Origin of the sequence: Pseudomonas sp. 25 R 14, from assembly GCF_900004755.1 — a bacterium.
GTDB classification, from domain to species: domain Bacteria; phylum Pseudomonadota; class Gammaproteobacteria; order Pseudomonadales; family Pseudomonadaceae; genus Aquipseudomonas; species Aquipseudomonas brenneri.
Genome location: NZ_CVTS01000028.1, coordinates 230,393 through 277,929 on the forward strand (window position 1 = coordinate 230,393; position 47,537 = coordinate 277,929).

Annotated in this window: 53 protein-coding genes and 1 pseudogene (1 of these 54 cut by a window edge); 34 read left to right on the forward strand and 20 right to left on the reverse strand. The window is 61.4% G+C overall.

All coding sequences use genetic code 11. The features are described from left to right. The 4 genes in view from BFQ03_RS06810 to pilG are tightly spaced (at most 46 nt apart) and all read right to left on the reverse strand, a layout consistent with a single transcriptional unit that may run on beyond the window. Window positions 1-11: the 5' portion of a methyl-accepting chemotaxis protein gene (locus tag BFQ03_RS06810; RefSeq protein ID WP_065942742.1), read on the reverse strand. It extends 2,041 nt beyond the left edge of the window; the window shows 11 of its 2,052 coding nt (coding positions 1-11); it begins with the start codon at window positions 9-11; its stop codon lies off the left edge, out of view. Then, window positions 8-544, reverse strand: coding sequence for a chemotaxis protein CheW (locus tag BFQ03_RS06815; protein ID WP_032858785.1), 537 nt, complete (start codon window positions 542-544; stop codon window positions 8-10). The genes BFQ03_RS06810 and BFQ03_RS06815 overlap by 4 nt, the downstream gene beginning before the upstream one ends. A gap of 12 nt (window positions 545-556) precedes the next feature. Then, window positions 557-922, reverse strand: a complete 366-nt coding sequence (pilH, locus tag BFQ03_RS06820; RefSeq protein WP_029300454.1) for a twitching motility response regulator PilH — start codon at window positions 920-922, stop codon at window positions 557-559. Window positions 923-968: 46 nt separating this feature from the next. After that, window positions 969-1,376: a twitching motility response regulator PilG gene (gene pilG / locus BFQ03_RS06825; RefSeq protein ID WP_032858786.1), complete on the reverse strand. Its 408-nt coding sequence runs from the start codon at window positions 1,374-1,376 to the stop codon at window positions 969-971. Window positions 1,377-1,615: 239 nt separating this feature from the next. On the opposite strand from pilG, the gene gshB reads away from it, so the two are divergent. From gshB to BFQ03_RS06860, 7 genes are all read left to right on the forward strand, one after another. After that, window positions 1,616-2,569 carry a glutathione synthase gene (gshB, locus tag BFQ03_RS06830; RefSeq protein WP_065942743.1) on the forward strand — a complete coding sequence of 318 codons (954 nt, stop codon included), beginning with the start codon at window positions 1,616-1,618 and terminating at the stop codon, window positions 2,567-2,569. Between the two features lie 77 nt (window positions 2,570-2,646). Then, window positions 2,647-3,546, forward strand: coding sequence for an energy transducer TonB (locus tag BFQ03_RS06835; RefSeq protein WP_032858789.1), 900 nt, complete (start codon window positions 2,647-2,649; stop codon window positions 3,544-3,546). A gap of 118 nt (window positions 3,547-3,664) precedes the next feature. Next, window positions 3,665-4,234 carry a YqgE/AlgH family protein gene (locus tag BFQ03_RS06840; RefSeq protein ID WP_032858790.1) on the forward strand — a complete coding sequence of 190 codons (570 nt, stop codon included), beginning with the start codon at window positions 3,665-3,667 and terminating at the stop codon, window positions 4,232-4,234. Then, window positions 4,234-4,671, forward strand: coding sequence for a Holliday junction resolvase RuvX (gene ruvX / locus BFQ03_RS06845; protein ID WP_005792259.1), 438 nt, complete (start codon window positions 4,234-4,236; stop codon window positions 4,669-4,671). The genes BFQ03_RS06840 and ruvX overlap by 1 nt, the downstream gene beginning before the upstream one ends. Window positions 4,672-4,753: 82 nt before the next feature. Further along, window positions 4,754-5,260 carry a bifunctional pyr operon transcriptional regulator/uracil phosphoribosyltransferase PyrR gene (gene pyrR, locus BFQ03_RS06850; RefSeq protein ID WP_065942744.1) on the forward strand — a complete coding sequence of 169 codons (507 nt, stop codon included), beginning with the start codon at window positions 4,754-4,756 and terminating at the stop codon, window positions 5,258-5,260. Between the two features lie 24 nt (window positions 5,261-5,284). Next, complete coding sequence (locus tag BFQ03_RS06855) at window positions 5,285-6,289, forward strand: aspartate carbamoyltransferase catalytic subunit (RefSeq protein ID WP_032858794.1); 1,005 nt, start codon at window positions 5,285-5,287, stop codon at window positions 6,287-6,289. Then, window positions 6,286-7,557: a dihydroorotase gene (locus tag BFQ03_RS06860; protein ID WP_065942745.1), complete on the forward strand. Its 1,272-nt coding sequence runs from the start codon at window positions 6,286-6,288 to the stop codon at window positions 7,555-7,557. Before BFQ03_RS06855 ends, BFQ03_RS06860 begins: the two co-directional genes overlap by 4 nt. A 117-nt stretch (window positions 7,558-7,674) precedes the next feature. Here the strand turns inward: BFQ03_RS06860 and BFQ03_RS06865 are convergent, their stop codons facing one another. Continuing rightward, window positions 7,675-8,103 carry an NINE protein gene (locus BFQ03_RS06865; RefSeq protein ID WP_032858797.1) on the reverse strand — a complete coding sequence of 143 codons (429 nt, stop codon included), beginning with the start codon at window positions 8,101-8,103 and terminating at the stop codon, window positions 7,675-7,677. 249 nt (window positions 8,104-8,352) lie between these two features. On the opposite strand from BFQ03_RS06865, the gene BFQ03_RS06870 reads away from it, so the two are divergent. Continuing rightward, the gene (locus BFQ03_RS06870; RefSeq protein ID WP_032858798.1) at window positions 8,353-8,988 is read left to right on the forward strand and encodes a C40 family peptidase; all 636 of its coding nucleotides are present in this window, start codon (window positions 8,353-8,355) and stop codon (window positions 8,986-8,988) included. 140 nt (window positions 8,989-9,128) lie between these two features. On the opposite strand, the gene BFQ03_RS06875 is transcribed toward BFQ03_RS06870, so the two are convergent. Next, window positions 9,129-10,163 carry a type IV pilus twitching motility protein PilT gene (locus BFQ03_RS06875; RefSeq protein ID WP_065942746.1) on the reverse strand — a complete coding sequence of 345 codons (1,035 nt, stop codon included), beginning with the start codon at window positions 10,161-10,163 and terminating at the stop codon, window positions 9,129-9,131. Between the two features lie 57 nt (window positions 10,164-10,220). Between BFQ03_RS06875 and BFQ03_RS06880 the strand changes: the two genes are divergently transcribed. The 9 genes from BFQ03_RS06880 (at window position 10,221) to BFQ03_RS06920 (ending at window position 16,880) form a co-directional block, all read left to right on the forward strand. After that, window positions 10,221-10,907 carry a YggS family pyridoxal phosphate-dependent enzyme gene (locus tag BFQ03_RS06880; RefSeq protein WP_032858800.1) on the forward strand — a complete coding sequence of 229 codons (687 nt, stop codon included), beginning with the start codon at window positions 10,221-10,223 and terminating at the stop codon, window positions 10,905-10,907. A gap of 34 nt (window positions 10,908-10,941) precedes the next feature. After that, window positions 10,942-11,760 carry a pyrroline-5-carboxylate reductase gene (proC, locus tag BFQ03_RS06885; protein ID WP_065942747.1) on the forward strand — a complete coding sequence of 273 codons (819 nt, stop codon included), beginning with the start codon at window positions 10,942-10,944 and terminating at the stop codon, window positions 11,758-11,760. A gap of 9 nt (window positions 11,761-11,769) precedes the next feature. Continuing rightward, a complete protein-coding gene (locus BFQ03_RS06890) occupies window positions 11,770-12,360 on the forward strand; it encodes a YggT family protein (protein ID WP_065942748.1) in 591 nt (196 codons plus the stop codon). 162 nt (window positions 12,361-12,522) lie between these two features. Continuing rightward, window positions 12,523-13,662 (forward strand): homoserine O-succinyltransferase MetX, encoded by a 1,140-nt coding sequence (locus BFQ03_RS06895; RefSeq protein WP_032858805.1) that lies wholly within the window; start codon window positions 12,523-12,525, stop codon window positions 13,660-13,662. A 7-nt stretch (window positions 13,663-13,669) separates the two neighbouring features. After that, a complete protein-coding gene (metW, locus tag BFQ03_RS06900) occupies window positions 13,670-14,290 on the forward strand; it encodes a methionine biosynthesis protein MetW (protein ID WP_029300485.1) in 621 nt (206 codons plus the stop codon). A 21-nt stretch (window positions 14,291-14,311) separates the two neighbouring features. Beyond that, window positions 14,312-14,746 (forward strand): DUF4426 domain-containing protein, encoded by a 435-nt coding sequence (locus tag BFQ03_RS06905; RefSeq protein WP_029300487.1) that lies wholly within the window; start codon window positions 14,312-14,314, stop codon window positions 14,744-14,746. Continuing rightward, window positions 14,743-15,339: an RdgB/HAM1 family non-canonical purine NTP pyrophosphatase gene (gene rdgB, locus BFQ03_RS06910; RefSeq protein WP_032858808.1), complete on the forward strand. Its 597-nt coding sequence runs from the start codon at window positions 14,743-14,745 to the stop codon at window positions 15,337-15,339. The genes BFQ03_RS06905 and rdgB overlap by 4 nt, the downstream gene beginning before the upstream one ends. Beyond that, complete coding sequence (gene hemW, locus BFQ03_RS06915; RefSeq protein ID WP_065942749.1) at window positions 15,336-16,538, forward strand: radical SAM family heme chaperone HemW; 1,203 nt, start codon at window positions 15,336-15,338, stop codon at window positions 16,536-16,538. The genes rdgB and hemW overlap by 4 nt, the downstream gene beginning before the upstream one ends. 18 nt (window positions 16,539-16,556) lie before the next feature. After that, complete coding sequence (locus tag BFQ03_RS06920; protein ID WP_029300493.1) at window positions 16,557-16,880, forward strand: DUF3392 domain-containing protein; 324 nt, start codon at window positions 16,557-16,559, stop codon at window positions 16,878-16,880. A 152-nt stretch (window positions 16,881-17,032) separates the two neighbouring features. Here the strand turns inward: BFQ03_RS06920 and trmB are convergent, their stop codons facing one another. The 4 genes from trmB to BFQ03_RS06940 form a co-directional block, all read right to left on the reverse strand. Further along, window positions 17,033-17,758 (reverse strand): tRNA (guanosine(46)-N7)-methyltransferase TrmB, encoded by a 726-nt coding sequence (gene trmB, locus BFQ03_RS06925; protein WP_065942750.1) that lies wholly within the window; start codon window positions 17,756-17,758, stop codon window positions 17,033-17,035. Window positions 17,759-17,767: 9 nt separating this feature from the next. Continuing rightward, window positions 17,768-18,562 (reverse strand): thiazole synthase, encoded by a 795-nt coding sequence (locus tag BFQ03_RS06930; protein ID WP_017845016.1) that lies wholly within the window; start codon window positions 18,560-18,562, stop codon window positions 17,768-17,770. Window positions 18,563-18,617: 55 nt separating this feature from the next. After that, window positions 18,618-18,818 carry a sulfur carrier protein ThiS gene (gene thiS / locus BFQ03_RS06935; RefSeq protein WP_065942764.1) on the reverse strand — a complete coding sequence of 67 codons (201 nt, stop codon included), beginning with the start codon at window positions 18,816-18,818 and terminating at the stop codon, window positions 18,618-18,620. Window positions 18,819-18,896: 78 nt separating this feature from the next. After that, window positions 18,897-19,268, reverse strand: a complete 372-nt coding sequence (locus tag BFQ03_RS06940; RefSeq protein WP_032858813.1) for a DUF423 domain-containing protein — start codon at window positions 19,266-19,268, stop codon at window positions 18,897-18,899. A gap of 74 nt (window positions 19,269-19,342) precedes the next feature. Between BFQ03_RS06940 and mtgA the strand changes: the two genes are divergently transcribed. After that, window positions 19,343-20,065 carry a monofunctional biosynthetic peptidoglycan transglycosylase gene (gene mtgA / locus BFQ03_RS06945; RefSeq protein WP_065942751.1) on the forward strand — a complete coding sequence of 241 codons (723 nt, stop codon included), beginning with the start codon at window positions 19,343-19,345 and terminating at the stop codon, window positions 20,063-20,065. 134 nt (window positions 20,066-20,199) lie between these two features. Here mtgA and rpoH read toward each other — a convergent pair whose 3' ends face one another. The 4 genes from rpoH to ftsY all read right to left on the reverse strand — a co-directional run bounded on the left by rpoH (window position 20,200) and on the right by ftsY (window position 24,295). Next, window positions 20,200-21,054, reverse strand: a complete 855-nt coding sequence (rpoH, locus tag BFQ03_RS06950) for an RNA polymerase sigma factor RpoH (RefSeq protein WP_003176698.1) — start codon at window positions 21,052-21,054, stop codon at window positions 20,200-20,202. Window positions 21,055-21,168: 114 nt separating this feature from the next. After that, a complete protein-coding gene (gene ftsX / locus BFQ03_RS06955; protein ID WP_032858816.1) occupies window positions 21,169-22,191 on the reverse strand; it encodes a permease-like cell division protein FtsX in 1,023 nt (340 codons plus the stop codon). Then, complete coding sequence (gene ftsE, locus BFQ03_RS06960) at window positions 22,188-22,859, reverse strand: cell division ATP-binding protein FtsE (RefSeq protein WP_003213784.1); 672 nt, start codon at window positions 22,857-22,859, stop codon at window positions 22,188-22,190. The genes ftsX and ftsE overlap by 4 nt, the downstream gene beginning before the upstream one ends. Further along, complete coding sequence (gene ftsY, locus BFQ03_RS06965; RefSeq protein WP_065942752.1) at window positions 22,856-24,295, reverse strand: signal recognition particle-docking protein FtsY; 1,440 nt, start codon at window positions 24,293-24,295, stop codon at window positions 22,856-22,858. Before ftsY ends, ftsE begins: the two co-directional genes overlap by 4 nt. Before the next feature lie 341 nt (window positions 24,296-24,636). Here ftsY and BFQ03_RS06970 point away from each other — a divergent pair, with 341 nt between their 5' ends. From BFQ03_RS06970 to BFQ03_RS06985, 4 genes are all read left to right on the forward strand, one after another. After that, the gene (locus BFQ03_RS06970; protein WP_032858820.1) at window positions 24,637-25,992 is read left to right on the forward strand and encodes a M16 family metallopeptidase; all 1,356 of its coding nucleotides are present in this window, start codon (window positions 24,637-24,639) and stop codon (window positions 25,990-25,992) included. Next, window positions 25,985-27,475, forward strand: coding sequence for a M16 family metallopeptidase (locus tag BFQ03_RS06975; RefSeq protein WP_032858822.1), 1,491 nt, complete (start codon window positions 25,985-25,987; stop codon window positions 27,473-27,475). The genes BFQ03_RS06970 and BFQ03_RS06975 overlap by 8 nt, the downstream gene beginning before the upstream one ends. After that, complete coding sequence (rsmD, locus tag BFQ03_RS06980) at window positions 27,475-28,080, forward strand: 16S rRNA (guanine(966)-N(2))-methyltransferase RsmD (protein ID WP_032858824.1); 606 nt, start codon at window positions 27,475-27,477, stop codon at window positions 28,078-28,080. Before BFQ03_RS06975 ends, rsmD begins: the two co-directional genes overlap by 1 nt. Window positions 28,081-28,204: 124 nt before the next feature. Beyond that, window positions 28,205-29,203 carry a hydrolase gene (locus BFQ03_RS06985; RefSeq protein WP_032858825.1) on the forward strand — a complete coding sequence of 333 codons (999 nt, stop codon included), beginning with the start codon at window positions 28,205-28,207 and terminating at the stop codon, window positions 29,201-29,203. Window positions 29,204-29,258: 55 nt separating this feature from the next. Here the strand turns inward: BFQ03_RS06985 and BFQ03_RS06990 are convergent, their stop codons facing one another. Continuing rightward, window positions 29,259-30,113, reverse strand: a complete 855-nt coding sequence (locus tag BFQ03_RS06990) for a sulfurtransferase (RefSeq protein ID WP_065942753.1) — start codon at window positions 30,111-30,113, stop codon at window positions 29,259-29,261. 33 nt (window positions 30,114-30,146) lie between these two features. Next, on the reverse strand, window positions 30,147-30,818 hold the full coding sequence (locus BFQ03_RS06995) for a TetR/AcrR family transcriptional regulator (protein WP_032858829.1): 672 nt from the start codon (window positions 30,816-30,818) through the stop codon (window positions 30,147-30,149). A 147-nt stretch (window positions 30,819-30,965) separates the two neighbouring features. Here BFQ03_RS06995 and BFQ03_RS07000 point away from each other — a divergent pair, with 147 nt between their 5' ends. From BFQ03_RS07000 to BFQ03_RS07020, 5 genes are all read left to right on the forward strand, one after another. Next, a complete protein-coding gene (locus BFQ03_RS07000; protein ID WP_065942754.1) occupies window positions 30,966-32,393 on the forward strand; it encodes a coniferyl aldehyde dehydrogenase in 1,428 nt (475 codons plus the stop codon). Window positions 32,394-32,421: 28 nt separating this feature from the next. Beyond that, window positions 32,422-32,967 carry a twin-arginine translocation pathway signal protein gene (locus tag BFQ03_RS07005; RefSeq protein ID WP_065942755.1) on the forward strand — a complete coding sequence of 182 codons (546 nt, stop codon included), beginning with the start codon at window positions 32,422-32,424 and terminating at the stop codon, window positions 32,965-32,967. A 63-nt stretch (window positions 32,968-33,030) separates the two neighbouring features. Continuing rightward, complete coding sequence (locus BFQ03_RS07010) at window positions 33,031-34,626, forward strand: GMC family oxidoreductase (RefSeq protein ID WP_065942756.1); 1,596 nt, start codon at window positions 33,031-33,033, stop codon at window positions 34,624-34,626. Between the two features lie 239 nt (window positions 34,627-34,865). Next, window positions 34,866-35,345, forward strand: a complete 480-nt coding sequence (gene coaD / locus BFQ03_RS07015) for a pantetheine-phosphate adenylyltransferase (protein ID WP_003176711.1) — start codon at window positions 34,866-34,868, stop codon at window positions 35,343-35,345. Between the two features lie 103 nt (window positions 35,346-35,448). Next, window positions 35,449-35,700 carry a YfhL family 4Fe-4S dicluster ferredoxin gene (locus BFQ03_RS07020; RefSeq protein ID WP_029300613.1) on the forward strand — a complete coding sequence of 84 codons (252 nt, stop codon included), beginning with the start codon at window positions 35,449-35,451 and terminating at the stop codon, window positions 35,698-35,700. A 120-nt stretch (window positions 35,701-35,820) separates the two neighbouring features. On the opposite strand, the gene mutM is transcribed toward BFQ03_RS07020, so the two are convergent. Together mutM and BFQ03_RS07030 are read right to left on the reverse strand one after the other, a co-directional pair. Next, window positions 35,821-36,633 carry a bifunctional DNA-formamidopyrimidine glycosylase/DNA-(apurinic or apyrimidinic site) lyase gene (gene mutM / locus BFQ03_RS07025; RefSeq protein WP_032858835.1) on the reverse strand — a complete coding sequence of 271 codons (813 nt, stop codon included), beginning with the start codon at window positions 36,631-36,633 and terminating at the stop codon, window positions 35,821-35,823. Between the two features lie 21 nt (window positions 36,634-36,654). After that, entirely contained in the window at window positions 36,655-37,467 is an 813-nt protein-coding gene (locus BFQ03_RS07030) for an HDOD domain-containing protein (protein WP_174553314.1), read from the reverse strand. A 242-nt stretch (window positions 37,468-37,709) separates the two neighbouring features. Between BFQ03_RS07030 and BFQ03_RS07035 the strand changes: the two genes are divergently transcribed. The 3 genes from BFQ03_RS07035 to ilvD all read left to right on the forward strand — a co-directional run bounded on the left by BFQ03_RS07035 (window position 37,710) and on the right by ilvD (window position 41,721). Further along, the gene (locus BFQ03_RS07035; protein WP_065942758.1) at window positions 37,710-38,906 is read left to right on the forward strand and encodes a class I SAM-dependent rRNA methyltransferase; all 1,197 of its coding nucleotides are present in this window, start codon (window positions 37,710-37,712) and stop codon (window positions 38,904-38,906) included. A 210-nt stretch (window positions 38,907-39,116) separates the two neighbouring features. Continuing rightward, window positions 39,117-39,575 carry an REP-associated tyrosine transposase gene (locus BFQ03_RS07040; RefSeq protein WP_065942759.1) on the forward strand — a complete coding sequence of 153 codons (459 nt, stop codon included), beginning with the start codon at window positions 39,117-39,119 and terminating at the stop codon, window positions 39,573-39,575. Window positions 39,576-39,879: 304 nt separating this feature from the next. Continuing rightward, entirely contained in the window at window positions 39,880-41,721 is a 1,842-nt protein-coding gene (ilvD, locus tag BFQ03_RS07045) for a dihydroxy-acid dehydratase (RefSeq protein WP_032858842.1), read from the forward strand. Between the two features lie 168 nt (window positions 41,722-41,889). Here the strand turns inward: ilvD and BFQ03_RS07050 are convergent, their stop codons facing one another. Further along, window positions 41,890-42,888 (reverse strand): HAD family hydrolase, encoded by a 999-nt coding sequence (locus BFQ03_RS07050; RefSeq protein ID WP_162237635.1) that lies wholly within the window; start codon window positions 42,886-42,888, stop codon window positions 41,890-41,892. A 302-nt stretch (window positions 42,889-43,190) separates the two neighbouring features. Here BFQ03_RS07050 and BFQ03_RS07055 point away from each other — a divergent pair, with 302 nt between their 5' ends. Both BFQ03_RS07055 and BFQ03_RS30545 read left to right on the forward strand, forming a co-directional pair. Continuing rightward, window positions 43,191-44,582, forward strand: a complete 1,392-nt coding sequence (locus BFQ03_RS07055; protein ID WP_032858845.1) for an L-cystine transporter — start codon at window positions 43,191-43,193, stop codon at window positions 44,580-44,582. A 16-nt stretch (window positions 44,583-44,598) separates the two neighbouring features. Then, window positions 44,599-44,688, forward strand: a pseudogene (locus BFQ03_RS30545) (outer membrane lipoprotein carrier protein LolA); the annotation flags it as partial. On the opposite strand, the gene BFQ03_RS07060 reads toward BFQ03_RS30545, so the two are convergent. Next, complete coding sequence (locus BFQ03_RS07060) at window positions 44,687-45,199, reverse strand: dihydrofolate reductase (protein WP_065942760.1); 513 nt, start codon at window positions 45,197-45,199, stop codon at window positions 44,687-44,689. The pseudogene BFQ03_RS30545 and the gene BFQ03_RS07060 overlap by 2 nt on opposite strands. Before the next feature lie 69 nt (window positions 45,200-45,268). Between BFQ03_RS07060 and BFQ03_RS07065 the strand changes: the two genes are divergently transcribed. Next, window positions 45,269-46,648 (forward strand): DUF2868 domain-containing protein, encoded by a 1,380-nt coding sequence (locus BFQ03_RS07065; protein ID WP_065942761.1) that lies wholly within the window; start codon window positions 45,269-45,271, stop codon window positions 46,646-46,648. Then, on the forward strand, window positions 46,641-47,537 hold an 897-nt coding region (locus tag BFQ03_RS07070), incomplete at its 3' end, for a DUF3482 domain-containing protein (protein WP_065942762.1). The genes BFQ03_RS07065 and BFQ03_RS07070, both read left to right, overlap by 8 nt.

Sequence of the window (47,537 nt, forward strand, 5' to 3'; positions counted from 1 at the left end):
ACGGTGCTCATGCGGCAACATCCAGAAAGCCCGGGGCCTGGGCCAGGGCAAAGGGGCTGAAGACCTGCCACAGCGGGTCGCCGCTGAACTGGCCTTGGATAAATGCAGCGCTGGCGGCGGGCACACTGGCCGATACCGGGCGCAGCAGGTCCTGGGCAAAATGTTGCAGGCCGACCACTTCATCCACCAGCAGGCCGACAAAGGTGTCTTCGTGCTCGATCACCAGCACCCGGCGCTGTTTGCGCGCGGCCGATAACTCATAGCCGAAGAACCCGCACAGGTTGATCACCGGCAGCAAGCGCCCGCGCAGGTTGGCCACGCCCTTGACCCAGGGCTTGACCCCGGGCATCAGCGTGCAGCGCGGCTCATGCAACACCTCGGCGACTTCGCCCATGGGCGCGACATACCAATGCTCCCCCAGGCGAAAACCGATGCCGCTCCAACTGTGGGAGCGGGTTTCCTGGGACGGCAGGTCAGCGGCCAGCAGGCGGCAGCGGCGGTCGATGTCCAGCAGCAGCTCAAAGGCGGTTTGCGACTCGGTCATGGGGGCGAGCCGTCAGGGCTTGAGCACCGAGTTCAGGACTTCGATCAGCTTGTCTTCTTCCACCGGCTTGGTCAGGTACGCCTTGGCCCCCTGGCGTGCGCCCCAGATCTTGTCGGTTTCCTGGTCCTTGGTGGTGACGATGATGATCGGGATACCGTTGGTTTCCGGCTCCTTGGACAGCTGGCGCGTGGCCTGGAAACCATTGAGGCCCGGCATGACGATATCCATCAACACCGCATCGGGTTTTTCCTGGCGGGCCAGGGCCACGCCGTCGGCGCCATTCTCGGCCTTGAGGACCTGGTGGCCGTGCTTTTCCAGCATGCCCGTCAGTTTGTACATTTCAGTCGGCGAATCGTCGACGATCAGAACGCGTGCCATGGTTTTCCCCACTACATTGGTTGACGCAAGCCCCGAGGGGGCTGGGTCAATGTGCTTGTTCTACTGCAGCGAAACCCGGCACATAGGCCTTGATCGCACTCAGCAGTTCTTCCTTGCTGAAAGGCTTGGTCAAAAATTGATCGACACCAACGATGCGCCCCTTGGCCTTGTCGAACAGGCCATCCCTGGATGACAGCATGATCACCGGGATGGCCTTGAACGCCGGGTTGTTCTTGACCAGGGCGCAGGTCTGATAACCATCCAGGCGCGGCATCATGATGTCGACAAAGATAATGTGCGGGTGATGGTCGACGATCCTGGCCAGGGCATCAAAACCGTCGATGGCCGTGATGACTTCGCACCCTACGTTCTTCAACAGCGTCTCAGCGGTGCGGCGAATCGTTTTCGAATCGTCGATCACCATCACTTTCAAGGCGTTGGAATGCTGTTCCATATCTGCTCTACCATCGCCACAGCGAATCGGTTTTCGGTGTGTACTGCCGGATATTGCCAGGGACGAGCGCCAGAACCCTTGTGGTTCAAGGGCCGACACGCCATGGCAGCCTTTTTAGCACAGACTGGGGAGGCAATCTATCGGCCGACCGGCAAGGTGGTTTTTCCTTGACCCACAACAGCCGCAGCGCCACTCTGACGCCACTTTTATGCGCCCTTATTTGCTAGAGGAAATCCCCCATGAGCGTTCGCGTCGGCATTGTCATGGACCCTATCGCCAGCATCTCCTATAAAAAGGATAGCTCGCTGGCCATGCTGCTGGCCGCCCAGGCCCGCGGCTGGACCCTGTTCTATATGGAACAGCGCGACCTTTACCAGGGTGACGGCGAGGCGCGGGCGCGGATGCGCCCCTTGCAGGTGTTCGCCAACCCTGAGAAGTGGTTTGAGCTGGCAGACGAGGTCGACAGCCCCCTGAGCGACCTGGACGTGATCCTGATGCGCAAGGACCCGCCGTTCGACATGGAGTTCGTCTACTCCACCTACCTGCTGGAGCAGGCCGAGCGCGCGGGCGTGCTGATCGTCAACAAGCCGCAAAGCCTGCGTGACTGCAATGAAAAGCTGTTCGCCACGCTGTTCCCACAGTGCACGCCACCGACCGTGGTCAGCCGCCGCGCCGACGTGCTGCGTGAATTTGCCGCCAAGCACGGTGATGTGATCCTCAAGCCGCTGGACGGCATGGGTGGCACCTCGATCTTCCGCCACCGCGCAGGCGATCCGAACCTGTCGGTCATCCTCGAAACCCTGACCGCGCTGGGCACCCAGCAGATCATGGGCCAGGCCTACCTACCGGCGATCAAGGATGGCGACAAGCGCATCCTGATGATCGACGGCGAGCCGGTGGATTACTGCCTGGCGCGTATCCCGGCGGCCGGCGAGACCCGTGGCAACCTCGCGGCAGGTGGCCGTGGCGAAGCCCGCCCGCTGAGCGACAAGGACCGCTGGATCGCCGCCCAGGTTGGCCCGACCCTGCGGGAAAAAGGCCTGCTGTTTGTAGGCCTTGACGTAATTGGCGAGCACCTGACGGAAATCAACGTCACCAGTCCGACCTGTATTCGCGAAATAGACAACGCGTTCGGCACCAATATCGGCGAAATGCTCATGGCAGCGATTGCCGACAAGCTACAAGCCAAGTGACATAGAACAGCCGGATGTAAACCAACATTGCGCTATCATGCGCCACCTGTGAAACGCGCGATGTTGGTTTTCCTGCTATGACGCTCCCGTCTGACCTGCCCCCCGAATTCAGCCGCAGCCGCGTGCGCCCGGCTGATCGGCTCGGCTTTACCCTGTTCCTGGCAGCGCTGATTCACTTGGCGTTGATCCTCGGGCTGGGCTTTACCTTCGTCGAACCCCAGCAGATCAGTAAAACCCTGGAAATCACCCTCGCCACCTTCAAAAGTGAGAAAAAGCCCGAGAAGGCTGACTTTCTGGCGCAGGATAATCAGCAAGGCAGCGGTACCCTGGACAAGAAGGCAGTGCCCAAGACCACCGAAGTGGCGCCCTTCCAGGACAACAAGATCAATAAGGTCACGCCGCCTCCTGCGGCCAAACCCGAGGTCAAGCAGGCCGTGCCCAAGGCGGCTGTCGCCACTGTCGCGCCAAAGCCACAGAAAACCGCGACCCCGCGCGAAGCCGTGAAGACTGAGCCTGCGCCACGCACACCCGCCCCCACATTCGACGCCTCGCAACTTTCCAGCGAAATCTCCAGCCTGGAGGCCGAACTGGCCAATGAGCAACAGTTGTACGCCAAGCGCCCGCGTATCTACCGGCTCAATGCCGCCTCGACCATGCGCGACAAAGGCGCCTGGTATAAGGACGAATGGCGCAAGAAGGTCGAGCGCATCGGCAACCTGAACTACCCGGACGAGGCCCGGCGCCAGCAGATCTACGGCAACCTGCGCCTGCTGGTGTCGATCAACCGCGACGGTTCCTTATATGAAGTACTGGTGCTGGAGTCGTCCGGCCAGCCGTTGCTGGACCAGGCGGCGCAACGCATCGTGCGCCTGGCCGCACCGTTCGCCCCGTTTACCGGTGACCTGAACGATATCGACCGCCTGGAAATCATCCGCACCTGGCGTTTTGCCAAGGGAGATCGTCTTTCCAGCAACTGATCTGCCCCCTCAACGGTGTAGGAGCGAGCTTGCTCCTACACAGGAAATAAATCCGCTAACCGATTTCCTACACATCCCCAGCTTGTCAGTTCGCCCCTCCAACGCCACACTAGCGGACATGAAAAATGTCAGCCCGACTTACCTCAAGCACCAATTCCTGATCGCCATGCCCCATATGGCCGACCCGAACTTTGCGCACACCTTGACCTATATCGTCGAGCACACGGCCAATGGCGCCATGGGGTTGGTGGTCAACCGCCCGCAGGACCTGAACCTGGCCGATATCCTTGAGCAACTGCGCCCGGAGATCGACCCACCCGCCAGTTGCCAGGCGGTGCCGATCTATTTCGGCGGGCCGGTGCAGACCGACCGTGGTTTCGTGCTGCACCCCACGGGCCCGACGTTTCAGGCAACGGTTGATCTGGACGGGGTATCGCTGTCCACGTCCCAGGACGTGCTGTTTGCCATCGCCGATGGCGTCGGCCCCAAGCAGAGCCTGATTACCCTGGGCTACGCGGGCTGGGAAGCCGGGCAACTGGAAGAAGAGCTGGCCAACAATGCCTGGCTGACCTGCCCGTTTGATGCCGACATTCTGTTCAATACCGCCAGCGAGCTGCGTCTTAACGCCGCGGCGGCACAGTTGGGGGTCAACCTCAACCTGCTGACCAGCCAGGCGGGACACGCCTGATGGCCTTGCGATTGATCCTCGGGTTTGACTACGGCACCAAGCAGATCGGCGTCGCCGTGGGCCAGGTCATCACCGGCCAAGCCCGCGAGCTGTGTACCTTGAAGGCGCAGAACGGCATACCGGACTGGAATCAGGTCGAAGCCCTGATCAAGGAGTGGAAGCCCGACGCGGTGGTGGTTGGCCTGCCGTTGAACATGGACGGCACCCCCAGCGATATGTGCCTGCGCGCGGAAAAATTCGCCCGCCGCCTCAATGGGCGCTACAACCTGCCGTTCTATACCCACGATGAGCGCTTGACCACCTTCGAGGCCAAGGGTGAGCGTCGCGACCGTGGCGGGCAAAAGGGCAGCTACCGCGACAACCCGGTCGACGCCATTGCCGCCGCCTTGCTGTTGCAGGGCTGGCTGGATGAAAACACCGCTTTATTTGAATCCTGACTGACGCGGCTTGCCGCGTCTTCTTACGTTTGAGCCCGGACTTTGCCAGCGTCACGCTGCCCAAGCCCCTGAAGGAGCCACCATGAGCCTGCCCAATCCCGCCGAACTGATCCGTCAGATGGCGACGAGCCTGACGACCCACTTGCAACACCGTGCCATCAGCGAGCCGCGCTTCATTGGCATCCGCACCGGTGGCGTGTGGGTCGCCCAGGCCTTGCTGCAAGAATTGGGCAGTGAGTCGCCCCTGGGCACCCTGGACGTGTCCTTCTACCGCGACGACTTCAGCCAGAACGGCCTGCACCCGCAGGTGCGTCCGTCAGAGCTGCCGTTCGAGATCGAAGGCCAGCACCTGGTGCTGATCGATGACGTGCTGATGAGCGGACGTACCATCCGCGCCGCCATGAACGAGCTGTTCGACTACGGCCGCCCGGCCAGTATCACCCTGGTCTGCCTGCTCGACCTCGACGCTGGCGAACTGCCAATCAGCCCGGATGTCGTGGGCGCAACCCTGTCGCTTTCAGCCCAGCAGCGGGTAAAATTGTCCGGTCCCACGCCGCTCGAACTCGAACTGCAAGACCTCGCCCTTTAAACCGCCTTGTAAAGAGTCCCCGCGATGACGCCTCTAGATGCCAAGCGCCCGCTGCAGCTCAACGCTCAGGGCCAGCTGCAACACTTCCTGTCCCTCGACGGCCTGCCCCGCGAATTGCTCACCGAAATCCTCGACACTGCCGACTCGTTCCTCGAAGTCGGCGGCCGGGCGGTGAAAAAAGTCCCGCTGCTGCGCGGCAAAACCATTTGCAACGTGTTCTTCGAGAACTCCACGCGCACGCGCACCACCTTCGAGCTGGCGGCCCAGCGCCTGTCAGCCGACGTGATCACCCTGAACGTCTCCACCTCGTCGGCGAGCAAGGGCGAAACCCTGCTCGACACCCTGCGCAACCTGGAAGCCATGGCGGCCGACATGTTCGTGGTACGCCACAGCGACTCGGGCGCGGCGCACTTTATCGCCGAGCACGTGTGCCCGCAGGTGGCGATCATCAACGGCGGCGATGGCCGTCACGCCCACCCGACCCAGGGCATGCTCGACATGCTCACCATCCGTCGGCACAAGGGCGGCTTTGAAAACCTCTCGGTGGCTATCGTTGGCGACATCCTGCACTCGCGGGTGGCGCGCTCGAACATGCTGGCCCTGAAAACCCTGGGCTGCCCGGACATCCGCGTGATTGCGCCGAAAACCCTGCTGCCGGTGGGTATCGAGCAATACGGGGTGAAGGTCTACACCGACATGGCTGAAGGCCTGAAGGACGTCGACGTGGTGATCATGCTGCGCCTGCAACGCGAGCGCATGGCCGGTGGCCTGCTGCCCAGCGAGGGCGAGTTCTACCGCCTGTTCGGCCTGACCACCGCGCGCCTGGCCGGCGCCAAGCCCGATGCGATTGTCATGCACCCTGGCCCGATCAACCGTGGGGTGGAGATTGAGTCGGCGGTGGCCGACGGCCCGCATTCGGTGATTCTCAACCAGGTCACCTACGGCATCGCCGTGCGCATGGCCGTGCTGTCCATGGCCATGAGCGGGCAAACAGCCCAACGTCAATTCGAGCAGGAGAACGCCCAGTGAAGCTCAGCATTCTCGGCGCCCGAGTCATCGATCCAGCCAGTGGCCTGGATCAAGTCAGCGATCTGCACCTGGAAGCCGGCAAGATCATTGCCATCGGCGCCGCACCCAGCGGTTTCAGCCCGACCCAAACCATCGACGCCAAAGGCCTGGTGGCCGCGCCTGGGCTGGTGGACCTGAACGTCGCCCTGCGCGAACCGGGCTACAGCCGCAAAGGCAGCATCGCCAGCGAAACCCGCGCCGCCGCCGCCGGTGGCGTGACCAGCCTGTGCTGCCCGCCGCAGACCAAGCCGGTACTGGACACCTCGGCCGTGACCGAGCTGATCCTCGACCGCGCCCGCGAGGCCGGCAATTGCAAAGTGTTCCCCATTGGCGCCCTGAGCAAAGGCCTGGACGGCGAACAACTGGCCGAACTGATTGCCCTGCGTGACGCCGGCTGCGTAGCCTTCGGCAATGGCCTGGAGAGTTTCCGCAGCACCCGCACCCTGTGCCGTGCGCTGGAATATGCGGCCACCTTCGACCTGACGGTGATCTTCCACTCCCAGGACCGCGACCTGGCCGAAGGTGGCCTGGCCCATGAAGGCGCCACCGCCAGTTTCCTCGGCCTTGCGGGCATCCCGGAAACCGCAGAAACCGTGGCCCTGGCCCGTGACCTGCTGTTGGTGGAGCAAAGCGGCGTACGCGCGCACTTCAGCCAACTGACCAGCGCCCGGGGCGTGGCCCTGATCGCCCAGGCGCAGGCCCGTGGCTTGCCGGTGACCGCCGATGTGGCGTTGTACCAGTTGATCCTGACGGATGAGGCGTTGATCGACTTCTCCAGCCTGTACCACGTGCAACCGCCACTGCGCACCCGCGCCGACCGTGATGGTTTGCGCGCGGCGGTGAAGTCTGGGGTAGTTTCGGCGATCTCCAGCCATCACCAGCCCCACGAACGGGATGCCAAGCTGGCACCGTTTGGCGCGACAGAGCCTGGGATCAGCAGCGTCGAGTTGCTGCTGCCATTGGCGATGACCCTGGTGGAAGATGGTTTGCTGGACCTGCCAACGCTGCTCGCACGCCTGAGTTCAGGCCCGGCCCAGGCGTTGCGCCTGCCGGCGGGCAAGTTGGCGGTGGGTTCGCCGGCAGATCTGGTGCTGTTTGATCCGGCCAGTTCCACCGTGGCTGGCGAGCAGTGGCTGTCCAGGGGGGAAAACTGCCCATTCATCGGCCATAGCTTGCCGGCGAATGTGCGCTACACCCTGGTGGACGGACGGATCAGCTACCAGACTTGATCCACACCGCTCCAATGTGGGAGCTGGCTTGCCTGCGATTGCATCACCTCAGTGTCACTGACACACCGAGGTGACTGTATCGCAGGCAAGCCAGCTCCTACAGTTCAGGATCTGCGCTTATCGACCGCCCAGCCGCTCGGCATTGCGCACCGAAATCTGCGTATTCAGCGTCCAGAAGTCATACAGCACACCCAGCAGGAACAAGCCGCCGGTCACCAGGTACAACAGGCCGGTAAGCCATTTGCCCTGATACATACGGTGCAAGCCAAACACCCCCAGGAACGCCAATAGAATCCAGGCCACGTTGTATTCGATCGGCCCTGCGGTAAAGCGCAGGTCGGCTTCGCGGTCCATCGCTGGGATCAGGAACAGGTCGATCAGCCAGCCAATTCCCAGCAAACCAAAGGTGAAGAACCAGATCGTCCCGGTCACCGGCTTGCCGTAATAGAAACGGTGCGCGCCGGTGAATCCGAAGATCCAGAGCAGGTAACCGATCATCTTGCTGTGAGTGTCCTGTTGCGAAACAGCCTGTCGATAGGTGTTCATGAATGACCTCTTTTGCCTCGATAGATAAATATTTCTGGTTTCTTTGTGACTTTTTTACAGGCACCCGACGTACGGCAAATGATATCGTCGCTTCCCTCAAAGCCTTGTACCGCCTGACTTGTGTAGGACAATTGCGACGGTTCGTCGCGGTTTTCCTGATTTTGACGTCAAGGTTCAGTCGACAAACGGCCTGAGAAAGACACTAAAAGCTGTTATAAAGTTGCGCGCAAACCAACAAGAGCCTGCCTTATGCGACCATTTTTAAAGACATGGCTAACCATTTGCCTATTAATGCCACTGGCCGCCCACGCCACCAATCGTGAGCAACGACTTCCGAACGTCAATGGTTTCACCCCTAAAGTCCACGCCACTACCAGCTCCGCCAAATCGGTAAAACTCACCGTCAAGCGCCCGACTCAAGTGAGCAAGGCCCACGGTAAAGCAGTTTCCGGCCTGGTTGCGAACAATAACCAGCAAAGCAGCAAAGTCCTCAGCCGTGCGGTCAACGTGCTCGGTACGCCTTATCGTTGGGGCGGCAGCAGCCCAAGTAAAGGCTTTGATTGCAGCGGCCTGGTGAAATACGCCTTCAATGATGTAGCTGCGGTGGATTTACCACGCACCTCCAATGCCATGGCCAGCGGCCACGGGCAGAAAGTCGATCGCAAGGATTTGAAGCCTGGCGACCTGCTGTTCTTCAAGCTCAAGAGCCGCCAAGTCAACCATGTTGCCATCTACCTGGGCAACGACCGCTTCATTCACGCACCGCGGCGTGGCAAGTCGGTCAGCATCGACACCCTGAAAAAGCCGTTCTGGAACAAGAACTACGTGATTGCCAAGCGTGTGCTGCCTAAAGAGCAGAACAACCTGCGGATCGTGCAACGCTGATTCAAGGCTGAAATGCGGTAAAACATGTGGGAGCGGGCTTGCTCGCGAATGCAATAGATCAGCCACCAAAGAGGGTGACTGACACACCGCATTCGCGAGCAAGCCCGCTCCCACATTTGATTTTTATTGCCCGCAAGACCTCACATGTCGGTAGGCACCCTCGCCTTCTGCTGTGCCTCTTCCCGGCTGACGACCCCTTCCCCGACCAGCCCCTTCAAGCTCATATCCAACGTCTTCATCCCCAACGCCCCACCCGTCTGGATCGCCGAGTACAACTGCGCCACCTTGTCCTCGCGGATCAGGTTACGGATCGCCGGTGTACCGAGCATGATTTCATGGGCCGCCACGCGCCCGCCGCCAACTTTTTTCAGTAACACCTGGGAAACCACCGCCTGCAGCGACTCCGAGAGCATCGAACGGACCATGGCCTTTTCCCCTGCCGGGAATACGTCCACCAGCCGGTCCACGGTCTTTGCCGCCGAACTGGTGTGCAGGGTGCCAAGCACCAGGTGCCCGGTTTCAGCCGCCGTCAGGGCCAGGCGGATGGTTTCCAGGTCGCGCAACTCACCCACCAGGATCACGTCCGGGTCTTCGCGCAACGCAGAGCGCAGGGCCGTGGAAAAGCTGTGGGTGTCGCGATGTACCTGGCGCTGGTTGATCAGTGCCTTGCGCGGTTCATGGACAAATTCGATGGGGTCTTCAAGGGTGAGGATGTGCTGATGGCGGGTGTTGTTGAGGTAATCGACCATCGCCGCCAGGGTAGTGGACTTGCCCGAGCCCGTCGCACCGGTCACCAGTACCAACCCCCTGGGCAACTCGGTAATGCGCCGGAATATATCGCCCAGCCCCAGGGTTTCGAGGCTCTGGACCTGGGAGGGAATCGTGCGAAACACCGCGCCTATCCCCCGGTGCTGGCGGAACACGTTGGCGCGAAAGCGCGCAACGCCAGGTAACTCGAAGGAAAAATCCGTTTCAAGAGATGTTTCGAAATCCTTTTGTTGATGCTTATTGAGGATCGGGCTGAGCAAGTCCGCAACTTGCGTAGCACTCAATGATGGCCAATCGAGTGGCACCACCTCACCGTCAATTCGCATCCTCGGCGCCAGCCCTGCCGACAGATGCAGGTCGGAGGCGCCCCGGCTGACGCTTGCGGCCAGCAGTTCAGTGATGTCCATAGGGCTATCCATTTCCAGTAGAATGCCGCGGACTCCATATCCACGGGCGCAACTTGAATGTCGACCATAGCAGACAATATTGGCCTGGTTAGTCAGCGGATCCGTGCTGCGGCCCAGGCCGTGCAACGCGATGAATCCAGCGTGCATTTGCTGGCGGTCAGCAAGACCAAGCCCGCGCAAGCCGTGCGCGAAGCCTATGCCGCCGGGATGCGCGACTTCGGCGAGAACTACTTGCAGGAAGCCCTCGGCAAACAAGCCGAATTAACCGACCTGCCCTTGAGTTGGCACTTCATCGGCCCCATTCAATCGAACAAGACGCGCGCTATCGCCGAGAACTTCGCTTGGGTGCACTCTGTGGACCGCCTGAAAATCGCCCAACGCCTGTCCGAGCAACGCCCGGCCGACCTGCCAGCACTCAATATCTGCATTCAGGTCAATGTCAGTGGCGAAGCCAGCAAATCCGGCTGTACACCCGCCGATTTGCCAGCGCTGGCCGAGGCGATCAGCGCCCTGCCGCGTTTGAAGCTAAGGGGCCTGATGGCGATTCCCGAGCCTACCGAGGACCGTGCCGCGCAAGATGCCGCGTTCGCAGCCGTGCGTGACTTGCAAGCGAGCCTGAACCTTGGGCTCGACACACTTTCCATGGGCATGAGCCATGACCTTGAGTCGGCCATTGCCCAAGGGGCCACCTGGGTGCGGATCGGTACCGCCCTGTTTGGCGCCCGCGACTACGGCCAGCCATGAAAATGGCTGACTTCCATCTGAGTAAGGACCTGTCATGAGCAACACGCGTATAGCCTTTATCGGCGCCGGCAACATGGCGGCCAGCCTGATCGGCGGCCTGCGGGCCAAGGGCCTGGAAGCTGCGCAGATTCGCGCCAGCGATCCCGGCGCCGAGACCCGCGCCCGGGTGAGTGCCGAGCACGGTATCCAGACCTTTGCCGACAACGCCGAGGCCATCCAGGGTGTCGACGTGATTGTGCTGGCGGTCAAGCCACAGGCCATGAAGGCCGTGTGCGAAGCCCTGCGCCCAAGCCTGGCGCCGCAACAACTGGTGGTGTCGATTGCCGCCGGCATCAACTGCGCCAGCATGAACACCTGGCTCGGCGCCCAGCCCATCGTACGCTGCATGCCCAACACGCCATCGCTGTTGCGCCAGGGCGTGAGCGGCTTGTACGCGACGGCACAAGTCAGCACCGCTCAGCGTGAGCAGGCCCAGGAACTGCTGTCGGCCGTGGGCATGGCCCTGTGGCTGGAAGAAGAACAGCAACTGGATGCCGTCACCGCCGTGTCCGGCAGTGGCCCGGCGTATTTCTTCCTGCTGGTCGAAGCCATGACCGAGGCTGGCGTGAAGCTGGGCCTGCCACGGGAAATCGCCGAGCAACTGACTCAGCAAACCGCCTTCGGCGCCGCGCATATGGTGGTGTCCAGCGATGTGGATGCAGCCGAGTTGCGCCGTCGCGTGACATCGCCCAATGGCACCACACAGGCTGCCATCGAATCGTTCCAGGCCGGGGGCTTTGAAGCCCTGGTCGAAAAAGCACTGGGTGCCGCCGCGCACCGCTCGGCCGAACTGGCCGAACAACTAGGTCAATAAGGAGCCAATATGATTGGTTTGAACACCGCAGCCGTCTACGTGCTGCAAACCCTCGGCAGTCTGTATCTGCTGATCGTGCTGTTGCGTTTTGTGTTGCAACTGGTACGCGCCAACTTCTACAACCCTCTGTGCCAGTTCGCCGTGAAGGCCACCCAGCCGTTGCTCAAGCCGTTGCGCCGGATGATCCCGAGCCTGTTCGGCCTGGACATGTCATCGCTGGTACTGGCGATCCTGGTCCAACTGGCGCTGATGGCCCTGACGCTGTTGCTGACCTACGGCACCACCGGCAACTTCCTGCAACTGATGGTGTGGGCCCTGATCGGCGTGACCGCACTGTTCCTGAAGATTTTCTTCTTTGCCCTGATCATCAGCGTGATCCTGTCCTGGGTCGCACCGGGCAGCCATAACCCTGGCGCCGAACTGGTCAACCAGATCTGCGAGCCCGCCCTGGCGCCGTTCCGCAAGATCCTGCCGAACCTCGGCGGCCTGGATATCTCGCCGATCCTCGCGTTCATGGTGCTCAAGCTCCTGGATATGCTGGTGATCAACAACCTGGCGGCGATGACCATGATGCCGGACATCCTGCGCCTGCTGATCTGACCTTTGTAGGAGCCGGCTTGCCGGCGATGGCACCCGCGAAAACGCCATCGCCGACAAGCCGGCTCCTACAGAAACAAGCCGTCATCAGCCCGGACAAGGTTCGCTTGCCGCTAGCCCCCCCGCTCTTTAGACTTACGCCTCATTTAAACGAGAGCAGGGTCGATGCCAGCTGCCTTCCCCCCCGATTCTGTTGGACTGGTCGTGCCCCAAGTGGCGCACTTCAGCGAACCCCTGGCCCTGGCCTGCGGTCGATCGCTGCCGGCCTATGACCTGATCTATGAAACCTACGGCGCGCTGAACGCCACGGCCAGCAATGCCGTGCTGATCTGCCACGCCCTGTCTGGCCATCATCACGCGGCGGGCTACCACAGCGCCGACGAGCGCAAGCCCGGCTGGTGGGACAGCTGCATCGGCCCCGGCAAGCCCATCGACACCAACAAGTTCTTTGTGGTCAGCCTGAACAACCTCGGCGGCTGCAACGGGTCCACCGGCCCCAGCAGCCTCAACCCGGAGACCGGCAAGCCGTTTGGCGCCGACTTCCCGGTGTTGACCGTGGAAGACTGGGTGCACAGCCAGGCACGCCTGGCCGACCTGCTCGGTGTACGCCAATGGGCGGCGGTGATCGGCGGCAGCCTGGGCGGCATGCAGGCGCTGCAATGGACCATCACTTACCCCGACCGTGTGCGCCATTGCCTGGCCATCGCCTCGGCCCCCAAGTTGTCGGCACAGAACATCGCCTTCAACGAAGTGGCGCGCCAGGCGATCCTCACCGACCCGGAGTTCCACGGCGGTTCGTTCCAGGAAGCGGGCGTGATCCCCAAGCGCGGGCTGATGCTGGCGCGGATGGTCGGGCACATCACCTACCTGTCGGATGACTCCATGGGCGAGAAATTCGGCCGTGGGCTCAAGAGCGAGAAGCTCAACTACGACTTCCACAGCGTCGAGTTCCAGGTCGAAAGTTACCTGCGCTATCAGGGCGAGGAGTTCTCCGGGCGTTTCGACGCCAACACCTACCTGCTGATGACCAAGGCCCTGGACTACTTCGACCCGGCGGCAAACTTTGATGACGACCTGGCGAAAACCTTCGAGGGTGCCAGCGCCAAGTTCTGCGTGATGTCGTTTACCACCGACTGGCGCTTCTCCCCGGCCCGTTCGCGGGAACTGGTGGATGCGCTGATGGCCGCGCGCAAAGACGTCTGCTACCTGGAGATCGATGCACCGCAAGGCCACGATGCCTTCCTGATCCCGATCCCACGTTATTTGCAGGCTTTCAGCAACTACATGAACCGCATTACTTTGTGAGAACGCCATGAGAGCCGACCTGGAAATCATCCAAGACTGGATCCCCGCCGGCAGCCGCGTGCTCGACCTCGGTTGCGGCGATGGCGAACTGCTGAGCTGGCTGCGCGACAACAAGCAAGTCACCGGCTATGGCCTGGAAAACGACCCGGACAACATCGCCCAGTGCGTGGCCAAGGGCATCAACGTGATCGAGCAGGACCTGGACAAGGGCCTGGGCAACTTTGCCAGCAACAGCTTCGATATCGTGGTGATGACCCAGGCCCTGCAGGCCGTGCACTACCCGGATCGGATCCTCGACGAAATGTTGCGTGTCGGCCGCCAGTGCATCATTACCTTCCCCAACTTCGGCCACTGGCGCTGCCGCTGGTACCTGGCCACCAAGGGCCGGATGCCAGTGTCGGACTTCCTGCCATACACCTGGTACAACACACCGAACATTCACTTCTGCACCTTCGAGGATTTCGAAGCACTGTGCAGCGGGCGCGAAGCCAAAGTGATCAACCGCCTTGCCGTCGATCAACAGCACCGCCACGGCTGGGCGAGTAAGCTATGGCCTAATCTTTTAGGTGAGATCGGGATTTATCGGGTCAGCAGTCCCGGCCTGACCGACCATCAGATTGCCGTCTAACCATTTTCGAGGAGGACGATCATGAGTCGCCTGGCTATTTTTCTACTCACCGCCTGCCTGGGCGCCAGTGCCATGGCCGCCGGCCCTATCGACAGTAACCGGCAGAAGGCGTTTGGTGATATCACCGTGCACTACAGCACCTTCACCTCCAGCTTCCTGCAACCCGAGACGGCCCAGGCTGTAGGCGTGGTGCGCAGCAAGAACAAGGGCATGATCAACGTATCGGTGATCAAGGGTGTCGAGCCCGTGGCGGCGCAAGTGACCGGCACGATCAAGGACTTGACCGGCAAGAGTGAAATGCTGACCTTCAAGCAAATCACTGAAAAAGGCGCGATCTACTACCTCGCCCCCTACTCGGTGCCGCAGCAGGAATTCCGCACCTTTACCATCAATGTTGAAACCGGCGGCAAGGCCCACGGTTTCAGTTTCACCCAAGAACTGTTCCCGGCCGAATAATGAACCTGACACAACTCGTACTGGCCAGCCATAACGCCGGCAAACTCAAGGAACTCCAGGCCATGCTCGGCGAATCGGTGCAATTGCGCTCGATTGGCGAGTTCAGCCAGGTGGAACCGGAAGAAACCGGCCTGTCGTTCGTTGAAAACGCCATCCTCAAGGCCCGCAATGCCGCGCGCATTTCCGGCCTGCCGGCATTGGCCGACGATTCTGGCCTGGCCGTGGACTTTCTTGGCGGCGCGCCCGGCATCTACTCGGCGCGTTATGCCGACGGCAAAGGCGATGCGGCGAACAATGCCAAGTTGCTGGACGCTCTCAAGGATGTACCAGAGGCGATGCGTGGCGCGCAGTTCGTCTGCGTGCTGGCCCTTGTGCGGCATGCCGACGACCCGCTGCCGATCCTCTGCGAAGGCTTGTGGCACGGGCGCATCCTGCATGCGGCCAGTGGCGAGCATGGGTTTGGCTATGACCCGCTGTTCTGGGTGCCGGAGCGCAAAGTCTCCAGCGCCGAACTGAGCCCCGCCGACAAGAACCAGATCAGCCACCGCGCCCGTGCAATGGATTTGCTGCGCCAGCGCCTGGGCTTGAAATGACCCACGACACCCCGGCGCTGCCGCTGATCCACGGCGGCGCGCAAACACCTCGGGCGACCCTGCCAGTGCTGCCGCCCCTGGCGCTGTACATCCACATCCCGTGGTGCGTGCGCAAATGCCCTTATTGCGACTTCAACTCCCACACCGCCAGCCCGGTGTTGCCGGAAGAAGAGTACGTCGACGCACTGTTGGCGGACCTCGACCAGGATCTGCACGCGGTATATGGCCGTGAGTTGAGCTCGATTTTCTTTGGTGGCGGTACGCCAAGCTTGTTCAGCGCCGCGGCATTGGGCCGGCTGCTCAAGGGCGTCGAACAACGTATCCCGTTTACCAGCGATATCGAAATCACCCTGGAAGCCAATCCCGGCACCTTCGAACAAGAGAAGTTCGTGGCTTATCGCAAGCTGGGGATCAATCGCCTGTCCATCGGTATCCAGAGCTTCCAGCAGGAAAAACTCAAGGCCCTGGGCCGCATCCACAATGGCGATGAGGCCGTAAGAGCCGCCGGCATGGCGCGCCAGGCCGGTTTCGACAACTTCAACCTGGACCTGATGCACGGCTTGCCCGATCAGTCCCTGGACGATGCGCTGGGCGACCTGCGCCAGGCCATCGCCCTCAAGCCGACCCATCTGTCGTGGTACCAACTGACCCTGGAACCCAACACAGTGTTCTGGAACCAGCCGCCGACGCTGCCGGAAGACGACACCCTGTGGGATATCCAGGAAGCCGGCCAGGCCCTGCTCGCCGAACACGGTTACGCCCAATATGAAGTCTCGGCCTACGCCCAGCCGGACCGGCCCGCGCGGCATAACCTCAACTACTGGAGCTTTGGCGACTTTATCGGCATCGGTGCCGGTGCCCACGGCAAGCTCAGCCATCCAGACGGGCGCATCGTGCGCACCTGGAAGACTCGCGCACCGAAGGACTACCTCAACCCGGCTAAAAGCTTTCAGGCAGGCATGAAAGAGCTGACCAACGAAGAGTTGCCCTTCGAGTTCCTGATGAACGCCCTGCGCCTTACCGACGGCGTTGAGGCCAGTCTTTACGCCGAACGCACCGGCCTGGACCTGGCCAGCCTGGATGAGTCCCGGCGCGAGGCAGAACAAAGTGGCTTATTGCAGGTCGAACCGTCACGCCTGGCGGCCACCGACCGTGGGCAACTCTTTCTCAATGACCTGCTGCAGAAGTTTTTGAGCTGATCGCTCTAAGGAAATCCCATGGATCTGGTACTCGACCTGCTTGCCACCGTATCCCGCTGGAGCCGCAGTAACCTGTCAGAAATATCCCTGGCGCTCGTCGGCTGCCTGCTGGTGCTGTTTGGCGCCGACATCAAGGGCTGGGTCGAAGCACGCCTGGGCAACATCGCCGGCGCCTTGCGCGTACCGTTGATGGCGCTGCTGTGCATGATCGGCAGCGGTGCTGCGCTGATCTACGCCACGCCGTGGATTGTGCGGGGGTTGAGCCAGTTTAATAACTACAGTTTGGCGCCGGTGTTGTTGGTGGTGCTGGTGCTGATTGGCGTGGTTGCCGACCGCCGCTGACCAAAAGCCCAACACCAAAAAACTGTAGGAGCGAGATTGCTCGCGAAGAACGTTAACGATAACGCAGAGCTATCAGGTAGCCCGCGTCGCCTGTCCGTTTTTCGCGAGCAAGCTCGCTCCTACAGTTGATCGCATTTCAGTCTTCTAGCTGATCAAGCCAGCTTTTCGAACTTCAAATCCCAAACCCCATGCCCCAACCGCTCGCCACGACGCTCGAACTTGGTGATCGGGCGCTCGGCCGGGCGTGGCACACATTGGCCGTCTTCGGCCAGGTTGCGGTAGCCAGGGGCGATGTTCATCACTTCCAGCATGTACTCCGCGTAGGGTTCCCAGTCGGTGGCCATGTGCAGGATGCCGCCCACTTTCAGCTTGCTGCGCACCAGTTCCGCGAAGGAGGCCTGGACGATACGGCGCTTGTGGTGACGGCTCTTGTGCCACGGATCCGGGAAAAACAGCATCAGGCGGTCGAGGCTGTTGTCGGCGATGCAGCGGTTGAGCACTTCAATCGCGTCGCAGTCGTAGACCCGCAGGTTTTTCAAGCCTTGGGTCAGCACGCCGTTAAGCAATGCGCCCACGCCCGGACGGTGCACTTCGACACCGATAAAGTCTTGCTCGGGCGCAGCTGCGGCCATTTCCAGCAGGGAATGACCCATGCCGAAGCCGATTTCCAGGGAGCGCGGGGCCGAGCGGCCAAACACCTGGTCAAAGTCCACCGGCGCATCGGCCAGGGGTAGGACGAACAGCGGCGTGCCTTGTTCCAGGCCCTTTTGCTGGCCTTCAGTCATGCGCCCGGCACGCATCACAAAACTCTTGATGCGGCGGTGCTTGGACTCGTCGCCTTCTTCCACGGGGTTCGGCGTTTCGTTTGATTCAGTCATCAATGGCTCTTACTTGATCAGACCATCCAGCGGCGAGGAGGCGCTGGCGTAAAGTTTTTTCGGCATGCGACCGGCGAGGTATGCCAGGCGGCCGGCGACAATCGCGTGTTTCATGGCTTCGGCCATCATGATCGGCTGTTGCGCGTTGGCGATGGCCGAGTTCATCAGCACCGCTTCGCAGCCCAGCTCCATGGCAATGGTAGCGTCGGACGCGGTACCGACACCCGCGTCCACCAACACCGGGATCTTGGCTTCTTCGAGGATGATCTGCAGGTTGTACGGGTTGCAGATCCCCAGGCCCGTACCGATCAGACCGGCCAGCGGCATGACCGCGATGCAGCCGATCTCGGCCAGTTGGCGGGCGATGATCGGGTCATCGCTGGTGTAGACCATCACGTCGAAACCTTCCTTGACCAGGGTTTCGGCGGCCTTGAGGGTTTCGATCACGTTGGGGAACAGGGTTTTCTGATCCGCCAGCACTTCCAGCTTCACCAGGTTGTGACCGTCGAGCAGCTCACGGGCCAGGCGGCAGGTGCGCACGGCTTCGATGGCGTCGTAGCAACCGGCGGTGTTCGGCAGGATGGTGTAGCGGTCCGGCGGCAGGATATCCAGCAGGTTCGGTTCGCCCGGGTTCTGGCCGATGTTGGTGCGGCGCACGGCTACCGTCACGATCTCGGCGCCCGAGGCTTCGATAGCCAGGCGGGTTTCTTCCATGTCACGGTACTTGCCGGTGCCTACCAGCAAACGCGACTGGTAGGTACGACCGGCCAGGACGAAGGGCTTGTCGCTACGAACGATGCTCATGGGAAATCCTCGCAATTGGTTGAGGTTCTGCAGAATCCGGATACGTGCCGGCAGGCTAGCCGCCGCCGATGGCGTGGACCACTTCGATCTGGTCGCCTTCGGCGAGGGCGGTGTCGGGGTGCTGGCTACGCGGGACGATATCCTGGTTGAGCTCCACTGCGACGCGACGTCCGGTCAGTTCCAGACGGGCCAGCAGGGCCGCGACGGTTTCACCGTCGGGCAGTTCATAGGGTTCGCCGTTCAACTGAATGCGCATGCCAGGGCCGCCATCGTTTTTAGGGGCCAGCATTCTAGCCTGATCATGACCTGAAGGTCAGCTACAAGCGTCAAGCGGTCATTGCAGGCGCCAGGCGGCCAGGCCAAGGCATAGCCAGCCGATCAGGAACGCCAGGCCGCCGAACGGGGTGATGATCCCCAGCTTGCCGATGCCGATGGTGGTCAGCAGATACAGGCTGCCGGAGAACAGCAGGATACCGATGGTAAACGACACCCCGGCCCACATCACCAGGCGCCCGGGCAGGTGCGCGGCCAGCAAGGCCACGCCAAACAAGGCCAGGGCGTGTACCAACTGATAGGTCACGCCAGTGTGGAAAATCGCCAGGTATTCAGCACTCAGGCTTTTTTTCAGGCCGTGGGCGGCAAATGCGCCGAGGGCAACACCGGTAAAACCGAAAAAAGCCGCCAACATCAGAAAGCCACGCAGCATGAGGAACTCCAGTCAGACTCATTGGACAGGGTCTGTATAATGGCCCGCTCAACGGGTTCGGCCAAGCCATCTCTATGCTGCGTGTCCTCTTCAGTCGTTTTCTCAAAGTCGTGAAATGGTTTGTCATCGGCAGTATTTTGCTGGTGCTGCTGTTTCGTGTAGTACCGCCGCCGTTCACTGCGCTGATGATCGAACGCAAGATCGAATCCTGGGTCGACGGCGAGCCCATCGACCTGCAACGCACCTGGGTGCCGTGGGATGAGATCTCCGACGACCTGAAAGTGGCGGTCATGGCCGGCGAAGACCAGCGCTTCCCCCAGCACTGGGGCTTTGATTTCGGCGCGATCCAGGCCGCCCTGCTGCATAACGAGCGCGGCGGCTCGATTCGCGGCGCCAGCACGCTGAGCCAGCAGGTGTCGAAAAACCTTTTCTTATGGGCCGGCCGCAGTTATTTGCGCAAGGGCCTGGAAGCCTGGTTTACCGGACTGATCGAAATCCTGTGGCCCAAGCAGCGGATTCTTGAGGTGTACCTCAATAGCGTGGAATGGGATGAAGGGGTGTTTGGCGCAGACGCGGCGGCTCGGCACCACTTTGGGGTGAGTGCCAAGGGGCTTTCGCGGCAGCAGGCCAGCTATCTGGCGGCGGTGCTGCCTAACCCGCGGGTGTGGAGTGCCAGCCACCCGACGGCATATGTGGCGCGGCGGGCGGCGTGGATTCGTCAGCAGATGGGGCAGTTGGGCGGTACAGGCTATTTGAATGAGCTGAACAAAACACGCCAGGCGCCGTGGTCAAACTGACACCACACAAAACCAAATGTGGGAGTAAGCCCGCTCTCACATTTTTGTGACCGCGCTATATTTGAGGTTGTCGACTGCAAACAAAAATGCCCCGATCTTTCGATCGGGGCATTTTTTTGGCCATTCGCTGCGTGTTAGGCGGCGATCGACAGTTTCAGCTTGTTCATCGCGCTTTTCTCAAGCTGACGAATCCGCTCGGCCGACACGTTGTACTTCTGGGCCAGGTCATGCAGCGTGGCTTTTTCTTCTGCCAGCCAGCGCTGGTAGAGAATGTCACGACTGCGGTCGTCCAGCACTTCCAGCGCTTCGTGCAGGTTGTGGTTGGAGTTGTCGCTCCAGTCGGCATCTTCCAGTTGACGCGCCGGATCGTACCGGTGGTCTTCCAGATAGTTGGCCGGCGATTGGAAAGCACTGTCGTCGTCCGCTTCGGCGGCCGGGTCGAAGGCCATGTCATGGCCGGTCAGGCGACTTTCCATCTCGCGCACTTCCCGCGGCTCCACGCCGAGGCTTTCCGCCACACGGTGGACTTCCTCGTTGTTCAGCCACGCCAGGCGTTTTTTCTGGCTGCGCAGGTTGAAGAACAGCTTGCGCTGGGCCTTGGTGGTCGCGACTTTCACAATGCGCCAGTTGCGCAGGATGAACTCGTGAATCTCCGCCTTGATCCAGTGCACGGCGAACGACACCAGACGCACGCCCATTTCCGGGTTGAAGCGCTTTACAGCCTTCATCAGGCCGACGTTGCCTTCCTGGATCAGGTCAGCCTGGGCCAGGCCGTAGCCGCTATAGCTACGGGCGATATGTACGACAAAACGCAGGTGGGCGAGCACCATCTGCCGAGCCGCCCCCAAATCCTGCTCATAATAGAGACTCTCGGCCAGTTCACGCTCCTGCTCGGGCGTCAGCAAAGGAATGCTGTTGACCGTGTGCACATAGGCTTCCAGGTTCGCGCCTGGGACCAGAGCATAAGCAGGTTGCAAAGAAGTGGTCATACGAAAAAACCTCCGACTCACATAACTCGTGCAGTTCAGCACTGCGAAAATTGACCGGAAACCGTAGGACAAGTTCCCTATAAACGCTGAAAGGTCAATACAAGCAAAAAGACACTATTTCGGCGCCAACTCCCTGAGATGGCGTGCGACTGCGATCCATGCACCGATATAACCCAACAACACCGCGCCAAGCAAGAGTGATAGACCATCGGCAGCGGGTACGCCAGCCAAGGCAAAATCACTGCCATACAAACCGGCCAGGCCGATTACCGCGTCGTTCAGCCAATCCAGGCCAAACGCCAATACGCCCCAGGACAGAATCCCGGCACCGAAGCCATAAAGCGCGCCCATGTACAGAAAAGGACGACGCACATAGCTGTCTGTGCCGCCGACCAGTTTAATCACTTCTATCTCGGTGCGGCGGTTTTCAATATGAAGACGAATGGTATTGCCTATCACCAAAAGTAATGCAGAAACCAGCAACACCGTCAGGCCGAAGACAAACCGGTCGCCCAGCTTGAGAATCGCCGCCAGACGCTCGACCCAGACTAAATCAAGCTGCGCTTGTTGTACCTTGGGCAGTTCAGCCAGTTTTTGTCTTAATGCTTCAAGGGCGGTCTTGTCGACCTCATTCGGCGTGACCAGTACTACGCCCGGCAGCGGGTTCTGCGGCAGCTCCTTGAGCGCCTCGCCCAGGCCCGATTGCTGCTGGAATTCTTCCAGGGCCTGTTCACGACTGATGTACTCGGCATCCGCCACGCCTGGGATGTTCTTGATCTGCTCGCGCAGGGCCTCGCCTTCATTGGCGCTGGCGTCCAGTTGCAGGTACAGGGAAATCTGCGCCGCGCGCTGCCAGGAACCGCCGAGGCGCTCGACATTATTAAGCAGCAATGACAAACCCATCGGCAGGCTCAAGGCCACGGCCATCACCAGGCAGGTAAAGAAGCTGCCAATCGGCTGCTTGCCCAGGCGGCGCAGGCTGTCCACCAGGCTGGCGCGATGGCTTTCGATCCAGGCGTGCAGCAGGGTGCTGAAGTCCGGACCGTCGTCTTCGTCGCGTTTCTTTTTCTGCGGCTGCGGGTCGGCCGGTTTCGGCGCCACGCGCTCGGAGACTTTAGGGCTACGTGTGGCACTCATACGCCAGCCTCCCCATCACCAATCAGGCGACCGCGTTGCAAGGTCAGCATGCGATGGCGCATGCGCGCGATCAATGCCAGGTCGTGGCTGGCAATCAGCACGCTGGTGCCCAGGCGATTGATGTCTTCAAAAACCCCCATGATTTCTGCAGCCAGGCGCGGATCGAGGTTACCGGTCGGTTCATCCGCCAGCAGCAAGGCCGGGCGATGAACGATGGCGCGGGCAATGCCGACACGCTGTTGCTGGCCGGTGGACAGGTCGCCGGGGTACAGGTCGGTCTTGTCCGACAGCGCCACACGTTCCAGGGCCGAATCCACACGCTTGACGATCTCGGCCTTGGACAGCCCGAGAATCTGCAATGGCAGGGCGATGTTGTTGAACACCGTGCGATCGAACAGCAACTGGTGGTTCTGGAACACGACGCCGATCTGCCGGCGCAGAAATGGAATCTGCGCATTACTGATAGTGGCCAGATCCTGGCCCGCCAGCAGCAACTTGCCGGTGGTGGGACGCTCCATGGCCAGCAGTAGGCGCAGCAAGGTACTTTTGCCGGCGCCGGAATGACCGGTGACAAACAAGAACTCGCCACGGCGTACCCGGAAACTCAGCTCATGCAAGCCCACATGCCCATTGGCATAGCGCTTACCGACCTGTTCGAATCGAATCATGAACGCTCCCGCTCGGCAAACAGTGCCTGGACAAAGGGTTCGGCTTCAAACGTGCGCAGGTCATCAATACCTTCGCCGACACCGATATAACGAATCGGCAGCCCGAATTGTTTGGCCAGGGCGAAAATCACCCCACCCTTGGCCGTGCCATCGAGCTTAGTCAACGCCAGGCCAGTCAGTTGCACCGTCTGGTTGAATTGCTTGGCCTGGCTGATCGCGTTCTGCCCGGTGCCGGCATCCAGCACCAACAACACCTCGTGCGGCGCATCGGCGTCGAGCTTGCCGATGACCCGGCGCACTTTCTTCAATTCTTCCATCAGGTTGTCTTTGGTGTGCAGGCGACCGGCGGTATCGGCAATTAGTACGTCGATGTTACGGGCCTTGGCGGCCTGCACGGCATCGAAGATCACCGAGGCGGAATCGGCGCCGGTGTGCTGGGCGATGACCGGGATCTTGTTGCGCTCGCCCCATACCTGCAATTGCTCCACGGCAGCGGCGCGGAAGGTGTCACCGGCGGCGAGCATGACTTTCTTGCCTTCCAGTTGCAGCTTCTTCGCCAACTTGCCGATAGTGGTGGTCTTGCCGGCGCCGTTGACGCCTACGACCAGAATCACGAACGGCTTGTTCTCGGTGATGACCAGCGGTGCTTCCACCGGCTTGAGCATGGCGGCCAACTCGGCCTGCAATGACTTATAAAGTGCATCGGCATCAGTGAGCTGCTTGCGCGCAACCTTCTGGGTCAAGCTTTGGATAATGACGGCGGTGGCTTCGACGCCCACGTCAGCGGTCAGCAGACGGGTCTCGATATCTTCGAGCAGTTCGTCATCAATGATCTTCTTGCCCAGGAACAGGCTGGCCATGCCTTCGCCGATGCTGGCGCTGGTCTTGCTCAGGCCTTGCTTGAGGCGGGCGAAGAAGCCGGTCTTGCTGGTTTCGGCAGGCGCTTCGACAGGTGCAGGTACCAAGGCAGCCTCGATGACTGCGGGTGCAGCGATCACCACCGGAGCGGGCTCGACTACCAGCGGGGCCGGTTCAGCAACGACGGGTAGCGGCTCGACAGGCTCGACAGGCTCGGCAATGGCAGGAATCGGCGGCGCCACATGCTCGGCCTGTACATCCTCGACCAACGCCACAGGCTCTTCAGCCACCGGCAATGTCGGCCATGGCTTGTGCTCTGGCTCTGGCGCAGCTTCCACCACCGGCTGCAAAACCGGCTCGGCGATAGGCAACACGACCGGCGCCGGCGCCTCGACGACGGGCTCGGCCACCCGCTCAATCACCGGCTCACTTTGCAGGAGCGGCTGCGGAGCAGGCTCAGGTTGGACTTGCGGCTGTTCGACGACGGTTTCCTGCGGCTTTTTGCGCAGCCATCCAAACAGGCCTTTTTTCTCGCCAGCCGCAGCTGGGTTCTTCTTGTCGTCGTTGGAACCAAACATGGAGGACGGCTATCTCAAGGTAGCGACGCGCCAAGGTGGCGCCCCGGTAAATAATATTCAATGCGCAACAGACTGTTTTTTAGCCAGCTTGTTCATGCGCAGTATTTTGTGAGGCGTGAATACAGCCTCAACAAATCGATTCAATATAGGACTGAAGCGACAAAATCGGCGAAAAGCGGATGAAAACCGGGGAAACCCACCGATAACTCCATCTTTACGACGACTGGATCCGAAACGATATGACCGCCGCAGTGGCCGTCGCTAATACGGATCAGTATCCTAGCACCTCCTCGCCCGCCGACGCTAAGACCAAGCGGGCAGCCCAACAGGTTTAAAAACGAATGAATGCTCTAGCCCGCCGCGCCGCAGGCCTGCTGCTCAGCACAGTTTGTCTGCCCCTTTCAGCCTTGGCTGCCGATCCTCAACCCACCCACGAATTCACTCTGGACAACGGCCTCAAGGTCGTCGTGCGCGAAGACCATCGCGCCCCGGTGGTGGTATCGCAGGTCTGGTACAAGGTCGGCTCCAGCTACGAAACCCCAGGCCAGACCGGCTTGTCCCACGCCCTGGAACACATGATGTTCAAGGGCAGCTCCAAGACCGGCCCCGGCGAAGCCTCGTTGATCCTGCGCGACCTGGGTGCCGAGGAAAACGCCTTCACCAGCGATGACTACACGGCCTACTACCAAGTACTGGCCCGTGACCGCCTGGGCGTCGCCCTGGAGCTGGAGGCTGATCGCATGGCCACCCTGCGCCTGCCGGCCGACGAGTTCAGCCGCGAGATCGAAGTGATCAAGGAAGAGCGCCGCCTGCGCACCGATGACAACCCGATGTCCAAGGCCTTCGAGCGCTTCAAGGCGATGGCCTATCCGGCCAGTGGCTACCACACGCCGACCATCGGCTGGATGGCTGACCTGGACCGCATGAAGGTCGAGGAACTGCGCCACTGGTACCAATCCTGGTACGTGCCGAACAACGCCACCCTGGTGGTGGTCGGCGACGTGACTCCGGACGAGGTGAAAACCCTGGCCCAGCGTTACTTCGGCCCGATCCCCAAGCGTGACGTGCCACCGGCGAAAAAACCGCTGGAGTTGGCCGAGCCGGGCGAGCGCCTGCTGACCCTGCACGTGCAGACTCAATTGCCGAGCGTCATCCTGGGCTTCAACGTCCCGGGCCTGGCCACCGCCGAAGACAAGCGCTCGGTCAATGCCCTGCGCCTGATCTCGGCCCTGCTCGATGGCGGCTACAGCGCGCGCATCCCAAGCCAGCTGGAACGCGGTGAAGAACTGGTGTCCGGGGCTTCGACCAACTACGACGCCTACACCCGTGGCGACAGCCTGTTCACCCTGAGCGCCACGCCCAACCAGCAGAAGAAGAAAACCGTCGCCCAGGCCGAAGCCGGGCTCTGGCGCCTGCTGGACGAACTCAAGGCCAAGCCACCGACTGCCGAGGAGCTGGAGCGTATCCGCGCCCAGGTCATTGCCGGCGTGGTCTACGAGCGCGACTCCATCACCAGCCAGGCCACGGCCATCGGCTCCCTGGAAACGGTCGGCCTGTCGTGGAAACTCATGGATACCGAACTTGCCGAATTGCAGAGCGTGACGCCCGAGGACATCCAGAAGGCCGCACGCACGTATTTCACCCGCGAACGCCTGAGTGTCGCCCATGTCCTGCCAGAGGAGACCACTCATGAGTAATCGCAAAAACAACCGCCTGGTGCTGCCCGGCCTGATCGTCGTGACCCTGGTGGCAGCGGTCGCGGTGTATATCGGTCGCCCGGACGACTCCGTGGCCAGCCCGGCGCTGGAACAGGCCAAGTCCAGCAAGACCCTGCAATCGCTGGCAGAACTGGACGGCAAGAACCCGACCAACCGCAAGCTCAACGTGCAGACCTGGAACACCGCCGAAGGCGCCAAGGTGTTGTTCGTCGAGGCCCACGAACTGCCGATGTTCGACATGCGCATCCTGTTCGCCGCTGGCAGCAGCCAGGACGGCAACACCCCAGGCCTGGCCCTGCTGACCAACGCCATGCTCAACGAAGGCGTGCCGGGCAAGGATGTGGGGCAGATTGCCGCCGGTTTTGAAGGCCTGGGCGCCGATTTCAGCAACGGTGCCTACCGCGACATGGCGCTGGTCTCGCTGCGCAGCCTCAGTGCCGCCGACAAGCGCGACGCCGCCCTCACGCTGTTTGACCAGGTGATCGGCCAGCCGACCTTCCCTGCCGACTCCCTGGCACGGATCAAGAACCAGTTGCTGGCCGGCTTCGAGTACCAGAAGCAGAACCCGGGCAAGTTGGCGAGCATCGAGCTGTTCAAGCGCCTGTACGGCGATCATCCCTATGCGCACCCGAGCGAAGGCACGCCTGCGAGCGTTCCGGCGATTACCCAGGCGCAGCTGCAAGCATTCCACGCCAAGGCCTACGCCGCTGGCAACGCGGTGATCGCGATGGTCGGCGACCTGTCCCGCGCCGACGCCGAGGCTATGGCGGCCAAGGTGTCCGCATCCCTGCCCAAGGGCCCGGCGCTGGCGAAGATCGCCGAACCGACCGAGCCCAAGGCCGGCCTGGGGCATATCGAGTTTCCATCCAAGCAGACGCATCTGTTGTTCGCACAACTGGGCATCAACCGTGCCGACCCGGACTACGCGGCCCTGTCCCTGGGCAACCAGATCCTGGGTGGCGGTGGTTTTGGCACCCGCCTGATGAGCGAAGTGCGTGAGAAGCGCGGCCTGACTTACGGCGTGTATTCGGGCTTCTCGCCGATGCAGGTACGTGGCCCGTTCATGATCAACCTGCAGACCCGCGCCGAAATGAGCGGCGGCACCTTGCGCCTGGTGGAGCAAGTGCTGGCCGACTACCTCAAGACCGGGCCGACGCAAAAAGAACTGGATGACGCCAAGCGCGAGCTGGCCGGCAGCTTCCCGCTGTCTACCGCGAGCAACGCCGATATCGTCGGGCAACTGGGCGCCATGGGTTTCTACAACCTGCCGCTCAATTACCTGGAAGACTTCATGCAGCAATCCCAGGCCCTGACCGTCGATCAGGTCAAGGCCGCCATGAACAAACACTTGAGTAGCGATAAAATGGTGATTGTGACCGCAGGTCCAACCACCGCGCAAAAGCCACTACCGCCCCCCACTGATAAACCTGCCGAGCAACCGCTCGGGGTTCCGGAGCATTAATGGCCAGTCCATCGCGCCCTAAAAAACCTGTCCATAACGTTCACAACGGTGTGGGCCAACTGCGCATCATTGGCGGCCAATGGCGCAGCCGCAAGCTGAGTTTCCCCGATGTGGTGGGCCTGCGTCCTACCCCGGATCGGGTCCGTGAGACCTTGTTCAACTGGCTCGCGCCGTACATCGAAGGGGCCAAGGTGCTTGACCCGTTCGCCGGCAGCGGGGCGTTGTTCCTGGAGTCCCTGTCCCGTGGCGCGGCCCTGGGCCAGGCCCTGGACGCAAGCAACGTGGCAGTGTCCAGCCTGCGCGAACACCTGGGCACCCTGCGCTGCACCACCGGTCATGTACAGACCGCCGATGCCCTGCGCTATCTGGAAACCCAGCCGGCCAGTGCATTCGACGTAGTGTTCCTCGACCCACCGTTCAACCAGAACCTGTTGCCGACGGTCTGCGCGCTGCTGGAAGAGCGCCAATGGTTGGCCGATGACGCCTGGGTCTACACCGAAAGTGAAGCTGCGCCTTCGACCCTTGGCCTGCCGGGCAACTGGCGCCTGCACCGCGAGCAGAAATCCGGGCGGGTGTATTACGCGCTGTGGCAACGTACGGCGTAGGAGCGAGCGTGTCTGCGGGCGGCGTTCCGACGAAGGCCGCCAACGATAACGCAGCGCATCTGATAGAGGTGCGTCGCTTGTTGGTTCTTCGCGAGCAAGCTCGCTCCTACAATGATCGGTGTGTATGACGCCTTCATCCAACCGCTTCAGCCCCGCCTTCGGCCTTGGCAACCCCCATCTGCAAACGCTGTGGGGCCCGCTCTGGCGCGCTACCACCCATCTCGATCGCCAGCGCGAACGCCTGTGGCTGGAGGATGGCGACTTTCTCGACCTCGACTGGCATGGCCCGCATGATCCCCATGCGCCGCTGGTGCTGGTGCTGCACGGGCTGACCGGTTCGTCGAATTCGCCCTACGTCGCAGGCCTGCAAAAAGCCCTGGCCGGCCAGGGCTGGGCCAGCGTTGCGCTGAATTGGCGCGGCTGCTCCGGCGAACCCAATCGGCTGGCCCGCAGTTACCATTCCGGTGCCAGCGAAGACCTGGCGGCCAGCATCGCGCACCTGCGGGCCAAGCGGCCGTTGGCGCCGCTGTATGCCGTGGGCTATTCCCTGGGCGGCAATGTACTGCTCAAGCACTTGGGCGAAACCGGCGACAGCTCTGGCCTGCAAGGGGCGGCGGCGGTATCGGTGCCGTTTCGCCTGGACCAGTGCGCCGACCGCATCGGCCTGGGCTTTTCACGGGTCTATCAGAAGCATTTCATGCGCGAGATGCTCGGCTATATCCGGGCCAAGCAACGCCAATTCCAGCAGGACGGACGCGAAGACGCGCTCAAGACCCTGGCCGACCTGGGCTCGCTGGAGAAGATGCGTACGTTCTGGGACTTTGACGGGCGCGTCACCGCGCCGCTGCATGGCTACCTGAGCGCCGAGGACTATTACCGGCGCGCGTCGAGTCGCTACTTTCTAGGCGCGATTCGCACACCGACGCTGATCATCCAGGCGGCGGACGATCCTTTTGTGTTTGCCCACAGCCTGCCCCAGGCCAGCGAGCTGTCGGACTGCACCGAGTTTGAACTACAGGCCAAGGGCGGGCATGTGGGGTTTGTCGACGGTTCGCTGAAACAGCCTGGCTACTACCTGGAGCGGCGGATCCCGCAATGGCTGCTGTCGCAACTCGGTCAATAATGTAGGAGCTGGCTTGCCAGCTCCTACATTGGATTGGGTTTACAGGCCCGGCAACTCAGTCGCCGGTTGCGATTTGTCGCTGCGGATCATTGATCCACTCACTCCACGACCCCGCATACAGCTTACCCAACGGATAACCCGCCAGGCTCAGGGCAAACAGGTTGTGGCACGCCGTCACACCCGAGCCGCAATACGCCACCAACTCATCCGGCGAACGGTCTTGCAGCTTCTGGGCAAACCGCTGCTTGAGCTGCTCCACCGGCAAGAAACGCCCATCACTGCCCAGGTTCTCGTTGAACGCCGCACATTGCGCCCCGGGAATGTGCCCGGCAATCGGATCAATCGGCTCCACCTCGCCGCGAAAACGCGGCAAGGCGCGGGCATCGATCAGGGTCAGGCCTGGCTGGCTCAGGCGTTTTTGCAGGTGTTCGGCATCCAGCAACAGGTGGTTGTCCGGGCTGCCGACGAAGGTTCCAGGCTCGATCTTCGGGGCATCCAGGCTCAAGGGGAAACCTGCGTTGTGCCAGGCCTTCAGCCCGCCATCAAGGATCGACACGCCGTCGCGCTTGCCCAACCACGCCAGCAGCCACCAGGCACGGGCGGCATACGCGCCTGGGCCGTCGTCATACAGCACGATCTCGCTGTCGGCATGGATGCCCCAGGCCTGCAACTGCCGGATCAGTGCCTGGGGCGCCGGCAGTGGATGGCGCCCGGTCACGCCCTTGGTCACCGGCCCGCTGAGGTGGCGTTCCAAGTCAGCATACTGCGCACCTTCGATATGCCCTTCGGCATAGCTGCAACGCCCGTAGTCCGGGTCTTCCAGGGCAAAACGGCAATCGAGGATGACTAAGCCTGCATGCTTCTGGCGTTCGGCCAGTTGTGGCGGGCTGATCAGTTGCGCGAGCGGCATGACGGACTCCTGGAAATACGTTTAAGAAAGGGCTTACTTCACTTCTTCCAGTGCCTGATTCAACGGCACGTAAAACTCCTTGAACAACCCGTCCACGGCCTCTTTAGCCTGCGGCGTGATAAACCCGGCCTCCAGCACCAGCACCTGATACACCCCGCGCTTGATCGCCTCGGCACTCAGGTGCGTGGAGTTTTCATTGGTGGTACACAAAAAACGTACCCAGGAGGTCAGGATGATCCAGGCATTGAGGGTCAGGGCTTCGGTCTGCACCGGGTCCATATTCAGGATTCCGGCCTCGACAAACCCCCGGTAAATCGCTCCGCCCTGAATCAGGCAGCGCTGGGAGAAACGCCGGTAGCCCGTAGCCAGTTCCGGGTCGCTCTCCAGCAAATGCTCAAGGTCACGATGTAAAAAGCGATAGCGCCACATACCGGCCAGCACCGCCTGCAGATAGAAGCGTTTGTCTTCGACCACCATTGCACGCCCCTGTGGCGGGCGCAGAAAGCTGTCCACCAAGGCTTCGTACTCGCGAAACAGCACCGCGATAATCGCCTGCTTGTTCGGGAAGTGGTAGTACAGGTTGCCCGGGGATATTTCCATGTGGGCGGCAATGTGATTGGTGCTGATGCTGCGCTCGCCCTGCTGGTTGAACAGCTCCAGGCTGGTTTGCACAATGCGTTCGCTGGTTTTTACTCGTGGTGCCATGGGGTATCGGCTTCTTGAATCCTGATGCAAACATCTTACGGTCTATCCCTGCCAGGATAAAACTGCATGTTGCTGCGAAGGCATTTGACAAAATAGAGTAATGACTCTAAAAACGCAGTTATACCAATAACAATCAGGAACTGCGCCATGCCTGCCAACGTTGCCTACCTGCAAGATTCCCAGGCGCTGGACCAACTCCAGGACCTGTTTGACGCCCAACGGCGCGCCTACGCAGGTAACCCGATGCCGCCGGCGGCGCAGCGCCAGCAGTGGCTCAAGGCCTTGCGTGACCTGCTCAGCGACGAGCGTCAGGCGCTGATCGAGGCCATCAGCAGTGACTTCAGCCATCGCAGCGCCGATGAAACCCTGTTCGCCGAACTGATGCCCAGCCTGCACGGCATTCACTACGCCAGCAAACACCTCAAGGGCTGGATGAAACCGTCGCGCCGCGCTGTAGGTATAGCCTTCCAGCCGGCGTCTGCCAAAGTTATCTATCAACCGCTGGGGGTCATCGGGGTGATCGTGCCCTGGAACTACCCGTTGTATCTGGCCATCGGCCCGTTGGTCGGTGCGTTGGCGGCGGGCAACCGGGTGATGCTCAAGCTCAGCGAATCCACCCCGGCCACCGGTCAGTTGCTCAAGACCCTGCTGGCGAAAATCTTCCCCGAAGACCTGGTATGCGTGGTGCTCGGCGAAGCGGAAGTGGGCATGGCGTTTTCCAAACTGCCTTTCGACCACCTGCTGTTCACTGGCGCTACCAGCATCGGCAAGCATGTGATGCGCGCCGCCGCCGAGCACCTGACCCCGGTCACCCTGGAACTGGGCGGCAAATCCCCGGCCATTGTCTCGGCGGATGTACCGCTCAAGGACGCCGCCGAACGAATCGCGTTCGGCAAGGCACTGAATGCCGGACAAACCTGTGTGGCGCCGGACTACGTGCTGGTTCCAGAGGACCGGGTAGAGGGCTTCGTCGAAGCCTACACCCAGGCGGTACGTGGGTTTTATCCGACACTGACCGATAACCCGGACTACACCGCCATCATTAACGAGCGACAACTCGCCCGGCTCAATGCCTACGTCAAGGACGCCACCGACAAGGGCGCGACCCTGGTGCCGCTCTACGACCAGGGCCAAGCCCGGCGCATGGCCCATAGCCTGCTGCTGAATGTCAGCGATGAGATGACCGTGATGCAGGACGAGATTTTCGGCCCGGTGCTGCCCATCGTGCCCTATCGCGGGATCGACCAGGCCTTTGCCTACATCAACCAACGCCCTCGCCCACTGGCGCTGTATTACTTCGGCTACAACAAGGCCGAACAAAATCGCGTACTCCACGAAACCCATTCCGGCGGCGTGTGCTTGAACGACACCCTGCTGCATGTGGCCCAGGACGATATGCCATTTGGCGGCATCGGCCCGTCGGGCATGGGCCACTACCATGGCCATGAAGGCTTCCTCACCTTCAGCAAGGCCAAGGGCGTACTGATCAAGCAGCGCCTGAACGCGGCGAAGCTGATTTACCCGCCGTATGGCAAAGCCATCCAGAAACTGATCCAGAAGCTGTTCGTGCGCTAAAACCGTTATCACCGGGACAACAATAAAAATGAACCCTAGCCTGACTGAATCACCCGCGCTGTCGCGGCGCGGCGTCTTGAAAATCGGCCTGTGCGCCAGCGCTTTCCTGGCGACCGCCGGCCTTGGCGCCAGCCTCAGTGGCTGCTCCAGCAGCACCCCCGCCAGCGGCTTTGCCATGTTGCGCAACAGCGACCTGCCGTTTCTGCGCGCGGTAATCCCGGTGTTGCTGGAAGGGGCGGCCAGCGCTGAGGTCGTGGCCGCGGGGATTGAAGACACGCTGAAAAAACTCGATTACAGCCTGCAACACCTGTCGCCGGAGATGTTCAAGCTGACCCAGCAGTTGTTCGATGTGCTGGGCATGGCCGTCACCCGTGGCCCGCTCACCGGCGTCTGGGGCAGTTGGGAAAACGCCAGCAGCGAGCAGATTCGCAACTTCCTGCATCGCTGGGAAAACAGCTTCCTCAACCTGCTGCGCATGGGCCACGGCTCGCTGCTCAAGTTGGTGATCATGGCCTGGTATTTCCGGCCCGAGTCCTGGGCCCATTGCGGGTACCCCGGGCCGCCGAAGATCTAGCCTTGATCACCCAAGCCGGCTCCTACAAGTCATGACGCCTGATAAAAATAAGAGAACAAGCTGATGCCCGTACCTGATGTGTTCCGCGATGGCATGGCCCGCGGCTGGAAAACCCACAATGGCGCCGCCCTTGACCAGGACCTGACCCTGGAGGCCGATGTCGCAATCATCGGCAGCGGCGCGGGCGGTGGCACCACCGCCGAAATCCTCAGCGCAGCGGGCTACAAGGTGCTGCTGATCGAAGAAGGCCCGCTCAAGACCAGCAGCGACTTCAAGCTGCTGGAAGACGAGGCCTACGCCAGCCTGTATCAGGAAGGCATCGGGCGTATGAGCAAGGACGGCGCCATCACCATCCTGCAGGGCCGCGCGGTGGGTGGCACCACACTGATCAACTGGACGTCGAGTTTTCGCACACCTGACCCGACGTTGTCCCACTGGGCCAGCGAGTACGCGGTCACGGGCCACAGCAGCGCCGAGATGGCGCCGTGGTTTGAAAAGATGGAGCAACGCCTGGGCATCGCACCCTGGGCCCTGCCACCCAACCCCAACAATGATGTGATCCGCAAAGGCTGCGAAAAGCTCGGCTACAGCTGGCACGTGATCCCACGCAACGTGCGCGGCTGCTTCAACCTGGGCTATTGCGGCATGGGCTGCCCGGTCAACGCCAAGCAATCGATGCTGGTGACCACCATTCCCTCGACCCTGGAGCAAGGCGGCGAGCTGCTGTACCTGGCCCGCGCCGAGCGCCTGAAATTCAGCGGCGACACCATCACCAGCCTCGAATGCGTGGCCATGGACGCACGCTGCGTAGCGCCTACCGGCCGCAAGATCACGGTCAAGGCCAAGCATTACGTGCTGGCCGGCGGCGGTATCAACAGCCCGGCGCTGCTGATGCGCTCCGACGCGCCCGACCCGCATGCACGCCTGGGTAAGCGCACCTTCCTGCATCTGGTGAATTTTTCCGCAGGGCTGTTCGACGAGGTGATCAACCCGTTCTATGGCGCGCCACAGTCGATTTACTCCGACCACTTCCAATGGCAGGACGGCACCACCGGTAAAATGTCCTACAAGCTTGAAGCGCCGCCCTTGCACCCGGCCCTGGCCAGTACGTTGTTCGGTGGTTATGGCACGCAGAACGCTCTGGACATGAGCCAGTTGCCCAAGACCCATGCGATGCTCGCGTTGCTGCGGGACGGGTTCCACCCTGATAGCCAGGGCGGCAGCGTCGGCCTGCGGGGCGATGGCACGCCGGTACTCGACTATGAGGTCTCGCCCTATGCCTGGGATGGCCTGCGCCGGGCCTTCCACAGCATGGCCGAAATCCAGTTTGCCGCCGGTGCCAAGTCGGTCAAGCCGCTGCACCATGACGCACGGTACGTCAGCACACTGGCCGAAGCCCGCAGCCTGATTGACGGCCTGAACCTGGAACTGCACCGCACTTGCCTGGGCAGCGCCCACGTGATGGGCGGTTGCGCCATGGGTGAAGAGGCGAAAAACGCCGTGACCGACAGCCTCGGAAGGCATCACCAGTTGCGTAACCTGTCGATCCACGATGGTTCATTGTTCCCCACCAGCATCGGCGCCAACCCACAACTGTCGGTGTATGGCCTGACCGCGCAACTGGCGACGGCACTGGCCGAACGCCTGAAAACAGCATGAAAAACCGATGATGGCCCCCTGTAGGAGCGAGCTTGCTCGCGAAGAACCCATAGGCACCGCGGGCTATCTGATAGCGCTGCGTTATCGTTGACGTTCTTCGCGAGCAAGCTCGCGCCTACAGGGGGTTCATAGGGGTATTCGCGGTGTCTATAGTGCTTTCTTCTGAATAAGTTGACTTGGCCGACCGGGATGGCTGCGATACCATCCGGTTCCCCAACGGACTCCGCCAGGACGACGCGATGAACCGAGTGTTGTACCCAGGTACCTTCGACCCGATTACCAAAGGCCATGGCGATCTGGTCGAACGCGCCTCGCGCTTGTTCGACCATGTGATCATCGCGGTCGCTGCCAGCCCCAAGAAAAACCCGCTGTTTCCCCTGGAACAGCGCGTGGAACTGGCGCGCGAGGTCACCAAGCACCTGCCGAACGTTGAAGTAGTGGGCTTTTCGACACTGCTGGCGCACTTCGCCAAGGAACAGAACGCCAATGTGTTCCTGCGCGGCCTGCGCGCAGTGTCGGACTTCGAATACGAATTCCAGCTGGCCAATATGAACCGCCAACTGGCACCGGACGTCGAGAGCCTGTTTCTCACACCGTCGGAGCGTTATTCGTTCATTTCCTCGACATTGGTCCGGGAAATTGCGGCATTGGGCGGTGATATCACCAAGTTTGTGCACCCTGCGGTCGCCGACGCCCTGACCCTACGCTTCAAGAAGTAAGACCGCTTGATCGGCGCCTGCTCGCACTGCGGGCGCCAATGCGGCACAATTGCGCGCATTAGTTTTCAGATGCCTTGGCTCAAGTGCCCTGGCAGGAGTTTCCATGTCCCTGATCATCACCGACGATTGCATCAACTGCGACGTCTGCGAACCCGAGTGCCCGAACGCTGCCATTTCCCAGGGTGAAGAGATCTACGTGATCGACCCCAACCTGTGCACCCAGTGTGTCGGCCACTATGACGAGCCCCAGTGCCAGCAAGTGTGCCCGGTCGATTGCATTCCGCTGGATGAAGCCCGTCCGGAAACAGAAGAGCAGTTGATGGAGAAGTACCGCTTGATTACCGGCAAGGCCTGAAACCTTGTGGTGGCTGGGCGGGCCTTATCGCAGGCAAGCCAGCTCCCATTTGAAGGTATTCACACATCAAAATGTGGGAGCGGGCTTGCCCGCGATGACGGCAACCGCCCTCACACAAAGTCAGCTCTGGCATTTTGGGCAAAACACACTCGCCCGCTGCCCCAGCATCACATTACGCAACTCACTCCCGCAGACCTTGCACGCCTCGGCCCCGCGCCCGTAGACAAACAACTCCTGCTGGAAATACCCCGGCTGCCCGTCGCCGCCAATAAAATCACGCAAGGTTGTACCGCCACGCTCGATGGCAGCCGCAAGAATGCGTTTGATCTCAATCGCCAGCTTCAAATATCGCCCACGAGAAATGCCCTTGGCCTCCCGGCGCGGGTCGATCCCGGCGGCAAACAACGCCTCGGTCGCGTAGATATTGCCCACGCCCACCACCACCGCGTTGTCCATGATGAACGGCTTGACCGCCATGGAGCGCCCACGGGACAGCTGGAACAGGCGCTCGCCATCAAACAGGTCAGTCAACGGCTCTGGCCCCAGGCGCAGCAGCAGTGCGTGGTTATGCGGATCCTGGCTCCAGAGCATCGCGCCAAAGCGCCGTGGGTCGGTGTAGCGCAGGGCCAGGCCTGACTCCAGTTCGATGTCCACATGTTCATGCTTGGCCGCCGGCAGGCCGACTTCCACCAGGCGCAGGTTGCCCGACATGCCCAAGTGGCTGATCAAGGTGCCGACTTCGGCATTGATCAGCAGATACTTGGCGCGACGCTCCACCAGCACGATGCGCTGCCCGGACAGGCGTACGTCCAGGTCCTCGGGAATCGGCCAACGCAGGCGGCGCTCACGCACGATCACCCGGCTGACCCGCTGGCCTTCCAGGTGCGGCGCGATCCCGCGCCGGGTGGTTTCGACTTCTGGCAGCTCAGGCATATTCGTCTCGCGATAGAAAGGTTAGTGCGCGCCCAATTCGCGGATCGACAACTTCAGGTTCTCGAAGTCGTAATCCGACAGGCCCACGTAATCCAGCACCAGATGGCCGATGCTCTCCCATTCATGGTCCACCGTCTGGTTGCCCAGAACCCGATAGGACGCGCAGATATGCTCGGCCATCTTCAGGATCGCCAGCAGGTTTTTCAGTGGGCTGTTGCGCGCCGACTCATCGCTGAAAATCGCCAGGGCATTGTGGTGGTTGGCGATGGCGTTGGTCACATGCTCCGGCAGGCGCCAGGACTTGGCGGTGTAGTAGCCCACCACCGCATGGTTGGTGTGGAACGCGCGGTTCTCGGTATCGACCACCCGGCAGTCGGGGCCCGCTTTGGCGTAGGACTCTTCCAGCACGTTCATATAGTCCGGGAAGCGCTTGAGCATCAGCGGCACGCCACAATCGTGGAACAGGCCCAGGGCGTAGGCTTCATCCACCGCCTGGGAGCCGGTGCGCTTGGCCAGGGTCAGGCAGGTCATTGCCACATCCTGGGCGGTGTCCCAGAACCGGTTGAGGGTGACGATGGTGTCGTCACTCATCTCGCCCTTGATCGACTGGGCATTGATCAGGTTGACGATGGAACGGCTGCCCAGCAGGTTGACCGCCCGCTGGATCGAGGCAATCTTGTTGCTCAGGCCGTAATACGGCGAATTGACGATTTTCAGCAACGAACCGGACAGGCCGGGGTCCTGGGAGATCAACCGAGCGATCACTTCCAGGTCCGGATCGGGCATGTATTGCTCCATCTGCAAATCCACCATGATTTGCGGTTGAGGCGGCACGCTGATGCCTTGCAGGGCCTGTTGGATCTGTTCGGCGGAAAGCTCTTGGGACATAAGTACACACTCTGGGCTAGGCGGCGATTCTAACCTCTATCTCGGTCTTTTGTGGGAGCTGGCTTGCCTGCGATAGCATCAACGCCGTACGTCAGATACACCGCGCCGTCTGCATCGCAGGCAAGCCAGCTCCCACATGAACGGATGCGCAAAGGGTATACTCCCGCTCTTTTTTCCGGAGCGACGTCATGTCCCTGCCAAGCCTGCGCCTCAAAGCCAACGCCGATCGCCGTTTGCGCAACGGCCACCTGTGGGTCTACAGCAACGAAATCGACGTGGCCGCCACCCCACTCCACGGCTTCCAGGCAGGCGACCAGGCTATTCTGGAAGCGGCTGGCGGCAAGACCCTGGGCATCGTGGCCATGAGCCCGAACAACCTGATCTGCGCGCGCCTGCTGTCGCGCGACATCAAGCTGCCTTTGGACAAGTCGCTGCTGGTGCACCGCCTGAACGTCGCCCTGTCCCTGCGCGACCGCCTGTTCGACAAGCCGTTCTACCGCCTGGTCTACGGCGATTCCGACCTGTTGCCAGGCCTGGTAGTCGACCGTTTCGGCGACATCCTGGTGGTGCAGATTGCCTCTGCGACCATGGAAGCCCATAAGGACGACGTGATCGCCGCCCTGACCCAGGTGCTCAAGCCGAGCGGCATCCTGTTCAAGAACGACTCCGCCGCGCGCGACGCCGAAGGCCTCAACCGCTACGTCGAAACCGTATTCGGCCTGGTGCCGGAGTGGGTCGCTCTCGAAGAAAACGGCGTGAAGTTCGAAGCCCCGGTGATCCAGGGCCAGAAGACCGGCTGGTTCTACGACCACCGCATGAACCGCGCACGCCTGGCCCCGTATGCCAAAGGCAAACGCGTCCTCGACCTGTACAGCTACATCGGCGGTTGGGGCGTGCAAGCTGCAACGTTCGGCGCCAGTGAAGTGTTCTGCGTCGACGCCTCGGCCTTCGCCCTCGACGGCGTCGAGCGCAACGCCGCGCTGAACGGCGTCGCGGAGAAGATGACCTGCATCGAAGGCGACGTCTTTGAAGCGTTGAAAGAACTGAAAGCCAGCGAAGAACGCTTCGACGTGATCGTCGCCGACCCACCGGCCTTCATCAAACGCAAAAAAGACATGAAGAACGGAGAAGGCGCCTACCGCCGCCTCAACGAGCAAGCCATGCGCCTGCTCAGCAAGGACGGCATCCTCGTCAGCGCCTCGTGCTCCATGCACCTGCCGGAAGACGACCTGCAAAATATCCTGCTGACCAGCGCCCGCCACCTGGACCGCAACATCCAGATGCTGGAGCGTGGCGGCCAGGGCCCGGACCACCCGGTGCACCCGGCGATTGTCGAGACGCGTTACATCAAGAGCATCACCTGCCGGTTGTTGCCCAATAGCTAAGGCTTCACCCACCCCTGTAGGAGCGAGCTTGCTCGCGAAAAACGCCAACGATAACGCAGTGCTACCGGGTAACCTGCGTCGCCTATGCGTTTTTCGCGAGCAAGCTCGCTCCTACAGTGGGCCGGGGCATATTCGGAATCACTGTTTAAACACCCATAGACGCTGGCGCCTCCTACCTTTTCTCTTCTAACCACAGAAGAGGACGAAGGAATGTCCACCTCACAAAATGCGCATCGACTGCGTGCAGGGCGCTATTCAGAGCCTGGAAGAATCTATCTGCTCACCGCCGTGACTCACCAGCGGCAGGCAGTCTTCAAGGACTGGCGTATCGGCCGCCTACTTGCCAGCGAGTTCAGAAGGGCACAGGAAGACGGCGAGGCAACTTCGCTGGCCTGGGTAGTCATGCCTGACCATTTCCATTGGCTGATCGAATTGCATAACGGCGATTTGCCTAGGCTGATGCAAATCACCAAATCGCGAAGTGCCCGCGCCATCAATCAGACGAGACGCTCCTTCGGGACGATCTGGCAAAAAGGTTACTTCGACCGAGCGCTACGCTGGGAAGAGGACTTGAAGGTTGTGGCCCGCTACATGATTGCCAATCCTTTGCGAGCCGGTCTGGTCGAGCATATCGGCCAATACCCGCTGTGGGATGCCATCTGGCTTTGAAACACCCCCTGTAGGAGCGAGCTTGCTCGCGAAGAACGCCAACGATAACGCAGCGCCCCCAGGCAATCTGCGTCGCCTATGGGTTTTTCGCGAGCAAGCTCGCTCCTACAGGAAGACGGTGTAGAATCGACCCTATTCATCGCCAGTCATCCCCCGGCGGGTTTATGAGCTCAAGGCCAATGCGCACGGCGATCCCGTCACGTTTGCGGCAACTTCCGGACACCAGTGCCACTTTTCGGGTGTTCCAGACGTCAATAGAAGCTCACTCCCCTTTTGATTCCTGATTAGCCGCCCGGAGTGCTCCATGCCAGATTACCGCTCGAAAACATCCACCCACGGCCGCAACATGGCCGGCGCGCGCGCACTGTGGCGTGCCACGGGGATGAAGGATGACGACTTCAAGAAGCCGATCATCGCGATTGCCAACTCGTTTACCCAGTTCGTACCGGGCCACGTCCACCTCAAGGACCTGGGCCAACTGGTCGCCCGCGAGATCGAACGTGCTGGCGGCGTGGCCAAGGAATTCAACACCATTGCCGTGGACGACGGCATCGCCATGGGCCATGACGGCATGCTGTATTCCCTGCCGAGCCGCGAGATCATCGCCGACTCCGTGGAGTACATGGTCAACGCCCACTGCGCCGACGCCATCGTGTGCATCTCCAACTGCGACAAGATCACCCCGGGCATGCTGATGGCCTCGCTGCGCCTGAACATCCCGGTGATCTTCGTCTCTGGCGGCCCGATGGAAGCCGGCAAGACCAAACTCGCCTCCCACGGCCTCGACCTGGTGGACGCCATGGTGATCGCCGCCGATTCCAGCGCTTCTGACGAGAAGGTCGCGGAATACGAGCGCAGCGCTTGCCCAACCTGCGGTTCGTGCTCCGGCATGTTTACCGCCAACTCGATGAACTGCCTGGTGGAAGCCCTGGGCCTGGCGTTGCCGGGCAACGGTTCTACACTGGCGACCCACAGCGACCGCGAGCAGTTGTTCCTGCAGGCCGGCCGCACCATCGTCGAGTTGTGCAAGCGTTACTACACCGAGAACGATGAGTCGGTATTGCCGCGCAATATCGCCAACTTCAAGGCGTTCGAAAACGCCATGACCCTGGATATCGCCATGGGCGGTTCCACCAACACCATCCTGCACTTGCTGGCCGCAGCGCAAGAAGCCGAGATCGATTTCGACCTGCGCGATATCGACCGCCTGTCCCGGCATGTACCCCAGCTGTGCAAAGTCGCGCCGAACATCCAGAAGTACCACATGGAAGACGTGCACCGTGCCGGCGGGATCTTCTCGATCTTAGGTTCCCTGGCCCGTGGCGGCCTGCTGCACACCGACCTGCCGACCGTGCACAGCAAGTCCCTGGCCGAAGGCATCGCCAAATGGGACATCACCCAGACTGACGACGAAGCCGTGCACACCTTCTTCAAGGCCGGCCCTGCCGGGATCCCGACCCAGACGGCGTTCAGCCAGTCGACCCGTTGGGAAACCCTGGATGACGACCGTGAAAACGGCTGCATCCGTAGCGTCGAGCATGCCTACTCGCAAGAAGGCGGCCTGGCCGTGCTGTACGGCAACATCGCCCTCGACGGCTGCGTGGTGAAAACCGCCGGCGTGGACGAGTCGATCCATGTGTTCGAAGGTCGCGCCAAGATCTACGAAAGCCAGGACAGCTCGGTACGCGGCATCCTCGCCGACGAAGTGAAAGAAGGCGACATCGTGATCATCCGCTACGAAGGCCCGAAAGGCGGCCCGGGTATGCAGGAAATGCTCTACCCGACGTCGTACCTCAAGTCCAAGGGCCTGGGCAAAGCCTGTGCGCTGCTGACCGACGGTCGCTTCTCCGGCGGTACTTCGGGCCTGTCCATCGGCCACGCTTCGCCAGAAGCCGCTGCCGGCGGCGCGATTGGCCTGGTGCAAGATGGCGACAAGGTGCTGATCGACATTCCAAACCGTTCGATCAACCTGTTGGTCAGCGATGAAGAACTGGCCGCACGCCGGGTCGAGCAGGACAAGAAGGGCTGGAAGCCGGTGGAGAAGCGTCCGCGCAAAGTCACCACCGCGCTGAAGGCTTACGCGCTGCTGGCCACCAGTGCCGACAAGGGTGCGGTACGTAACAAGGCCATGCTTGACGGTCTGTAAGCCCCGCCCATGAAAATGCCCCGCCAGGTGCGGGGCATTTTTTTGCCTGCCTGAATCGCCAAGCCACAGGAGATCAAATGTGGGAGCTGGCTTGCCTGCGATGCGGACACCACGGCGTACCTGATACACCGCGTCGATGCCATCGCTGGCAAGCCAGCTCCTACAGGGTTATTGGATCTCGTCGGGCTTGACGATCACCCAGTTCTTGTCCGCCGTCACCGGCAAGCCTTCCTTGGCCTGGGCCGCAGCGTGTTTGGCGATCATGCCGTTCATTTGCGTCATGTACTTGTCCTTGCGGTTGATCCACAAGTGAATGCCGCCCTTGGCCACGTCCACATCGTGAAACAGCATGTAGCCGTCGCTGGTAGGGGTGTCGCCGCCAACCAGTACCGGCTTTTTCCATTCATCGATGTAGGTGAGGATCGCCGCGTGCTTGCCGGCCATCCAGGTCGCCGGGGTCCACAGGTACGGGGTCAGTTCCAGGCCGAGGTTGGCCTTTTCGTCATACTTGCCGGCCGTGACTTGCTTGCGTGCGGTGGTCAGCTCGCCAGTCTTGCGGTCCTTGAGCAGCAGGCTGACGCCAATCACGTTCTGCGGTTTCACGTTGTAGCCGTACTTGGGATCGGACGCGACCATGCGCACCAGCTCTTCAGAGGCCGCCGTCATCACGTACACATCGATGCCGTTTTCCATCAGCTTGTTGTACAACTCGGTCTGGCCGGTGAAGATTTTCGGTGGCTGCACCTCCATGTTCTTCACCACATCGCCTTCGAAGTAGGTGACCGGTACCGGCTTGCCGGAGGCCATCAGCTCATCGACGTAGCCCTTGAGTTCCTTGAGGGTGAAGCCTGCGAACACCTGGGCGACCCACGGATAGCAGACCATGTCGTCCACTTCACACAGGCGATAGTAGTAACTGAACAGGCTTTCCTTATGATCGGCGGTGTCTTTGAACGGCATAAGCTTGAGCGACGGGTCGAGACTGTCACGCGTGATCAGGCCCTTGTTCTCCATGTACGGCAGCAGCGATTCTTCGAGGTCGAAGCGGTAGCTGGTGTTGTCCATGTCGAACACCGCGTAGTTACCCTTGTTGGCATTGGCGGCGATCATCTCATTCAGTTGCTTGGCGGCGGGTGCGGGCCAGTGTTTCAACTCGGTGGCGGCCATGACCTGGCTGGCAAGCCCCAGGCATAGCGCGGCGGCAAACAGTCTCGGCGCGAGCTTCATGTGCGTTTTCTCCCTGAGTGAAAGGCATAAACGCTAACAAATCTGTATGACAACGCCCGCTACACGCACGACCGACGGCGTCCTGATCCCGCCACCCACGTACACAGGAACGTCAACGCCTTATTCCAAAAACGACAGTCGCCATTCCATAACGGTATTAAATCAATATATTTCAAGCTGTTAGGATTTCCGGTTCGCAGTCGCACGCTCATGCGATTGGCAGTCCTTTACCTGGAGCTTCAATGAATCTGCCGCTGATTCTCAACCTGCTGGTGTTCCTCGCATTATTGCTGGGCCTGGCACAAACCCGACGTACTCACTGGAGCCTGGCCAAGAAGGTGTTGTTCGCCTTGGTCCTGGGCGTTGCCTTCGGCGTGGCCCTGCACACGATCTACGGCGCTGGTCACCCGGTACTCAAGGCCTCGATCGGCTGGTTCGACCTGGTCGGCAATGGTTATGTGCAACTGTTGCAGATGATCGTGATCCCGCTGGTGTTCGCCTCGATCCTCAGCGCCGTGGCCCGCCTGCACAACGCCGCGTCCCTGGGCAAGATCAGCTTCCTGACCATCGGCACGCTGCTGTTCACCACCGCCATTGCGGCGCTGATCGGTATCGGCCTGACCAACCTGTTCGGCCTTACCGCCGAAGGCCTGGTGGCCGGCACCCAGGAACTGGCGCGCCTGCAAGTGATCCAGAGTGACTACGCGGGCAAGGTCGCCGACCTGAATATCCCGCAGTTGCTGCTGTCGTTCATCCCGCAGAACCCGTTTGCCGACCTGGCCCGGGCCAAGCCGACATCGATTATCAGTGTGGTGATCTTCGCCGCGTTCCTGGGCGTTGCCGCGTTGCAACTGCTCAAGGATGACGTGGAAAAAGGCCAGAAAGTGCTGAACGCCATCGATACCCTGCAAGCCTGGGTGATGCGCCTGGTGCGCCTGGTCATGAAGCTGACCCCCTACGGCGTGCTGGCGTTGATGACCAAAGTGGTCGCCAGCTCCAACCTGCAAGACATCATCAAGCTCGGCAGCTTCGTGCTGGTGTCCTACCTGGCGCTAGGGCTGATGTTTGTAGTCCACGGCCTGTTGCTGTCGCTGGCCGGGATCAACCCGCTGCGCTTCTTCCGCAAGGTGTGGCCGGTGCTGACCTTCGCGTTTACCAGTCGCTCCAGCGCAGCAAGCATCCCGTTGAGCATCGAAGCGCAAACCCGTCGCCTGGGCATCCCGCAGTCCATCGCCAGCTTTGCTGCTTCGTTTGGCGCGACGATTGGCCAGAACGGTTGCGCCGGTCTGTATCCGGCGATGTTGGCGGTGATGGTGGCGCCGACCGTGGGCATCAACCCGCTCGACCCATTGTGGATCGCAACATTGGTGGCGATTGTGACCTTGAGCTCGGCCGGTGTGGCAGGCGTGGGCGGCGGTGCGACGTTTGCCGCGCTGATCGTGCTGCCAGCGATGGGCTTGCCGGTGGCGTTGGTGGCGTTGCTGATTTCCGTAGAGCCGCTGATCGACATGGGCCGTACGGCGTTGAACGTCAATGGCTCGATGACGGCGGGGGCGATTACCAGCCAGATCATGCAGCAGACGGATAAAGAATTGCTCAATGCCGATGAGCATCCGGAACTAGCACAGGCATAACTCTGTAGGAGCGAGCTTGCTCGCGAAGACTGTTAACGATGACGCGGGCATACTGAATGGCCGTGTCGCTCTCAGGTTCTTCGCGAGCAAGCTCGCTCCTACAGTTAGGCTTTTTCCCAGACTTCGAAGTTGTAGGCCGGCTTGTCGCCTTCTGCCGGATTCTGCACATTCGACACCAGCTTCCACTGGTTCAAGTCAAACGCCGGAAACCACGCATCCCCCTCCGGGCTCAACGCAACCCGCGTCAGATACAGGCGATCCGCCTGCTCCAGCCCTTGCGCATACAATTGCGCGCCGCCGATCAGCATCAGCTCATCCACGCCCTGCTCCAACGCCCAGGCCTCGGCCCGCGCAACGGCTGCATCCAGTGAAGGAAAAACTTCCGCACCTTCGAGCATCAGATCGGTCTGACGACTGACCACAATGTTCAAGCGGCCCGGCAACGGTCGCCCCAGGGAATCCCAGGTCTTGCGCCCCATGATGATCGGCTTGCCCAGGGTGGTGGCCTTGAAATATTTGAAATCCCCCGGCAAATGCCAGGGCATGCTGTTGTCGACGCCGATCACGCGGTTTTCACCGAGGGCTGCGATCAGGCTTAAAGGGAGAGTTTTTTTCATGACGACGAGAATACCAGAGGCGCGGGCCAGGGGTTATGCTCCAGGCTCACTGACACAACAGGACGGCGCGTGACTGCACTGAACCCCCTGCAAAAACTCTGGCTGACGGAAACCGTGCGCCTGCGTGAAGAACACGCAGGCGCCCTGGAGGACCAGGAAGCCAATCGCCTGGCCCGCAGTAGCGGCGGCGACCTGCCGACACGCATTCAAAACCGTGCCCTATGGCTGGCCGAGCGCGACGGCCTGAGCGCCGCCCTGCACCATTGGCTGCAAGGTGCGCGCCTGGCGCTGATCGTGCTGATGGTGCTGGCCGTCGTCAGCGGCGCCGGCCTGGCCTTCGCCGCACTGGGCAACGGCCTGACCCCGGTCAATGTGTTCTGGGCCCTGGGCAGCCTGCTGGGCTTGAACCTGATCCTGCTGCTGAGCTGGGCCCTGGGCCTGCTGTTTGCCGGCGAGCACAGCGCCAGCCTCGGCCGCCTGTGGTTGTGGCTCAGCGAAAAACTCGCCCGCGATGCCAAGGCCGCGCAACTGGCGCCGGCGTTGTTGTTGCTGCTGCAACGCCACAAGCTCAACCGTTGGGCGGTCGGCGTGCTGGTCAATGGCCTGTGGCTGCTGGCGCTGTGCAGCGCGCTGGTGATCCTGCTGACCTTGATGGCCACCCGGCGCTACGGCTTTGTCTGGGAAACCACCATTCTCGGCGCCGACACCTTTGTCAGCGTGACCCAGGCCCTGGGCAGCCTGCCCGCCCTGCTCGGTTTCAGCGTGCCGACGGTGGAAATGATCCGCGCCAGCGGCGACTCTGCACTCAATATCGAAAGCGCCCGCCAGGCCTGGGCTGCCTGGCTGGTGGGCGTATTGCTGGTCTATGGCCTGCTGCCCCGGCTGCTCCTCGCCCTGCTCTGCCTATGGCGCTGGCAACGTGGGCGTGCCGCCTTGCGCCTGGACCTCAACCTGCCCGGCTACAGCGCGTTGCGTGAAGCCTTGATGCCCAGCAGCGAACGCCTCGGTGTGAACGATGCGGCTCCAGAACAGTTGCACCCAGTCAGCGGCGGGGCCAGCGAGTTGCAAAGCGATGGCGCCCTGCTGGTGGCCATCGAACTCGACGACCAGCACCCCTGGCCGCCCAAACTGCCGGCCACGGTCAAGAACGCCGGCATCCTCGACAGCCGCGAGTCGCGCAACAAATTGTTGGAACAATTGACCCGCTTCCCGCCCGCCCGCCTGGTGATCGCCTGTGACCCACGCCGCTCGCCGGATCGCGGCAGCCTGGCGTTGATCGGCGAACTGGCCCGCTGCGCCAGCGCCACCCGTGTCTGGCTGCTGCAAGCACCACCGGGCCAGGCACTGGATGCCGAGCGCCTCGGTGATTGGCACACGGCCTTGCAGCAACTGGGTTTGCCCTTCGCTGATTGCGCACCGCTTACCTGGCTGGAGACTGGTCATGACTAAACCCCTGAAACTGGCGGTGGTCGGCCACACCAACGTCGGCAAGACCTCGCTGCTACGCACCCTGACCCGTGACGTGGGCTTTGGCGAAGTGTCCCACCGCCCCAGTACCACCCGGCATGTCGAGGGCGCGCGCTTGTCGGTCGACGGTGAAGCTTTGCTGGAGCTGTACGACACGCCGGGCCTGGAAGATGCCATCGCCCTGCTCGACTACCTCGAACGCCTCGACCGACCGGGCGAACGCCTCGACGGCCCGGCCCGCCTCGCCCGTTTCCTGGAAGGCAGCGAAGCCCGCCAACGCTTCGAACAGGAAGCCAAGGTGTTGCGTCAACTGCTCGCGTCCGATGCCGGCCTGTATGTGATCGACGCCCGGGAACCGGTACTGGCCAAATACCGCGACGAGCTGCAAGTGCTGGCCAGTTGCGGCAAGCCACTGCTACCGGTGCTCAACTTTGTCAGCAGCAGCGACCACCGCGAGCCGGACTGGCGCGAAGCCCTGGCCCGCCTGGGCCTGCATGCGCTGGTGCGGTTTGACAGTGTGGCGCCCCCCGAAGATGGCGAGCGACGGCTGTATGAAAGCCTGGCCCTGTTGCTGGAAAGCTCACGCCCACAGCTGGAACGGCTGATCCTTGATCAAGAGGCTCAACGCCAGGCGCGCCAGCAAAGCGCTGCCCGCCTGATCGCCGAGCTGCTGATCGACTGCGCCGCGTGCCGGCGCAGTGTGGTCACCGAGGATGAACAACAAGCCATCGGTGATCTGCGCAAAGCCGTGCGCCAGCGCGAACAACGTTGCGTCGAAGCCCTGCTCAAGTTGTTCGGTTTCCGCCCGCAAGACGCTGCGGCCAGCGACCTGCCGCTGCTGGACGGGCGTTGGGGCGATGATTTGTTCAAC

Coding starts and splice junctions, on each gene's coding strand:
- BFQ03_RS07040 (WP_065942759.1), top strand. CDS start 39,117: ATGTCCACCTCACAAAATGCGCATCGACTGCGTGCAGGGCGCTATTCA.
- BFQ03_RS06975 (WP_032858822.1), top strand. CDS start 25,985: ATGAGTAATCGCAAAAACAACCGCCTGGTGCTGCCCGGCCTGATCGTC.
- BFQ03_RS06890 (WP_065942748.1), top strand. CDS start 11,770: ATGATTGGTTTGAACACCGCAGCCGTCTACGTGCTGCAAACCCTCGGC.
- BFQ03_RS07020 (WP_029300613.1), top strand. CDS start 35,449: ATGTCCCTGATCATCACCGACGATTGCATCAACTGCGACGTCTGCGAA.
- BFQ03_RS06840 (WP_032858790.1), top strand. CDS start 3,665: ATGAAAAATGTCAGCCCGACTTACCTCAAGCACCAATTCCTGATCGCC.
- coaD (WP_003176711.1), top strand. CDS start 34,866: ATGAACCGAGTGTTGTACCCAGGTACCTTCGACCCGATTACCAAAGGC.
- metW (WP_029300485.1), top strand. CDS start 13,670: ATGAGAGCCGACCTGGAAATCATCCAAGACTGGATCCCCGCCGGCAGC.
- mtgA (WP_065942751.1), top strand. CDS start 19,343: ATGCTGCGTGTCCTCTTCAGTCGTTTTCTCAAAGTCGTGAAATGGTTT.
- trmB (WP_065942750.1), bottom strand. CDS start 17,758: ATGACTGAATCAAACGAAACGCCGAACCCCGTGGAAGAAGGCGACGAG.
- BFQ03_RS07010 (WP_065942756.1), top strand. CDS start 33,031: ATGCCCGTACCTGATGTGTTCCGCGATGGCATGGCCCGCGGCTGGAAA.
- BFQ03_RS06835 (WP_032858789.1), top strand. CDS start 2,647: ATGACGCTCCCGTCTGACCTGCCCCCCGAATTCAGCCGCAGCCGCGTG.
- BFQ03_RS06940 (WP_032858813.1), bottom strand. CDS start 19,268: ATGCTGCGTGGCTTTCTGATGTTGGCGGCTTTTTTCGGTTTTACCGGT.
- BFQ03_RS07060 (WP_065942760.1), bottom strand. CDS start 45,199: ATGAAAAAAACTCTCCCTTTAAGCCTGATCGCAGCCCTCGGTGAAAAC.
- rsmD (WP_032858824.1), top strand. CDS start 27,475: ATGGCCAGTCCATCGCGCCCTAAAAAACCTGTCCATAACGTTCACAAC.
- gshB (WP_065942743.1), top strand. CDS start 1,616: ATGAGCGTTCGCGTCGGCATTGTCATGGACCCTATCGCCAGCATCTCC.
- BFQ03_RS07050 (WP_162237635.1), bottom strand. CDS start 42,888: ATGGCCGCCACCGAGTTGAAACACTGGCCCGCACCCGCCGCCAAGCAA.
- BFQ03_RS06895 (WP_032858805.1), top strand. CDS start 12,523: ATGCCAGCTGCCTTCCCCCCCGATTCTGTTGGACTGGTCGTGCCCCAA.
- BFQ03_RS07005 (WP_065942755.1), top strand. CDS start 32,422: ATGAACCCTAGCCTGACTGAATCACCCGCGCTGTCGCGGCGCGGCGTC.
- pilH (WP_029300454.1), bottom strand. CDS start 922: ATGGCACGCGTTCTGATCGTCGACGATTCGCCGACTGAAATGTACAAA.
- BFQ03_RS07035 (WP_065942758.1), top strand. CDS start 37,710: ATGTCCCTGCCAAGCCTGCGCCTCAAAGCCAACGCCGATCGCCGTTTG.
- proC (WP_065942747.1), top strand. CDS start 10,942: ATGAGCAACACGCGTATAGCCTTTATCGGCGCCGGCAACATGGCGGCC.
- BFQ03_RS06880 (WP_032858800.1), top strand. CDS start 10,221: ATGTCGACCATAGCAGACAATATTGGCCTGGTTAGTCAGCGGATCCGT.
- BFQ03_RS06930 (WP_017845016.1), bottom strand. CDS start 18,562: ATGAGCATCGTTCGTAGCGACAAGCCCTTCGTCCTGGCCGGTCGTACC.
- BFQ03_RS07000 (WP_065942754.1), top strand. CDS start 30,966: ATGCCTGCCAACGTTGCCTACCTGCAAGATTCCCAGGCGCTGGACCAA.
- ftsE (WP_003213784.1), bottom strand. CDS start 22,859: ATGATTCGATTCGAACAGGTCGGTAAGCGCTATGCCAATGGGCATGTG.
- BFQ03_RS06870 (WP_032858798.1), top strand. CDS start 8,353: ATGCGACCATTTTTAAAGACATGGCTAACCATTTGCCTATTAATGCCA.
- ilvD (WP_032858842.1), top strand. CDS start 39,880: ATGCCAGATTACCGCTCGAAAACATCCACCCACGGCCGCAACATGGCC.
- mutM (WP_032858835.1), bottom strand. CDS start 36,633: ATGCCTGAGCTGCCAGAAGTCGAAACCACCCGGCGCGGGATCGCGCCG.
- BFQ03_RS06865 (WP_032858797.1), bottom strand. CDS start 8,103: ATGAACACCTATCGACAGGCTGTTTCGCAACAGGACACTCACAGCAAG.
- ftsY (WP_065942752.1), bottom strand. CDS start 24,295: ATGTTTGGTTCCAACGACGACAAGAAGAACCCAGCTGCGGCTGGCGAG.
- BFQ03_RS06995 (WP_032858829.1), bottom strand. CDS start 30,818: ATGGCACCACGAGTAAAAACCAGCGAACGCATTGTGCAAACCAGCCTG.
- hemW (WP_065942749.1), top strand. CDS start 15,336: ATGACCCACGACACCCCGGCGCTGCCGCTGATCCACGGCGGCGCGCAA.
- BFQ03_RS06970 (WP_032858820.1), top strand. CDS start 24,637: ATGAATGCTCTAGCCCGCCGCGCCGCAGGCCTGCTGCTCAGCACAGTT.
- BFQ03_RS06875 (WP_065942746.1), bottom strand. CDS start 10,163: ATGGACATCACTGAACTGCTGGCCGCAAGCGTCAGCCGGGGCGCCTCC.
- pyrR (WP_065942744.1), top strand. CDS start 4,754: ATGAGCCTGCCCAATCCCGCCGAACTGATCCGTCAGATGGCGACGAGC.
- thiS (WP_065942764.1), bottom strand. CDS start 18,818: ATGCGCATTCAGTTGAACGGCGAACCCTATGAACTGCCCGACGGTGAA.
- BFQ03_RS07055 (WP_032858845.1), top strand. CDS start 43,191: ATGAATCTGCCGCTGATTCTCAACCTGCTGGTGTTCCTCGCATTATTG.
- ruvX (WP_005792259.1), top strand. CDS start 4,234: ATGGCCTTGCGATTGATCCTCGGGTTTGACTACGGCACCAAGCAGATC.
- ftsX (WP_032858816.1), bottom strand. CDS start 22,191: ATGAGTGCCACACGTAGCCCTAAAGTCTCCGAGCGCGTGGCGCCGAAA.
- BFQ03_RS06815 (WP_032858785.1), bottom strand. CDS start 544: ATGACCGAGTCGCAAACCGCCTTTGAGCTGCTGCTGGACATCGACCGC.
- rpoH (WP_003176698.1), bottom strand. CDS start 21,054: ATGACCACTTCTTTGCAACCTGCTTATGCTCTGGTCCCAGGCGCGAAC.
- BFQ03_RS06985 (WP_032858825.1), top strand. CDS start 28,205: ATGACGCCTTCATCCAACCGCTTCAGCCCCGCCTTCGGCCTTGGCAAC.
- BFQ03_RS06920 (WP_029300493.1), top strand. CDS start 16,557: ATGGATCTGGTACTCGACCTGCTTGCCACCGTATCCCGCTGGAGCCGC.
- BFQ03_RS06905 (WP_029300487.1), top strand. CDS start 14,312: ATGAGTCGCCTGGCTATTTTTCTACTCACCGCCTGCCTGGGCGCCAGT.
- BFQ03_RS06990 (WP_065942753.1), bottom strand. CDS start 30,113: ATGCCGCTCGCGCAACTGATCAGCCCGCCACAACTGGCCGAACGCCAG.
- BFQ03_RS06855 (WP_032858794.1), top strand. CDS start 5,285: ATGACGCCTCTAGATGCCAAGCGCCCGCTGCAGCTCAACGCTCAGGGC.
- pilG (WP_032858786.1), bottom strand. CDS start 1,376: ATGGAACAGCATTCCAACGCCTTGAAAGTGATGGTGATCGACGATTCG.